This is a genomic window from Cupriavidus sp. 2SB (assembly GCF_005503625.1).
Taxonomy (GTDB): domain Bacteria; phylum Pseudomonadota; class Gammaproteobacteria; order Burkholderiales; family Burkholderiaceae; genus Cupriavidus.
In genome coordinates, this window is the sequence record NZ_SCMX01000029.1 from 1 (window position 1) to 57,671 (window position 57,671).

The 57,671-nt window shown below is 65.7% G+C and carries 25 protein-coding genes and 4 pseudogenes (1 of these 29 running past the window's edge); 10 read left to right on the forward strand and 19 right to left on the reverse strand.

The window, feature by feature from the left end:
* From FFS21_RS15395 to FFS21_RS15430, 8 genes are all read right to left on the reverse strand, one after another.
* On the reverse strand, positions 1–14,758 hold a 14,758-nt coding region (locus tag FFS21_RS15395; RefSeq protein ID WP_137925664.1), incomplete at its 3' end, for a non-ribosomal peptide synthase/polyketide synthase.
* 2 nt (positions 14,759–14,760) lie between these two features.
* Positions 14,761–18,060: a non-ribosomal peptide synthetase gene (locus tag FFS21_RS15400; RefSeq protein ID WP_137925665.1), complete on the reverse strand. Its 3,300-nt coding sequence runs from the start codon at positions 18,058–18,060 to the stop codon at positions 14,761–14,763.
* 18 nt (positions 18,061–18,078) lie between these two features.
* Positions 18,079–22,638, reverse strand: coding sequence for a type I polyketide synthase (locus FFS21_RS15405; protein WP_137925666.1), 4,560 nt, complete (start codon positions 22,636–22,638; stop codon positions 18,079–18,081).
* On the reverse strand, positions 22,638–27,908 hold the full coding sequence (locus FFS21_RS15410) for a non-ribosomal peptide synthetase (protein ID WP_249359429.1): 5,271 nt from the start codon (positions 27,906–27,908) through the stop codon (positions 22,638–22,640). The genes FFS21_RS15405 and FFS21_RS15410 overlap by 1 nt, the downstream gene beginning before the upstream one ends.
* A 58-nt stretch (positions 27,909–27,966) precedes the next feature.
* Positions 27,967–28,950, reverse strand: coding sequence for a TauD/TfdA family dioxygenase (locus FFS21_RS15415; protein WP_137925668.1), 984 nt, complete (start codon positions 28,948–28,950; stop codon positions 27,967–27,969).
* A gap of 83 nt (positions 28,951–29,033) precedes the next feature.
* Positions 29,034–29,792: a thioesterase II family protein gene (locus FFS21_RS15420; RefSeq protein ID WP_137925669.1), complete on the reverse strand. Its 759-nt coding sequence runs from the start codon at positions 29,790–29,792 to the stop codon at positions 29,034–29,036.
* A gap of 5 nt (positions 29,793–29,797) precedes the next feature.
* Positions 29,798–30,034, reverse strand: coding sequence for an MbtH family protein (locus FFS21_RS15425; RefSeq protein ID WP_137925670.1), 237 nt, complete (start codon positions 30,032–30,034; stop codon positions 29,798–29,800).
* A gap of 146 nt (positions 30,035–30,180) precedes the next feature.
* The gene (locus FFS21_RS15430) at positions 30,181–32,577 is read right to left on the reverse strand and encodes a penicillin acylase family protein (RefSeq protein ID WP_137925671.1); all 2,397 of its coding nucleotides are present in this window, start codon (positions 32,575–32,577) and stop codon (positions 30,181–30,183) included.
* A 221-nt stretch (positions 32,578–32,798) separates the two neighbouring features.
* On the opposite strand from FFS21_RS15430, the gene FFS21_RS15435 reads away from it, so the two are divergent.
* Both FFS21_RS15435 and FFS21_RS15440 read left to right on the forward strand, forming a co-directional pair.
* Positions 32,799–33,764, forward strand: coding sequence for an alpha/beta hydrolase (locus FFS21_RS15435; protein ID WP_137925672.1), 966 nt, complete (start codon positions 32,799–32,801; stop codon positions 33,762–33,764).
* Between the two features lie 173 nt (positions 33,765–33,937).
* Positions 33,938–36,100: a TonB-dependent siderophore receptor gene (locus FFS21_RS15440; RefSeq protein ID WP_137925673.1), complete on the forward strand. Its 2,163-nt coding sequence runs from the start codon at positions 33,938–33,940 to the stop codon at positions 36,098–36,100.
* 144 nt (positions 36,101–36,244) lie between these two features.
* Here FFS21_RS15440 and FFS21_RS15445 read toward each other — a convergent pair whose 3' ends face one another.
* The 8 genes from FFS21_RS15445 to FFS21_RS15480 form a co-directional block, all read right to left on the reverse strand.
* Entirely contained in the window at positions 36,245–36,976 is a 732-nt protein-coding gene (locus FFS21_RS15445; protein ID WP_137925674.1) for an amino acid ABC transporter ATP-binding protein, read from the reverse strand.
* Positions 36,957–37,613 carry an amino acid ABC transporter permease gene (locus FFS21_RS15450; protein ID WP_137925675.1) on the reverse strand — a complete coding sequence of 219 codons (657 nt, stop codon included), beginning with the start codon at positions 37,611–37,613 and terminating at the stop codon, positions 36,957–36,959. The genes FFS21_RS15445 and FFS21_RS15450 overlap by 20 nt, the downstream gene beginning before the upstream one ends.
* A complete protein-coding gene (locus tag FFS21_RS15455; protein ID WP_137925676.1) occupies positions 37,610–38,278 on the reverse strand; it encodes an amino acid ABC transporter permease in 669 nt (222 codons plus the stop codon). The genes FFS21_RS15450 and FFS21_RS15455 overlap by 4 nt, the downstream gene beginning before the upstream one ends.
* A gap of 24 nt (positions 38,279–38,302) precedes the next feature.
* Positions 38,303–39,070, reverse strand: coding sequence for a transporter substrate-binding domain-containing protein (locus FFS21_RS15460; RefSeq protein WP_171020421.1), 768 nt, complete (start codon positions 39,068–39,070; stop codon positions 38,303–38,305).
* Between the two features lie 56 nt (positions 39,071–39,126).
* The gene (locus tag FFS21_RS15465) at positions 39,127–39,891 is read right to left on the reverse strand and encodes a GntR family transcriptional regulator (RefSeq protein ID WP_137925678.1); all 765 of its coding nucleotides are present in this window, start codon (positions 39,889–39,891) and stop codon (positions 39,127–39,129) included.
* Positions 39,892–40,076: 185 nt separating this feature from the next.
* Entirely contained in the window at positions 40,077–42,776 is a 2,700-nt protein-coding gene (gene mdeB / locus FFS21_RS15470) for an alpha-ketoglutarate dehydrogenase (RefSeq protein WP_137925679.1), read from the reverse strand.
* A 100-nt stretch (positions 42,777–42,876) separates the two neighbouring features.
* Entirely contained in the window at positions 42,877–43,851 is a 975-nt protein-coding gene (locus FFS21_RS15475; protein ID WP_137925680.1) for a Bug family tripartite tricarboxylate transporter substrate binding protein, read from the reverse strand.
* Positions 43,852–43,990: 139 nt separating this feature from the next.
* Positions 43,991–45,007: a 1-aminocyclopropane-1-carboxylate deaminase gene (locus FFS21_RS15480; RefSeq protein WP_137925681.1), complete on the reverse strand. Its 1,017-nt coding sequence runs from the start codon at positions 45,005–45,007 to the stop codon at positions 43,991–43,993.
* A 204-nt stretch (positions 45,008–45,211) separates the two neighbouring features.
* Between FFS21_RS15480 and FFS21_RS15485 the strand changes: the two genes are divergently transcribed.
* The 4 genes from FFS21_RS15485 to FFS21_RS15500 all read left to right on the forward strand — a co-directional run bounded on the left by FFS21_RS15485 (position 45,212) and on the right by FFS21_RS15500 (position 50,871).
* Entirely contained in the window at positions 45,212–45,766 is a 555-nt protein-coding gene (locus tag FFS21_RS15485) for an Lrp/AsnC family transcriptional regulator (RefSeq protein WP_237380065.1), read from the forward strand.
* A 408-nt stretch (positions 45,767–46,174) separates the two neighbouring features.
* The gene (locus tag FFS21_RS15490) at positions 46,175–46,753 is read left to right on the forward strand and encodes a hypothetical protein (RefSeq protein ID WP_137925682.1); all 579 of its coding nucleotides are present in this window, start codon (positions 46,175–46,177) and stop codon (positions 46,751–46,753) included.
* On the forward strand, positions 46,750–49,947 hold the full coding sequence (locus FFS21_RS15495; RefSeq protein WP_137925683.1) for an autotransporter family protein: 3,198 nt from the start codon (positions 46,750–46,752) through the stop codon (positions 49,945–49,947). Before FFS21_RS15490 ends, FFS21_RS15495 begins: the two co-directional genes overlap by 4 nt.
* 177 nt (positions 49,948–50,124) lie before the next feature.
* Entirely contained in the window at positions 50,125–50,871 is a 747-nt protein-coding gene (locus FFS21_RS15500) for a YoaK family protein (RefSeq protein WP_137925684.1), read from the forward strand.
* A 55-nt stretch (positions 50,872–50,926) separates the two neighbouring features.
* Here FFS21_RS15500 and FFS21_RS15505 read toward each other — a convergent pair whose 3' ends face one another.
* The 3 genes and pseudogenes from FFS21_RS15505 to FFS21_RS15515 form a co-directional block, all read right to left on the reverse strand.
* Positions 50,927–52,699 (reverse strand): acyl-CoA dehydrogenase, encoded by a 1,773-nt coding sequence (locus FFS21_RS15505; RefSeq protein ID WP_137925685.1) that lies wholly within the window; start codon positions 52,697–52,699, stop codon positions 50,927–50,929.
* Positions 52,700–52,829: 130 nt separating this feature from the next.
* Positions 52,830–53,576 (reverse strand): annotated as a pseudogene (locus FFS21_RS15510) (phosphotransferase); the annotation flags it as partial.
* 1 nt (position 53,577) lies between these two features.
* Positions 53,578–53,949 (reverse strand): annotated as a pseudogene (locus FFS21_RS15515) (sodium:solute symporter family transporter); the annotation flags it as partial.
* Positions 53,950–54,012: 63 nt separating this feature from the next.
* Between FFS21_RS15515 and FFS21_RS15520 the strand changes: the two are divergent.
* The 4 genes and pseudogenes from FFS21_RS15520 to hchA all read left to right on the forward strand — a co-directional run.
* A pseudogene (locus FFS21_RS15520) lies at positions 54,013–54,927 on the forward strand (sodium:solute symporter family transporter); the annotation flags it as partial.
* Positions 54,928–55,002: 75 nt separating this feature from the next.
* Positions 55,003–55,773 (forward strand): annotated as a pseudogene (locus tag FFS21_RS15525) (zinc-binding dehydrogenase); the annotation flags it as partial.
* 658 nt (positions 55,774–56,431) lie between these two features.
* Complete coding sequence (locus FFS21_RS15530) at positions 56,432–57,397, forward strand: enoyl-CoA hydratase/isomerase family protein (RefSeq protein WP_137925686.1); 966 nt, start codon at positions 56,432–56,434, stop codon at positions 57,395–57,397.
* Positions 57,398–57,595: 198 nt separating this feature from the next.
* On the forward strand, positions 57,596–57,671 hold the 5' end (the start) of the coding sequence (gene hchA / locus FFS21_RS15535; RefSeq protein WP_137925687.1) for a glyoxalase III HchA. 800 nt of this gene lie beyond the right edge of the window; 76 of the gene's 876 nt are visible here — the first part of the coding sequence; its start codon is at positions 57,596–57,598; the stop codon falls past the right edge of the window.

Sequence of the window (57,671 nt, forward strand, 5' to 3'; positions counted from 1 at the left end):
CGATGCACAACTCACCCGGCACGCCAGCCGGTGTGGCCTGCATCTGGCCGTCGAGCACATAGACCCGGCGACCCGCCAGCGGCGTGCCAATCGGCATCTGCACCGGCAACGGCCTGCCTTCGACGTACGGCGCGCAGTCCAACACGGTGGCCGTGACCGTGGCTTCGGTCGGACCATACGTGTTCAGCAGCGTCACGTGCGACAGCCCCGCTTCGCGCCAGGCCTTGAGCCCTTCGGGCGGCATCGCTTCGCCGCCTGCGTGGACCTGGCGCAGCACGCCGTAGTCACGCGGACCCTGGCGCGCAAAGTCCTGCACCAGCAGGAACCAGTAGGCCGTGGTCAGATCGACCACGCTGATGCGCTGCGCGATCAGGCGTTGATGGAAGGTCTCGCTATCCCACAACTGCGGGCCACGCAGCACCACGGCGGCGCCCGCGCACAGCGGCGGGTAAAGCTGCTCGACAAAGCCGTCGAAGTTCAGCGTGGCGAACTGCAGCATGCGGTCCGCCGGGGTCAGGCCGAAGAAGCCGATCGACACCTGCGCGTGGCCGGCCAGCGCGGCGTGAGACATCCCCACGCCCTTGGGACGGCCCGTCGAGCCGGAGGTGTAGATCACATACGCCAGTTGGTCGCGATGGACCGGCACCGCCGGGTCGCTATCCGGGCCGTCGATGTCGAGCAAGGCCGCGAGATCAAGAACGGGCACCGTGCCCTGCGGCAGCCGGTCGCGCACGGCATGGTGCGTCAGCAGCAAGGCGATGCCGCTGTCTTCGACCATGTACGCCAGACGCTCGGCCGGATAGGCGGGGTCCAGCGGTACGTAGGCCGCCCCGGCCTTGAGGATGGCGAGCAGCGCCACGACCATGTCCGTCGAACGCGGCACCGCGAGGCCCACGCGGTCATCGGCGCGCACGCCCTGTGCGATCAGTCGATGGGCCAGCCGGTTCGCGCGACGTTCCAGTTCGCCGTAGGACAAGCCCGCGGCCTCATCCTCGAACAGCACGGCCAGTGCGTCGGGGTTGCGACGCGCCTGCGCCTGGAAGGCCAGGTGCACGAGCGGCGCATGGTCTTGTTGTGTGCCCGTGCCCCAGTGGGACAGCACCGCGTGTTCCGCGTCGTGCAGCGCCACCAATCCGCCAACTGCCGCCGATGCATCGGCGGCCAACGCTTGCAGCAGACGCACGGTGTGATCCGCCACGCGTGCCGCATCGCCCTCGCTCAGCGCCGCGCGATCGAAGTCGATCTGCAGATGCAATGTCGGCACGGCGTACGCAGTGACGGTCACCGGATAACTGGTTTCGTCGCGACGATGGATGACAGTTGCCTGCAAATTGTCCGGCAGCGTTTCGCGCAGCGCGGCATCGACCGGATAGTTCTCGAAGACCAATACCGAATCGAACAGCGCCTGTCCGGCCTGCCCTGCCCAGCGCTGGATGTCGTAGAGCGGCGTGTGCTCGAATTCGCGCGACGCCAGGTTGTGCGCCTGCAGATCGCGCAGCCAGTTGCCCACGGTCTGCCCCGCCTTCGGCGCCGCCACCACCGGCAGCGTGTTGATGAACAGGCCAAGCAGCGTCTGCGCACCCGGCACGTCGTCGGGACGTCCGGCCACCGTCGCGCCAAAGCTGACGGTCTGCTGTCCGGTATAGCGCTGGAGCACCAGCGCCCATGCGGCCTGCATCAGCGTGTTGAGTGTAATGCGTTCGCGACGCGCAAACGCGGTGAGCGCAGCGGTGGCGGCATCGTCGAACACGCGCGTCTCGCGGCCCTTGCCCATGGCGCTGGGCGGCGTCGGCAGCGTCTTTGCCAGATGCGTGTTCCCCTCCAGCCGCGCCAGTTGCGTGCCCCAGTATTGCCGCGCCGCGTCGGCGTCCTGCGCCTGCAGCCAGCCGATATGGTCGCGGTAGCGTCCGGACTTCGGCGTGGCGGGCTGACCCGCATAGGCGCGCAGCACCTCGCCCATCAACTGCGACGTGCTCCAGCCATCGAGCAACAGGTGATGGCTGGTCCAGACCAGATGATGCCGCTGCGCAGCCGTGCGCACGAGCACGAGCCGGATCAGCGGCGGCGCGGCAAGGTCGAAGCCACGCGCCAGTTCCGAGGCGGCCAGTGCTTCGAGCGCGGCGTCGTGCTGGTCCGTGGATCGATCACGCCAATCGTGTTCGGTCAACGGCAGCGCGCCGGGACGCGCCACCCATTGCAGCGGTGTCTCGCCTGTGAGGAAGCCGGTACGCAACACTTCATGCCGTGCAAAGACCTGCTGCCACGCGGCACGGAAGCGTGCGACATCGAGGCCGTCGAAGTCGATACGCAACTGGTTCAGATACGCCGTGGCCTCGGGGTCGAGCAGCGCGTGGAACAGCATGCCGGCCTGCATCGGCGAGAGTGGATAGAGGTCTTCCAGCTCTGCCGTCGCGCCCGCCGCCATCGGCAGCGTATCGAGTTGCGCCTGCGTGAGACCGGCAAGCGGTACGTCCGAAGGCGTCACGCCACGGTTGCCGGCGAGGCAATGCGCGATCAGCGATTCCAGATGCGTGCGATAGCGCTCCAGCAGCCCCTGCACTGTAGCGTCGTCGTGCAGCGCGCGGCTGAACGACCAGCTCAGGCTCAGGCGCCCGCCATGGACCATCGCGCCCACGTCGAACCATGTGCGGCGCGTGCTTTCCGGTGCGCGCTGGCGCCCTGCCGATTCGCGCGCCGGCTGCCACACGGCGCCATTGCCGAACGCCTGGTCGAATTGCCCCAGATAGTTGAACGTGACCTGCGGATACGGCAGATCGCCCAGTGCGCGGCCTGCCTCGGTCATATGGCGCAGCACGCCATAACCGAGCCCCTTGCAGGGCACGGCGCGCAACTGTTCCTTGATGGCCTTGAGCGATTCGCCTTCTCCACGGCTACCGGGCGTCAGCCGCACCGGGAACAGCGACGTCAGCCAACCCACCGTGCGCGTGAGATCGATTCCCTCTTCCAGTTCCTCGCGGCCATGGCCTTCGAGTTCCACGACCACGCTGTCCCGGCCATCCCATTCGCAGAGCGTGCGGGCCAGCGCGGCCAGCAGGATGTCGTTGATCTGCGTGCGGTATGCCTGCGGCACCTCGTTGAGCAACTGGCGCGTCGTTGCCTCGTCGAGCGTGACGCTCAGTGCGTGCGCATCGGCCACGGTGTTGCTGCCGCCCGCCTTTGTGGGGAAGCTGCGTGATTCGCCCTGTTCGACGTGCCACTGCGCCTGCCAGTAAGGCAGTTCGGCGGCCATCGCGGCACTACCGGCGTGGCGTTGCAGCGTTTCGACCCATGCCTGCAGCGTGCTGGTCGACGGCGGCAATGTCACTGCCTGCCCTTGCCCGAGTTGCTCGTACGCGGCGTGGAGATCTTCGACGATCACGCGCCACGACACGCCATCCACCACCAGGTGATGGGCGGCCAGCAGCAGCCGGCCCGGGCGCGACGGCCCGAGGTCGATCCACACGGCCTGGAAAGGGCGGGACAGGTCGAGGCTGCGCTGGACGGCATCCGCTGCCTCCGCGATGGCCTGCGATGCATCCTCGGCGTCCGCCTGCGACACCACCTTGAACGATGACGTCCCCAACGCGGCCAGCGATTGTTGCCATGCGCCGTCGCGCTGCGCGAACCGTAGCCGCAATGCGCCGTGTTGGTCCACCACATGCGCCACGGCGCGGCGTACCCGTTCGACATCGACCGGCGCGCTGCTCTCCAGCATCAGCGACTGGTTCCAGTGGCTGGTGGCAAACGGATGCGCGGCGGCGTGGGCGAAGAACCAGTGCTGGGCCGGCGTCAGGGCGAACCAGGTTTCGGTGGCCAACGTCGCGGCCGGCGCCGGTACGGCAGCGCTCTGCACGCGCGTTGCCACGGCCGCGACCGCTGAAACGGTCTGCCCTTCCATCAACTGGCGCGGTGTCAGCTTCACGCCGCGACGGCGGGCCCGCGCCACGATCTGCAGCGTCAGGATCGAATCTCCGCCCAGTTCGAAGAAATTGTCGTGACGGCCCACGCGCGCCACGCCGAGGATCTCTGCCCAGATGGCAGCCAGCGTGGTTTCGACTTCACCCTCTGGCGCCGCGAACCCGTCGCCGTCGTCGCCCTGCTGCGCTGCGGGTTCTGGCAACGCGCGGCGATCCACCTTGCCGTTTGGCGTCAGCGGCAGCGCGTCGAGCACCATGATGGCGGCCGGCACCATGTAGTCCGGCAGCGTCGCGGCCAGTTGCTCGCGCAGGCTTGCCACATCGGGGTGGCCCTCGCCGTTGCCCACCACATAGGCGTGCAATTGCGTGCGCCCATCATCGGCGTCGCGGGCAATCACCTCGGCGCGGCTCACGCGCGGCAAGGCCGCCAGCGCCTGCGCCACCTCGCCCAGTTCCACGCGATAGCCGCGCACCTTGACCTGATCGTCCACCCGACCGAGGAATTCGAGGCTGCCGTCCTCGCGCATCCGCACGCGGTCGCCCGTGCGATACAGCCGCGCGCCATCGCCCATCGGATTCGCCACAAAGCGCTCGGCGGTCTGTGCGGCACGCCTCTGATAGCCACGCGCCAGTCCGGCCCCACCCAGGTACAGCTCGCCCACGCCACCGCGCGGCACGGCATTCAGGCCCGCATCCAGCACGTAGGCGGCATTGCCCGCCAGCGGATGGCCGACGGGCAACGTCGCGGCGGCGCGGTCCGCCGTGGCGGCCTCCTGCGTCAGGATGCCCACCGTGGTTTCAGTCGGGCCATAGTGGTTCATGACGCGCGTTTCCGGGCGCAGTTCGGCGATGCGCGCCAGCAGCGGCCAGCGCGTAGCCTCGCCGCCCAGCACCAGCCGCGCACGCGGCAGCACCGCCGCAGCGTGCTGGGCGCTCAACAACGCCTGCAGATGGCCCGGCACGATCTTGAGCACGTCCACGGCATGGCGGTCCATGTAGTCCGCAAACCGGTCCGGATCGAAGGCACGCTCCGGCGCGAGCATATGAAGCAGACGCCCGGAGCACAGCGCGCCGAACAGCACCGTATGGCCCAGATCGGCGCCCACGGTCGAGGCCATTGCCATGCTGCGCGCTGTCTCGGGCAGGTCCATCCGCTGCAGCACGGCCCGCACGTAGTTGGCAAGCGCGCCATGGCTGATGACCACGCCCTTGGGCTGCCCGGTCGAGCCGGACGTGTAGATCAGATAGGCCGGCAACGCGGGATGCGGCGCGGCGTCCAGCAACGCCGGCAGCGCCTGCGCATCACCGGAGTCGGTCAGGGACATCACGGGAACGCCAAAGCCGCTGGCGTTACCGGTTGCATCGAGCACCAGCGATGCCTGGCTATCGTCGACCACGTAGGTCAGGCGCGATGCCGGCAATGCGGGATCGAGTGGCACATACGCGCCACCGGCCTTGAGCACCGCCAGCAGGCCCAGCACCATTTCGATGGAGCGCTGCGCATGCACGCCCACGCGCGATTCCGCGCCGATGCCCTGCGCGCGGAGCCGTTGCGCCAGCCGGTTGCTGCGCGCGTCGAGGTCCGCGAACGTGACACTGCGGGCGCACTGATCCACCTCGTCGGCCACGGCCTGCGCGGCAGGGGTGCGACGCACGGCATCGCGCCAGAGGGCCAGCACATTCGGGGCGGGCTCTGCGGCCGGCGCGTGCGCCACGACAGGAACGGGGGCGAGCGCGCCCAGTGCCACGTCCGGGTGCTGCTGTCCCACGCGGACCATGTCATGCAGCACGCTGTCGAAGGCGTCCGCGATGCGTGCGGCCATGGCCTCATCCACGTGCGCCAGATCGTGCAGGTAATCGAAACTCAACGTGGCGCCGGTCTTCACGCGCAGCGTCAATGGATAGTGATTGCCGTTGCCAGAACGGACATCGGTAAATGTCAGTCCGGCCGGGTTGCGCGACAGTGCTTCGTCCACGGGATAGTTTTCGAAGACGATGATGGTATCGAACAGCCCCTGCCCGCTGGCACCGGCCGCGCGCTGGATGTCATGCAGCGGCAGGAACTCATGCTCGCGCGAGGCGATACTCTGGGCCTGCAACGTATCAAGCCAGGCATTCAGCGCATCGCCGGGGCGCGGCTGCGCCACCACGGGCAGCGTGTTGATAAAGAGTCCGACCATGCGCTCGACACCCGGCACATCCATCGGACGTCCCGCCGTGGTCGCGCCAAAGCACACGGCGTCCTGACCGGTGAGACGTTGCAGCAGGATGGCCCATGCGCCTTGAATCAGCGTGTTCAGCGTGACGCGGCGCGTCCGCGCAAACGCCTGCAGGCTGTCGTTCCGCGCCGCGTCGAGCACGCGCGGATAAGCGCGGTAGCCGTGGCGACCCACCGGGGCGGTCAATGCATCGGCCACGCGAGTGGGTGCGGTGAGGATCGCCAGTCGACTGCCCCAGTAGCTGCGCGCTGCGGCGGTGTCCTGCTGTCCCAACCAGCCGATGTAGTCGCAGTAGCGCGCGGTCTGGGGCGGCAGCGACTGGCCGGCATAGTGACTCAGCACCTCGCCGAGCAGTTGCGACGTGCTCCAGCCATCGAGCAGCAGATGGTGATGGGTCCAGATCAGGTGATGGCGTGTGGCGCCGATGCGTACCAGCGCCAGCCGCATCAGCGGCGGTTGCGCCAGATCGCAGCCCTGGTCGCTCTCGGCCTGCGCCAGCGTGTCCAGCGCCGGAGCGAGATCGTGGGGCGCCTCGGCTTCGACCCCATCGACCACGGTCAGCGGCAACGGCACGGTCCGTGCCACCCATTGCAGTGGCGTTTCGCCGGCGAGGAAGCCGGTCCGGAGAATGTCGTGCCGGTCCAGCACGGCCTGCCACGCCGCGCGGAAGCGTTCGACATCGAGGTGGTCGATATCGGCGCGCAACTGGTTCAGATACGTATCGCCCTGCGCCGCGTGGGCACTCAGGAACAGCATGCCGGTCTGCATCGGCGCCAGCGGGTACAGGTCCGCGATGTCAGCCGCATCCACTGGCAAGGCCAGCGTGTCGAGCGCTGTTTGCGTCAGGCCCGCCAGCGGGAAGTCCGATGGCGAGACACCGCGCGCACCGCTGGTGCAATGCGCGATCAACGCCTGCAGCTCGCGCTGGAAGCTGGCGGCAAGGGCCTCCATCGCCGGGCGCGCGTGGCGGTTGCGGCTGTAGTGGACTGTCAGCGTCAGCGTCTGGTCGTAGACCTGACCATTGATCGCCAGCGCGTGCATCAGCGGCGCGTCGGCATCCATGGCAGGACCGGCGCTTTCGTTGGCGGGTTTCCAGCCGTTTTCCGCATCGAACGCACCGTCGAACTGGCCCAGGTAGTTGAAAACGACTTCCGGACGCGGTAAGGCCTTCATCGCCGCCTGCTGCGCGGGGGTGCCTATTTCGCGCAGCACGCCATGGCTCAGGCTACGTCCCGGTACGGCGCGCAGGTGTTCCTTGACGCGTCGCAGCGCATCACCCGGTTCGCCCAGCGGCGCCAGCGCCACCGGATACAGGCTCGTGAACCAGCCGACCGTACGCGAGATATCGAGGTCAGACACGGCGTCGCGGCCATGGCCTTCGAGATCGACAAGGATCTGGTCGCCACCGGTCCAGCCGCACAGCGCACGGCCCAGTGCCGTGAGCAGGATGTCGTTGACTTGCGTGCGATAGGCGGCCGGTGCCTCGCGCAGCAATGCCGACGTGGCGGCTGCGTCGAGCGTCAGCGTGACACTGTCGCGCTCGCCAACCGTGCCGAAGGCTGCCGCGCCATCGCGTGGCAGCGCCACCGGCACGTTGCGCAATGCCTCCCACGCAGGCAAATCGGCGGCGTGCGACTCGGCATGGTCGCGCAGTGCCAACGCCCACGTCTGCACACTGGCTGTGCGCGGTGGCAACGCCACGGACTGGCCCGCGCATCGTTGCTGATACGCGGTGCGGAGATCGTCGAGCAGGATGCGCCATGACACGCCATCGACCGCCAGATGGTGGATCACCAGCAGCAGCCGGTAGGCAGGCGCGGCGTCATCGATCTCGATAGAGACTGCGCGCACGAGCGTGCCGGTGTTCAGGTCCAGGCTGCGTTGGGCCTCGGCGCACAGCGCATCGAGACCGTCTGCCGGGGTCTGCCGTGTCCACAACACGTCGTGCCTCGGCGTGCTACCGGCGGCCGCACACGTCTGGTGCCAGTGGCCGTCCACATCGCAAGTGAACTGCATGCGCAGCGCGTCGTGATGGGCGATCAGCGCGGCCAGTGCCTCGCGCATGGGCTGCGCGGCGATGGGGGCGGCCGATTGCAGCAGCACCGCCTGATTCCAGTGGTGGCGCACTGGCATGTCCATGCCGAAGAAAGCGGCCTGGAATGGCAGCAGTGGCACATCGCCCGAAGCCGGCGCGTGTTCACGCACCGCCAGTTGGGCGGGGACGGCCACGGCAGCCAGTCGGGCAAGCGTCTGCGACTCGAACATCTGGCGCGGCGTCAGTTGCCACCCGGTACGCCCTGCGCGCGACACGATCTGCAAGCTGATGATGGAATCGCCACCCAGTTCAAAGAAGTTGTCGTGACGGCCCACGCGTTGGATGCCGAGCACCTCCGCCCAGATGGCAGCCAGCGCGATTTCCGCTTCGCCTTGCGGCGCTTCGTAGCTGGCCTGCGTTTGCGCTTCCGGTGCCGGCAGCGCCTTGCGATCCAGCTTGCCGTTGGCGTTCAGCGGCAGACGATCGAGCACCATCAACGCGGACGGCACCATGTACTCGGGCAATGCTTCACCGAGCCTGACACGCATCGCCTGCGCATCGAGCGACTGCCCTGCCCGGCATGCCACGTAGGCCACCAGTCGCGTGCCGCCTACGGCAACCACCACCGCCTCCGCCACTTCGGGCAGCGCCAGCAACTGCGCCTCGATCTCGCCCAGTTCGATCCGCAGGCCACGGATCTTCACCTGATGGTCTATCCGCCCCAGGTATTCCAGTTGCCCATCGGCACGCCAGCGCACCAGATCGCCCGTGCGATACAGGCGCCCGCCTGCCTCGAAGGGATCGGCCACGAAGCGCTCGGCGGTCAGGCCCGGACGACGCAGATAGCCGCGCGCCAATCCCACGCCGCCCAGATACAACTCGCCCGCCACGCCCTGCGGCACGCGGTTCAGGCTACCGTCGAGCACATGCGTGCGGATGCCCGACAGCGGTCGGCCAATCGGCACTTGCCGCCCTTCGGCGCGGCAGTTCCAGTACGTGACGTCGATCGCCGCCTCGGTCGGGCCATAGAGGTTGTCGAGCGAGACCCACGGCAAACGCGCCAGCACCTGCGCCTGCACTTCTGCGGGCAACGCCTCGCCGCTGCACACGATGCGCCGCACGCTGCGGCAGGCTTCCACGCCATCGTGGGCCATGAATGCGGCCAGCATCGACGGCACGAAGTGCAGCGTGCTCACGTCATGCGCCGCAATGCGCGCCACGAGCCGCGCCGGATCGCGATGCTCGCCCGGTGCTGCCAGCGCCAGACGCGCACCGGCCATCAGCGGCCAGAAGAACTCCCAGACCGAGACATCGAAGCTGAACGGGGTCTTCTGCAACACGGTGTCCGACGCGCTCAGTGCATACGCCTGCTGCATCCACGCGAGCCGGTTATGCAGCGCGCCGTGCCGATTGGCCGCGCCCTTGGGGCGTCCCGTGGAGCCCGAGGTGTAGATCACGTAGGCCAGGCTCTCGGCGTGCAGCGGCACCGCTGGCGCGTAGGTCGGCCACGCATTCCAATCGAGCGTATCGAGATCGAGCCACGTGGCGGCCAGCCGGGCCGGCACCCGTTCGCGCAGATGCGACTGCCCGAGCAGCAGCGACACCGCGCTGTCCTCGACCATGTACGCGATGCGCTCGGCCGGATACTCGGGATCGATGGGCACATAGGCGCCACCGGCCTTGAGGATGCCGAGCAGGCCCACCACCATCTCGATCGAGCGTTCGGCCACGATGCCCACGGGCATCTCGGGACGCACGCCCAGTGCGATCAGTTGATGCGCCAACCGATTGGCACGCGCATCCAGCTCCGCGTAGCGCAGCGATTGCTCGCCGAACACCAGGGCCACTGCATCGGGCGTGGCCGCTGCCTGTCGGGCAATGAGGTGATGCACCGGCTCCGGCGTGCCGTGCGTATCCGTGTTGATGCCCCAGCCATCGAGCCGCGCGCCTTCCTCGGCGCCCAGCAGCGGCACATCGGCCACAGCCGTATCGGGCTGCGTGGCGAGCGCTTGCAGCATGGCTTCGTAGTGCGCCGCCATGCGCGCCATGGTCTCCGGCTCGAACAGTTCGGCGGCATAACGCAGCGTCAGTTGCAGCGTGCCGTCGTCGTGTTCGATGGAGTCGAGGACCAGTTCGAACTGTGCGGCCTGTGCGCCAACGGCCCACGGCGTCACCGACAGATCGCTCGACCCGGCCAGCGCGGCCAGCGCGGCGCGGTTGTCACGCTGGTGATTGAACATGACCTGGAACAGCGGCGGATGGCTCAGGCTGCGCTCCGGCTGCAGCGCATCCACCAGTTGCTCGAATGGCAGGTCCTGATGGGCCTGCGCGCCCAGCGCAGCTTCGCGGGTCTGTGCCAGTGCCTGCGCCAGTGTCATGCGCGGGTCGGCTTGCAGCCGCATCACCTGCGTATTGACGAAAAGCCCGACCGTGTCCTGCACATCGGCACGATGCCGGTTGGCGATGGGCACGCCCACGCGAATATCGGCCAGCCCGGTGTAGCGCGACAGCAGCGTCTGGAACGCCGTCAGCAGCGCCATGAACACGGTGGCGCCGCTGGCCTGCGCACGCTGGGCCAGTGCATCGCGCACGGTTCTGGGCAGCGTCGCCACGTGGCGTGCCTCGCGGTAGCCGTCGGCGGCCAGCCGGGGGGCGTCGGCGGGCAGTTGCAGCACCGGATGATCGTGGCCAAGCTGCGTGCGCCAGTAGTCGAGTTGGCGGGTCTGCTCGGCGGCATCGAACCAGCCGCGCTGCCATGCCGCATAGTCCACGTACTGGACGGCCAGCGGTGCCACCGGCAACGCCTGCCCGTTCCGCAGCGCGCCGAATCGCGTCACGAACTCGTCGACGATCACGCGCATCGACCAGCCATCCGAGGCAATGTGATGCATCACCACGACCAGCCGATGGTCGTCATCGGCCATGCGGATCAGCGCCGCACGCACCGGAATCTGGCCTTCGAGATCGAATGGCGTCAGCGCCAGACGGGCGGCCTCGTCCGTGGCCGATGCCTCGGCGCCCGCAGTGTTCCGCAGGTCGATCACCGGCACGTCGAACGTCGCCTCCGGCAGCACCCGCTGCATGGCCTTGCCATCGGCATCGGCCACGATCACCGTGCGGAATGCTTCGTGCCGCGCCACCACGGCACGCAGTGCCTGCACCAGCAGATCGATGTCGAGCGCGCCCTGCAAGCGCAGGCCACCGGCGATATGGTTGGCCGTGCTGGCAGGGTCCAGCTTCCAGAGGAACCACTGGCGTGCCTGCGCCGGCGACAGCGGTTGCGGATCGAAACGAACATCGTCGGCCAACCGGGGCATGGCGGGCAACGGCGCCGCGTCGGACTGTGCGACGGCCACGGGCGCCACGGCAGCGGCGTGTGCCGCGGCGAGCGCCGCCAGCGTCTGGTGCTCCAGCAACTGGCGCGGCGCCAGCTTGATGCCCTGCTTGCGTGCGCGGGCCACCACCTTGAGGCTCAGGATGGAATCGGCGCCCAGTGCGAACACATTGTCGCTGCGCCCCACGCGCGCCACGCCCAGCACCTCGGCCCAGATCGCGGCCAGCTTCTCTTCGAACTCGCTCTGCGGCGCTTCGTAGCGCGAGCCGCCATCGCGTTCCGGACGCGGCAATGCCTTGCGGTCGATCTTGCCGTTGGCGTTCAGCGGCAGTGCATCGAGCAGCACGATCGCTGCCGGCACCATGTAGTCGGGCAGTGTCGCGGAGAGCCGCTCGCGCAACGTGTTGGCATCGGCGCTGCCCACCACATACGCGCACAGCATCGCGCGGCCATCGTCGGCCTGGTCCGCCAGCACCTCGGCCTCGGCAACGCCCGGCAGGGCCAGCATGGCGCGGCGCACCTCACCGGGCTCCACCCGATAGCCGCGAATCTTGACCTGGTCATCGACCCGGCCCAGGAACGCAAGGCTGCCATCGGGCAGCATGCGCACCTTGTCGCCGGTCCGGTACATGCGCTCGCCCGCGCGCAGCGGATGGGCGACAAAGCGTTCGGCGGTCTGTCCGGGACGGGCCGCGTAACCGCGCGCCACGCCGGGGCCGGACAGGTACAACTCGCCCGCCACGCCCTGCGCCACCGGGTTCATGTCGGCGTCGAGCACCATGGCCTTGCCGTTGGCAAGCGGCTTGCCCAGCGGCAGGCCCGCCGCCGTGCGATTGGCCGTCTGGCCGTCCTGCGTCAGCACGCCCACCGTGGTCTCCGAGGGACCATAGTGATTCATCACGGCACAGCCGGGGCGCAGCGCGTGGATACGGTCGAGCAGATCCCACGAGGTGGACTCGCCGCCAAGCACCAGCAAATGGCGCGGCAACACCGACGCGGCATCGCGGGCCTGCAGCAGGGCCTGCAGATGGCTCGGCACGATCTTGAGCGCATCCACGCCGTGCGCGGCCATGTACTCGCCGAAACGGTCGGGATCGAACGCACGCTCGCGGCTGATCAGGTGCAGCGTCCGTCCGCTGCACAGCGCGCCGAAGAAGCTCGTGTGCCCCAGGTCGGCGGCCACCGTGGAGATCATCGCCAGGCTCCCGGCTTCCGCCGGCAGCGCCATCCGGTCCAGCACGGCACGCACATAGTGTGTGAGCGCGCCACGCGCGACCGTGACACCCTTTGGCTGGCCCGTGGACCCCGATGTGTAGATCACGTAGGCGGCCTGCGCCGGATGAACCGGCGCAGGCTGCCAGTCCGGCACCATGGCCGGCGCCTCGCCCTCGCAAGTCAGCGGCCAGACTTCGATATCGGCCGTCCACGCCGGCGCCACGGCGGCAAGCAGCAATGCGGCGCCGCTGTTCTCCACCTGATAGGCCAGACGGTCGGCCGGCAGTTGGGGATCGAGCGGGACATAGGCGGCACCGGCCTTGAGCACGGCCAGCACACCCAGCACGAAGGCATTCGAGCGTTCGGCGAGGATGGCGACACGGCTCTCCGCGCCGATGCCATGCGCCTGCAGCTTGCGAGCCAGCGCGCTGGCGCGGGCATCGACGCTGGCGAAGTCATGACCGCCAGACTCGTCGTGAACGGCGAGCCGCGCAGGCACATCGCGCACGGCCTGATCCCACGACGCCATGAGGTCTGCCACGGCGAACGTTTGCGCGGGACCGCACAGCGCCGTCTGCGCGCCCGGTACGCGATAGGCGGCCAGCGGCAATGTCGGCGCGGTCACCGCCTGCTCGGCGATGGCAGCCAGTGCGGTGCCAAAGCGCGCGATGGTAGCTTCGTCGAAGCGTGCGGCAGCGTAGGCCAGTACGCATTCGATACCGTCCTGGCGATCCGTGAAATCGAAGCTCAGGTCGAAGTGGGCATGGCCGCCGCTCAGTTCCTCGATCCGGATCTCAAGGCCCGCTGCGTGGAAGTTCGCGGGCCGGTCCTGCTGCTCGGTGCACTTCACCTGGAACAGCGGATGCACGCCCGGCTGACGCTCCGGCGCCAGCGCATCGACAAGCATCTCGAAGGGCAGGTCCGGATGTGCCTGTGCGTCGAGCACGGCATCGCGCACACGGGCCAGCAGTGATGCGAACCCTTCGCGTGCATCCAGCTCGGCGCGGATCACCTGGACATTGAGCAGGCAGCCGATCAAGCCCAGCGTCTCGGCTTTTTGCCGGCTCGCCAATGGCGATCCCACGCGCAGATCGGACTGTCCACCGTGCCGATACAGCGCCACGTCCAGCAGCGCGAGCATCACCATGTACACCGAGGCGCCCTGGGCACGGGCCAGTGCGCGCAGGCGCTGGCTCAGTTCGGCGGAAAGCACCATGCGGTGGCGCCCTTCGCGTGCGGCGAGATGGGCCGGCGCGGCAACGTCGCGCTCGCGGTCGAACGGCAGCACGGCGATGGCGTGGACGTCGCCAAGACGCCCGGTCCAATGCGCAAGCTGCCGCTCGGCCACGCCAGCTTCGAGCCAGTTGCGTTGCCATACGGCGTAGTCGGCGTACTGGATCGGCAGCGGGGGCGGCGCGGCCACGCCGCCCTGTGTCAGCGCCTGGTAGTGGCCGAGCAGTTCGTCGATGGCAATGCGGATCGACCAGCCATCGGCGGCGATGTGGTGGACAGACAGCGCCAGCACATGCTCGGCATCGCCGGTCTGGAACAGCGCGGCACGGATCGGTGCCGCGATATCCAACTGGAACGGCTTTTCGCGGAAGGTGTCGAGCCGCACGCGGAGCGTCGCTTCGGTGTCTTCACCGCGCAGATCTTCGAACGGCAGCGGTAAATCGACGTGTTCCAGCACATGCTGGGACGCCTCGCCATCGTCGGCCACACGGTAAACGGTGCGCAGGATGTCGTGCCGCCGGGTCAATCCGTTCAAGGCTGCGTGCAGTGCCGTGCGATCCAGTGTGCCGCGCAGATGCAAGGCGCCCGGCAGGTTGTAGGCCGGGCTCGTGGGATCGAGCTGCCAGGTGAGCCACATGGCGCGCTGCGCGTACGAGAGCGGCAGCGGCGCATCGCGGCGGGCCGGAACGATCGGCAGCTCGGCCGCGCTCAGGCCCATGGCTTCGAGCTTGCTCAGGAATTCGCGGCGGGCTTGCGGTGCCAGTGCGGCGAAACGTTGCGCGATCTGTTGTGCGTCCAATGCCATGGTTATTCCAGTCCTTCCAGTGCGTTGAGCAGGTCGTCCATTGCAGACAGGCGCTGCTGCTGGCCACCCAGCGTGTTGGTGTCGCTGGCGGCGATATGTCTGGCGAGCGCGTGCGGCGTGGGGTGATCGAACAGGTGCCGCATCGGGAGATCCCATCCGTGGCGGGACACGAGCAGCGCACTGACGCGCACCGTGGACAGCGAATCGCCGCCCAGTTCAAAGAAGTTGTCGTGACGGCCCACGCGTTGGATGCCGAGCACCTCCGCCCAGATGGCTGCCAGCGAGATTTCCGCTTCGCCTTGCGGCGCTTCGTAGCTGGCCTGCGTTTGCGCTTCCGGTGCCGGCAGCGCCTTGCGATCCAGCTTGCCGTTGGCGTTCAGCGGCAGACGATCGAGCACCATCAACGCGGACGGCACCATGTACTCGGGCAATGCTTCACCGAGCCTGACACGCATCGCCTGCGCATCGAGCGACTGCCCTGCCCGGCATGCCACGTAGGCCACCAGTCGCGTGCCGCCTACGGCAACCACCACCGCCTCCGCCACTTCGGGCAGCGCCAGCAACTGCGCCTCGATCTCGCCCAGTTCGATCCGCAGGCCACGGATCTTCACCTGATGGTCTATCCGCCCCAGGTATTCCAGTTGCCCATCGGCACGCCAGCGCACCAGATCGCCCGTGCGATACAGGCGCCCGCCTGCCTCGAAGGGATCGGCCACGAAGCGCTCGGCGGTCAGGCCCGGACGACGCAGATAGCCGCGCGCCAATCCCACGCCGCCCAGATACAACTCGCCCGCCACGCCCTGCGGCACGCGGTTCAGGCTACCGTCGAGCACATGCGTGCGGATGCCCGACAGCGGTCGGCCAATCGGCACTTGCCGCCCTTCGGCGCGGCAGTTCCAGTACGTGACGTCGATCGCCGCCTCGGTCGGGCCATAGAGGTTGTCGAGCGAGACCCACGGCAAACGCGCCAGCACCTGCGCCTGCACTTCTGCGGGCAACGCCTCGCCGCTGCACACGATGCGCCGCACGCTGCGGCAGGCTTCCACGCCATCGTGGGCCATGAATGCGGCCAGCATCGACGGCACGAAGTGCAGCGTGCTCACGTCATGCGCCGCAATGCGCGCCACGAGCCGCGCCGGATCGCGATGCTCGCCCGGTGCTGCCAGCGCCAGACGCGCACCGGCCATCAGCGGCCAGAAGAACTCCCAGACCGAGACATCGAAGCTGAACGGGGTCTTCTGCAACACGGTGTCCGACGCGCTCAGTGCATACGCCTGCTGCATCCACGCGAGCCGGTTATGCAGCGCGCCGTGCCGATTGGCCGCGCCCTTGGGGCGTCCCGTGGAGCCCGAGGTGTAGATCACGTAGGCCAGGCTCTCGGCGTGCAGCGGCACCGCTGGCGCGTAGGTCGGCCACGCATTCCAATCGAGCGTATCGAGATCGAGCCACGTGGCGGCCAGCCGGGCCGGCACCCGTTCGCGCAGATGCGACTGCCCGAGCAGCAGCGACACCGCGCTGTCCTCGACCATGTACGCGATGCGCTCGGCCGGATACTCGGGATCGATGGGCACATAGGCGCCACCGGCCTTGAGGATGCCGAGCAGGCCCACCACCATCTCGATCGAGCGTTCGGCCACGATGCCCACGGGCATCTCGGGACGCACGCCCAGTGCGATCAGTTGATGCGCCAACCGATTGGCACGCGCATCCAGCTCCGCGTAGCGCAGCGATTGCTCGCCGAACACCAGGGCCACTGCATCGGGCGTGGCCGCTGCCTGTCGGGCAATGAGGTGATGCACCGGCTCCGGCGTGCCGTGCGTATCCGTGTTGATGCCCCAGCCATCGAGCCGCGCGCCTTCCTCGGCGCCCAGCAGCGGCACATCGGCCACAGCCGTATCGGGCTGCGTGGCGAGCGCTTGCAGCATGGCTTCGTAGTGCGCCGCCATGCGCGCCATGGTCTCCGGCTCGAACAGTTCGGCGGCATAACGCAGCGTCAGTTGCAGCGTGCCGTCGTCGTGTTCGATGGACTCCAGCATCAGTTCGAACTGGGCATTGCCATGCGGCAGGTCGATGCGCGAAACGGCCAGGCGGGGCCAGCCGGACAACGCGCTGTCATCGCGCCGCACGTGGTTGAACATCGCCTGAAACAGCGGATGGTGGCCGGGCGTGCGTTCCGGCTGCAACGCCTCCACCAGTTGCTCGAACGGCAGGTCCTGGTTTGCCTGGGCGTCGAGCGCTGCGGCGTGGATGTGGTGCAGCACCTGCCCCAGCGTCACGCGCGCGGCCATGCGCGATTGCAGCACCACCGTGTTGATGAAGAAGCCCACGACACCAGCGGTTTCCGCGCGATTGCGGTTGGCAAACGGCACGCCGGTCCGGATCACCGGCAGATCGGCGTAACGGTGCAGCAGCGCGTGAAAGGCAGCGAGCAGCACCGAGAACAACGTGCTGTCGGCCGCCTGCGCGCGCTGGCGCAACTGGGCCAGCAGCGCGGGCGGCACAGCAAAGACATGCGCCGCAACGTGATAGCCCGCCGATGCCAGACGGGGCCGGTCCGTCTGCAGCGACAGCACCGGATGCGCATCGCCAAGCTGCGTGCGCCAGTAACCGAGTTGACGCGCCTGTTCGCCGTCCTTGAGCCAGTCACGCTGCCACTCGGCGAAATCGGCATAGTCGATGTCAGGCGGCGGCAGTGCCTCGACACGCCCGGCCACGTGAGCGCGATAGGCGCGCGACAGATCCGCGAGGATCACCTGCGTCGAGACGGCGTCCGACACGATGTGATGCATCACCACCACCAGCTCGGCATCGTTGGCCGCGCGCTGGCACAGCGCCACACGCATGAGCGGGCCACGCTCCAGATCGAACGGCGTATCGCACAGGCGACGGATGGCGCCGTGCGATGCCGCGTGGTCCACCACTTCCAGCACGATGTCAGCGGTGGGCTGCACGCATTGTTCGGCCTCGCCAGCTTCATTGGTGCGAAACACCGTGCGCAGTGCCGCGTGCCGCCCCACGAGCACCGCCAGGGCATGCCGCAGGGCAGACACGTCGAGCGTGCCCTGCAGCCGCAAGCCGCCGCAGAGATGATAGGCGGTGCTGGCGGGATCGATCTTCGACAGCACCCACAGCCGTTGCTGCGCAAACGACAACCGTGCCGGGCCATCGGACGCGCGCCGCACGATACGGTCGGCGGCCGCCTGCGTAGCGGCGCCAGCGGCAGCCCCCCCACGCAGGCGCTGGCGCAGCAGGGCCAGTTGCGCCGGATTGAGGCTGGCGCGGCGAGCAGAAATATCTTGCATCGAACGATTTCGCTAGGGTCAGACGGGGAGCGTGGCGGCGGTGTCCGGGGTGTCGTCCTGCGCGATCTGTTCGATCAGCAGCAGTTCCACCAGCACCGCAAGCGCCTCCACCGTGGGGGTCTTGAAGAAGTCGACGGGTCGCACGGAGACGCCCCAGGCCGCACGCACGCGGGCCAGCAACTGGATGGCCAGCAGGGAATCGCCGCCCAGTTCGAACAGGTTGTCGTGGATACCTACGGGCGCCACACCCACCAGTTCGCCGAACAGCGCCGCCAGCCCCTGCGACAGATCGTCCTCCGCCGCCACGTATGGCACGCCGAGTGCCGGGCGCGGATGCTGCGGCCGGCTGGAGCGGCTGGCGTCGAGGGTGTCGAGCGTGTCGAACATCGCGAGATCGACGCCGCGCAGACGCTGCGTCAGATCGGTGGTGACGACAAGCACCTGCGCACGAGGCGGACCGGACAGCACGCGTTCCAGCGCGGCACCGCCCTGTGCTGCCGGGATGCCGACGCCTTCGGGAAGCGCCATGGCCGCCGCCATGCCCACATCGCGCCAGCCGTCCCAGTTGACGGCGATGACAGGAAACGACGCGTCGCGCAGTGCCGCCGTGGCGCGCGCATCGAGCCAGGCATTGGCCGCGGCATAGTCGGCGCGGCCAATGCCACCGGCGATGCTCGCCAGCGACGAACACAGCAATACGAAGTCGGGCTGCTGGCCTTGCAGCGCGGCCAGCAGGTGACGCGCGCCGTCAACCTTTGGCGCCAGCACCCGCGCGGACTGTTCCGCGTTCCACTGCGAAAGGTACGCGTCGGCGGACGCGCCAGCGGCGTGGATCACGCCATGCAGCGTGCCGAACATCTGCCGTGCTTCGGACACCGCGACTCGCATGGCCGTGGCGTCCGTCACATCGGCGGTCAGCGTCATGACCTCGGCGCCGAGCGATGCGAGGGACTGCAGTGCGGCCAGCCGCTCGCGCAGCGCCTGTGGCTGGGAGGCATCGGCGATGCGCGCGGCCCAGTCCGTACGCGGCGGCAATGCCGAGCGCTGCAGCAACACAAGGCGCGCCTGCCAGTGCTCGGCAAGATAACGCGCAAGCGTCAGGCCCACACCGCCAAGCCCACCCGTGATCAGGTACGTCCCGCCCTTCCGCAGACGCACCGGGGAATCCGGCGCATGGCGCAGCGCTTCGTGGCCGCGCACCCAACGATGCGGCCCGCGATAGGCGCTCATCGGCAACGGCTCGGCATCGTGCAGCGCGTCGCAAAGCTGCGTGACGAGGCGCGTTTCGGCGAAGCTGCCGGACGCGGGCACCTCGATATCGACGACGCCGCACACCACGTCCTGCAGTTCCTGCGGCATCACCAACGCGGGGCCGAGCAGCAGCGCACGGTCCGGATCGATGGGCTCGGTGCCCGTGACATCGGCCAGTCCCTGCGTGACGATCTGCAGGACGAGCCGGCCCGGTGCACGAGATGCCGGCGCTGCCTCGATGGCACCCGCAAGGGCGACGAGGCTCGTCATGCCATGGGCGCTATCGAGCGTCCACAAACAGCAAATCCGCGCAATTGCGCCCACCTCGCGGCCAATCGCGCGCAACGCATCGGCCAGTGCCTCGGCATCGGCGGGCGGCGCGACGTGGTGGTGAGCATCCAGTCGGGCGTAGGTGGCACCCGCCGCGATGCTCGCCACGGTGCCCATACCGGCCAACCGCTGCAGCACACGATCATCGACACTGCCCGACCCGCCCAGCACCACTGTGCAGCCTTCCTGTGCCGAGGATGCAGCGGGCAACGTCACGCGCTGCCAGGTGGGCACGTGGAACCAGTCATCGATTCCGCACGGACCGGACGCGATCCCGGGCGCCTTGTCCGCCACGGCGGGGGCGTCGACCCAGAACGATCGATGCTCGAACGGATAGCCGGGCAGCGGAATACGGCGGCGTGCCGGACCGATCCGCTCAGCAAGTGCCACATCGATATCGACGCCGGCAGTCCACAGTTGCCCAAGGCAGCGCAGGTGCTGCAGCGCCTGCAGGTCTTCGCGCCGGGCATGGGGCAGCGTGGAGAGCGCCATGCGCCCTTCTGCCAGCGGATGACGCTTGACCAGCGACGTCAGCGTATCGCCAGGACCCACTTCGAGCGCAATGCAATCGGCCCGTTCCAGCAGACGCCCCAGCCCCGCCGCGAAGCGCACCGTGCCGCGCAGATGCTCTGCCCAGTAGCGCGGATCGCATGCCTGCGCGGCGGTGATCCAGTCGCCGGTCACGTTGGACACATAGGGAATCGACGGCGCGCGCAACGTCAGGCGGCCCACGACGGCCTCGAATTCCGCGATCACCGGATCGAGCAGCGCAGAGTGAAACGCGTGCGAGACATGCAGGCGCCGGACTACCGCACCCTGCGCCAGCAACGCCTGTTCAGCCTTGCCGATAGCGTCCACGGTGCCGGCCAGCACACACAGTTCCGGCGCATTGACCGCTGCCAGATTGCAGCCGGCCTCGATCCACGGTGTCAATGCGCTTTCCGGGAGACCCACGGCCAGCATCGCGCCGGGTGGCGTCGACTGCATCAGGCGGCCACGTGCGGCCACCAGCACCAGTGCGTCGTCGAGCGTGAAGACGCCCGCCAGGCACGCGGCAACGTACTCGCCAATGCTATGCCCGATCATTGCGGCGGGCTGGACGCCCCACGACATCCACAGTTTCGCCAGGGCGTACTCGATGACGAACAGCGCGGGCTGCGTCAGCGCGGTACGCGACAGTTCCGCGCCTGCCTTTGCGCTGGCGTCGGGGCTGGCGTCCGTGTCTTCCGGCCAGATCCATAGCCGCAGATCGGTGCCGAGCGGCTCGCGCAGGCGCTCGCAGCATGCATCCACCGTCGAACGGAATAGCGGCGCTGTGTCGTACAGCGCGCGAGCCATGCCCACGTGCTGCGCCCCTTGCCCCGGGAACAGGAAGGCGACCGAAGGCGGTTCATCGGCAGCCGCGCCGCTGACGAGGTGTGTCGCGCTGCGCGCGTGCAGCGCCTGCGCCGCCTGCGCCAGATCGCTGGCGATCACCACGGCGCGATGGGCAAACGGCTTGCGGCCCATCGCGAGCGTGTGGGCCACATCGGCAAGCTGCAGGTCCGGCTGGTGGTCAAGGTGATGCGCCAGCGCGTGGGTGGCATTCGCCAGTGCGGATTCGCTGCGCGCCGACAGCAGCAGCAGTTGGGCGCCTTCACTCGGCGTGCCGGCAGAACGCAGTGCCGGTGCTTCCTCCAGCACGGCGTGCGCGTTCGTGCCGCCCATGCCGAACGAACTCACGCCCGCGCGGCGCGGCACCGGGCCGGCGCTCCAGTGCGTGGCGCGCGTGTTGACAAAGAACGGACCCGACGCGAAATCGATGCCCGGATTCGGTGTCTCGAAATGCAGGCTCGGCGGCAAGGTGCGATGGCGCAGCGCCATCACGGCCTTGATAAGGCCCGCCACGCCAGCCGCCGCATCGAGATGGCCGATATTGGTCTTGACCGAGCCAATGGCACAGAAGCCGCGCCGCTGCGTGCCTTCGCGGAACGCCTGGGTCAGTGCCGCGACTTCGATGGGATCGCCAAGCGTGGTGCCCGTGCCATGTGTTTCGACGTAGCCAATGGAGTCAGGCGAGACATCGGCCAGCATCTGGGCCAGCCCGATGGCATCGGCCTGCCCCGCCACGCTCGGCGCGGTATAGCCCACCTTGTTGGCGCCATCGTTGTTGAGCGCCGTGGCCTTGATGATGGCGTGGATCGTGTCGCCATCGTCCAGCGCCTGTTCCAGCCGCTTCAATGCCACGACACCGGCACCGCTGCCCAGTACCGTGCCATCGGCGCGTGCATCGAACGCCCGGCAATGCCCGTCCGAGGACAGGATCGCGCCTGCCTGATACGCATAGCCCTGCGCTTGCAGCAGGTTCAGCCAGACCCCTCCGGCCAGTGCCATATCGCATTCGCGCGCCAGCAGCGCCTGGCATGCCTGATGCACGGCCACGAGCGACGTCGAGCACGCCGTCTGCACCGTCAGCGCCGGGCCGCGCAGATTCAGCTTGTACGCCACGCGCGTGCTCAGGGCATCGCTGGCGTTGCCATTCATGAGTCCGATCAGTTCGGCGATGCCGGCATCCGTACCAAGCGCGCGCTGCGGCAGCAGATGCTTCATGAGATACAGGTTCGCGCCGGCGCCGGCATAGACGCCCACGGCCGCCTGCAACCGCGCTACGTCATAGCCCGCGTGCTCCATCGCATGCCATGCGCACTCCAGGAAAATGCGCTGCTGCGGATCGAGATACTGGGCCTCGCGCGGCGCGTAGCCGAAGAACGCCGCGTCGAAGCGGTCGAACCCTTCGAAGCGGACACCAGCCTTGACGTAGGCGGGGTCGACGATTCGCTCGGGTGGCACACCGGCTGCCGCAAGTTCCGCGTCGGAAAGCGTCGACACCGACTCGACACCGTTGCAGATATTGCGCCAGAACGCGTCCACGTCCGGCGCATCGGGGAACCGGCCCGCCATGCCCACGATGGCAATCTCGATCCCGGTCAGATGGGTGGGCGTTTCGTACACCGGCATCAGTTCACTCCCGCCTCGGTACGGCCCCGGCGTAGGCGCGCGGCCCGCTGGTCCTGCGCCCGTTGGCGCGTGTCCGCCACGGGCGCTGTCGTGCCGGCTTCCAGGTGGCGCCGCAAGGCGTCGATGGTTGGATACTGGAAGAGATCCACCAGCGGCACCCTGGTCGTCAGCCGTTCTTCCATCAGCCGGTGTACGCGGATCAGCAGCAGCGAGTGACCGCCGATATCGAAGAAGTTGTCTTGCTGGCCGACGCGCTCCAGGTGCAGCACCTCGGCCCAGATTTCGGCCAGCGCCTGCGCCAGTTCCCCAACCGGCGCTTCGAACGCGCGCGGACTTGCGGCTTCGGGCGCGGGCAGCGCCTTGCGGTCGATCTTGCCGTTGGCGTTGAGCGGCATACGCGCCAGCATCATCACGAGCGACGGCACCATGTAGTCCGGCAGCGTCTGCGCCAGGGCGGACTTGATGGCAGCCGCATCACCGGTATCCGATGCATCGGCCTGGACGTATGCCACCAGGCGGTGCCCGGCGCCGGTATCCTGCGCCACCACCACGGCCTCGCGCACGGTGGGCAGCGCCAACAGTGCCGCTTCCACCTCGCCCAGTTCGATGCGGAAGCCACGGATCTTGACCTGATGGTCGATGCGGCCCAGGTATTCGATCTGGCCATCGGCACGCCAGCGCACGAGGTCGCCCGTGCGATACAGGCGCCCACCGCTGTCATCCAGCGGATCGGCAACAAATCGCTCGGCCGTCAGGCCCGGCCGGTTCCAGTAGCCACGCGCCAGACTCAAGCCACCGAGGTGAAGCTCGCCGGCCACGCCCTGCGGCACGGGACGCAGCGCGGCATCGAGCACCCACGCCTGCGTGTTGCCAACGGGCTTGCCGATGGGCACGGTCAACGCGCCATCGTCGTGGCAGTCCCAGTACGTGACCTCGATGGCCGCTTCGGTCGGACCATACAGGTTCAGGAGCGTGGCCTGCGGAAATGCCTGCAGCACGCGCGCCTGGAGATCGGCCGGCAGCGCTTCGCCGCTGCACACGATGCGGCGGATGCGCTGGCACGCGGCGGTAGCACCGTGCGCCATGAACGCCTGCAGCATCGACGGCACGAAGTGGATCGTCGTCACGCGATGCAGGTCGATCAGCGCCACGAGCCGGGCCGGATCGCGATGCTCGCCCGGTCCCGCCAAGGCCAGCGTGGCGCCAGCCGTCAGCGGCCAGAAGAACTCCCAGAACGAGATATCGAAGCTGTACGGGGTCTTCTGCAGCACGGTGTCCGTGCCATCCAGCGGTTGATGCTGCTGCCCCCAGGCCAGCCGGTTGCATAGCGCGCGATGCCGGTTGCCGGCACCCTTCGGACGCCCCGTCGAGCCCGATGTGTAGATCAGGTAGACGAGGTTTTCGCCATGCACCGCGATGTCGGGATTGTGTGCAGGCTCGGCGGACAGCGCCGCTGACAAGCCATCCACGTCGATGACCTGCAGGCCATCGACCACCGGCAGACGCTCCCGCAGATGCGCCTGCGTCAGCACCAGTGCCACGGCACTGTCGTCCAGCATATAGGCCACGCGGTCGGCGGGATGGTCGGGATCGATGGGCACATAGGCGCCGCCCGCTTTCATCACGGCCAGCAGGCTGACCACGAGTTCGACGGAGCGCTCCATGGCGATGCCCACGCGGGTCTCGACACCCACACCGTGGCGGCGCAGGTGGTGCGCAAGCTGGTTGGCACGGGCGTTCAGTTCGGCGTAGTTCAACACGGCATCGCCGAAGCGCAGCGCCACGGCCTGCGGCAATCGCTGCACCTGCAGTTCGAACCAGCGATGCACGGTGTCGGGCGACAGACGCGCGACGGCGTCGCCGTGGCTCCATTGGGCCAGCGTTTCCTGCTCCACGGCACCGAGCAATGCGGTATCGCCAACGGTGGTGTCCGGCTGGCGGGCCAGCGTGTCGAGCACGCGCAGATAGTGTTCGGCAAAGCGCGCCATGGTGGCGGCTTCGAACACTTCGCGCGCATAGACCAGGCGCAGCGCCGCCGAGCCGTCGCGGTTCTCGCGAATCTCGACGGACAGTTCGAACTGCGCCGCAGTCCCCGGCAGCGCGGCACCGCTCGCCACCAGTCCCGTGATTGCCGAGAAGCGGCTGAAATCCTCGTGCTGGTGGTTGAACAGCACCTGGAACAGCGGCGCGTGGCTGAGGCTGCGTTCCGGCTGCAATGCCTCCACCAGTTGCTCGAAAGGCAAGTCCTGATTGGCCTGCGCGCCGAGTGCAGCCTGCCGTGCGGTGGCCAGCACTGTACCCAGCGGCGTACGGTCATCGAGCACGTTGCGCAGCACCACCGTATTCACGAACAGGCCGATCACCCCCTGCGCAGCGGCGTGATGGCGATTGGCGACGGGCACGCCGACGCGGATATCGGTCTGGCCGGTGTGCCGATGCAACAGTGCCTGCAATGCGGCAAGCATCGCCATGAATGGCGTGGCCTCGCGGGCGGCTGCCGTGGCACGCAGCGCGGTCAGCAGCGACGATGGCAGCGCCATGTCGTAGGTGGCAGCGCGGTATCGCGCCACGGCATCGCGCGGATGATCGACGGGCAGCGCCAGCACGGGATGCGTATCGCCAAGCTGTTCGCGCCAGTAGGCCAGTTGCCGATCCCGCTCGCCGCCCGCGAGCCACTGCGTCTGCCATGCCGCGAAATCGGCGTACTGGCGCGGCGCGGGCAGGTTGTTGTCATTGGTAAGTGCCGCGCGATAGTGCTGCGCGAGTTCGTCGATCCAGATACCCATCGACGTGCCATCGGACACGATGTGGTGCATCACCACCACCAGTTGATGGCGGTCCTCGGCCAGCCGGATCAGCGCGACACGCCACAGCGGACCGGTGGCGAGATCGAACGGCTGGTCGGCCAGATCGCGGGCTGCGGCAGATGCGCTTGTGGCCTGCTGTGCGGCAGACAGACCGGAGACATCGTTGATGGCCAACGGCACCGGCTGATGGGGGCGCACCGTGGCAATGGGTTCGCCCTGCGCATTGGCGACGAAGACGGTTCGCAACACCGCATGACGCCCGACCAGTGCGTCGACCGCGCGCCGCAGGGCGTCGGCATCGAGCGCGCCTTGCAGCGTCAGCACGCCGGCCACGTGGTACGCCGTGCTCGTCGGTTCAAGATGCCAGAGGAACCATTGCCGCTGCTGCGCATACGATAGCGATGCCACACCGCTATCGGGCAACGGTGCAATGGCCGCAACCGCAGCGTTGCCCGCCGCGATCACGCGTTTCAGCGCCGCGACGGCATCGCGCAGACGCGGATGCTCGAACAGCACGGACACCGGGAACGTCACGTTCCAGCGTGCCGTCACGGCAGCCGCAACCCGCGCCGCCGCCAGCGAATTGCCGCCCTGCAGGAAGAAATGCGCGTCAGCCGGCAGCGGTTCGCCGGACTTGCGATCCAGCACGTCGTCCCAGATGGCGGCGAGTTCCGCCACCAAGGGGTCCGACGTGTCGAGCGGCACCGCCTGCGGCACCACGGAAGCCGCCGCCTCGCCAATGAGTTCGATCCGGCCCTGCTCGACGATCGCATAGGCATCGAGCGTGCGCGTCTGCCAGCCCTGCCGGCACGCGCTGCGCTGCAGCTTGCCGCTCGACGTCTTGGGCAGCGCGCCCGGATTGAGCAATACCACCACGGACAGCGGTTCGCCGCAGGCTTCGCTGACGGCTGCGCTCAGCGCTTCCACCAGCGATTGCGGCGGCACGAGCTTGCGCGTGCTGCGCGAGACCTCCGCAGCCAGGCCAATGCCCTCCCGCCCGTCGACCTGCACCGCGAAGGCTGCCACGCGCCCCTTGCGCACCACATCGACCTCGGCTTCGACTGCCCGCTCCAGATCCTGCGGATAGAGGTTGTGGCCGCGCACGATGATGAGATCCTTGACGCGCCCGCTCACATACAGGTGCCCTTCGTGCACGAAGCCCAGATCGCCGGTGCGCAGCCAGCGTGCGCCATCGTGTTCTACAAACGCCTCGGCCGTGGCAGCCGGATTGCCCCAGTACCCTGCCCCGATGCTCGGGCCGCTGGCCCAGATCTCGCCGATCACGCCATCGGCGGCAGGCTGCAGCGTGGCAGGCGCGACGATGCGAACCCTGTGATCGGCCGTGACCGTGCCGCAGCCAACAAGCGCGGTGCCAGCCTCGCTCGATCGCGCGGTGCCGCTGGCAAGCGCCTGTGCGTCAAACGTCTGCACCGGCATGCCCGCGCCGCGCTGGACGCCCGTCACAAACAGCGTGGCTTCGGCAAGTCCGTAGCACGGGTAGATGCTGTCGGCGCGGAATCCCACCGGGCCGAAGCGCTCGGCAAATGCCTGCATGGTGTCCGCGCGCACCGGCTCCGCGCCCGTATAGGCCACGCGCCAGCACGACAGGTCGAGCCTGGCAAGCTGCGCATCCTTGACCCGGTCCAGGCACAGTCGATAGGCAAAGTCCGGACCGCCGCTCAGCGTGGCGCGGTGGCGCGAGATCATCTCCAGCCAGCGGATCGGCCGCTCCAGGAAGAACTGCGGCGATGTCAGCACGCATGGAATCCCGCTATAGAACGGCTGCAGCAGGCCGCCAATCAGGCCCATGTCGTGATACAGCGGCGCCCAGACCGCGAACTTGTCTGCCGGTCCGATGCCGAGTCCTGCGCGAATCGCACGCTCGTTGGCAATCAGGTTGCCATGCGTCACCATCACGCCCTTGGGCGCCGAGGTGGAACCCGAGGTGTACTGCAGGAAGGCCACATCGGTGAGCGCCGGGGTGCATGGTGCCCAGTGGGCGGCCTGCGCTGCATCGATGTCGTCGACCTCGATCACCGCAACCGCAGCGCCGATGGCAACCGCCACGTCGGCGCCTAGCCCGGCCGTGGTCAGCACGAAGCGGGCTTCGGCATCGGCCGCGATGCCGGTCAGGCGCTCCAGTTGCTGCTGGCGCGCCGCGTCCGGCGCGAACACGGGCACGGCCACGGTGCCGGCGTAGAAGCACGCAAACATCGCCACGGCATAGTGGTCGTCGTTGTCGAGCATGACCAGTGCACGTTCGCCGCGCGCGCCACGCTGCTGCAGGACGGCGGCCAGCGCCCGCACGCGTGCGGCAAAGGCGTGATACGTCCAGGACGATTCCGCCAGCCCCGTGCCATCGTCCCCGACGGTCACCAGTGCAATGTCATCGGGGCGATGCGTGGCGAGTGCCTCAAGATGGCTGACAAAGTCCACCGGTTCCTGCCAAGTCTGTGTGTTCATCTCTGCTTCCATCGTCCGCTGTGCGGGGGTCACGGGGTTGGCGCGCGGCCGGGGGTCATCACTTGCCGAGGTTGCCGTGCGGCTCGGCCATGGCCACCACCACCTTGCGCGGTCCCTTGAACGGCGCACGGGCGTGAGCCGCCAGCATGTTGTCGAGCATCAGCACATCGCCGGATTCCCAGCGGAACGACACGGTTTCCGCGTCGAGCACGGCGCGCACCTCGTCAAAGATCGCATCGGAGATCGGTGAGCCATCCGCGAAATACGTGTTGCGCGGCAGGTTGTCCTCGCCGAGCAGTTCTTCCAGCGATTCGCGCACTTCGGGTTGCAGGTTCGACACGTGAAACAGGTGCGCCTGGTTGAACCAGACCATTTCGCCGGTCACGGGATGCCGCTCCACGGCCTGGCAAAGCTGCGTGGTACGCAGGTCGCCATCGTCCTTCCATTCCCACCGGATATCGGCCCGCTTGCAGAATGCTTCCACTTCGGCGCGGTTTTCGGTGTTGAACACCTTCTGCCATGGCACATCGAACTCGCCGTAGTTGCGCACGTAGAGCACGCCGGGCGCGAAACGTTCGCGCAGCGCATCGGGCATGCGGCGGTAAATGGCGCGGCTGTCGGCAATCGGTGTCTCGCCGCCTTCGGGCGACGCCGTGACGCAGTGAAACCAGATCTTCATCGGCCATTCGCGCGTGTACGCCTGCTCGTTGTGCAGGGGGATGTGCTGGTGCGCGGGGTATTCCGTGGACGTGTAGATGCCGGCGCCGGCTGCGTCCACGGCGCTGCGCGGCGTCGACGCGAACTCGTACTTGAGCAGCGGATGGCCAAACGATGCGGCGAACTTCTGGAACACATCGACGGATGGCACATCGAATCCACGCAGCAGCACGCCGCCTGCGCGCTGCACGGCTTCATCGATGGCGGCACGGTGCTTGGCGAGTCCATCGAGCAGCGGCTGGCCCGGCGCATCGGGCACGATCAGCACGGGCAGTTCGGAGCCAACGGGCGCCCGGCGTTCCAGGCGGTTCAGGGTTTCGTTCATGCAGACTCCTTGATGGCAGTCCCGCGCGGCGGCATGATCGCCGGGCACGGGCGGCGCGAATGCATTGGAAGTGATGCCTGGGATCAGGCGGCAACGTGCGCGCTATCGTTGGTATCGGCGGCATCGGCGGCGCCTGCGCGCAGGCTCTGCGCGAGCCGCCGCTGCACCGTGTCCAGTACCTCGGCCTCCTGATGGCGCACGAAGAAATGATTGCCGTCGAACCAGTCGAGCGTGAAGGTGCCCTGGCCTTCCTCCTGCCAGGCGCCGATGCGTTCCGCCGTGATCGGGTCCTGGCGGCCAGCCAGCACATGCAACGGCATCGGCAGCGCGGCAGGCGTGGTGTGACGGAAGCTCTCGCAGATCCGGTAGTCCGCGCCCAGCACATCGAGCGTGATGCGCAGCAGTTCGGGGCTGTCGAAGACCTCATCGGGCGTGCCGCCCTGCCGCCGCAGATCCTCGATCAGACCGGCATCGTCGTCCTTGCAGGCAAAGCGCTCGGCGTCGCGCTGCGAGGGGGCGGGACTGCCCGACAGCAGCAATGCCAGCGGCAAGGGCTTGCCCTGCGCCTGCAACCGGCGCGTGATGCCATACGCGAGCAGCGCGCCCATGCTGTGGCCGAACAGCGCGTACTTTCCTTGCAGATGCGGCGCCTGCTCGTCACATAGCTGCGCCGCGAGCGAATCGAAGTCCTGGCAGAAGTCCTCGGCAAGCCGTCCGCCGCGCCCGGGCAATTCGACGGGCAGCACGTGTACCCACGCGGGCAGCGTGCGGCGCCAGCGCAGGTACATCGTTGCACTGGCCCCGGCGCAGGGCAGACACAGCAGTGTGACCGGATCGTGCATACCGCTCAACCGGCCTGATCGCTGGTCTGCTGCGCCATCCACTCCTTGAGCGAGCGGGGACGCATGTCGGTCCACGTCTTCTCGACGTATTCGAGCACCGTCTTCTTGTCGCCCTTCACACCGTCGACGGCAGTCCAGCCGCCGGGCACCGTCTTCCAGTGCGGCCAGATGGAGTATTGCTCTTCCTGGTTGACCAGAACGATGAAGGTTTCGTCCTCGCGGTCGAAGCAGCTCGTAGACATGTGGAATCCTGTAGCGATGAGGGAAGTTGAAACCACTGCGCGCCGGATCGTGGCGCCAGCAGTGGCTCTCCGCATCTATGACGAATCAGCCCGCGATCTGTTCAGCGGCCTGCTGCGTCACATGCGCGATGCCCTCGCACAGGATGTCAGCGCTGCAGCACCGTGCGGCGCAATTGCGGATCGCGCCGGATGTCGGCATCGCGAAACGGAAAGACCAGCCAGTCCTTGTGCGCGTAGCGATTGACCGGTGCATCGCCCGCACCGCTGTCGATGGCGGTATCGCGCTGCCCATGCGCGAGCAGCGTGTGTGCCGTCACGCCGTCACGTGCAAAGCGCACCACCTGCAGATAGCTGTTGCCCTGAGATTGCGGACCCATGCGCAAACTGTCATCGGCATTGCACTGCACGGCGAAATAGCCCATCTCCTGGCAGCCGCCGAAGATCGGCACGTCCTTGCCCGCGCTACGCACGAACTGCGCGGCGCCCAGCACGGCGTCGGGCGCCAGGCCCTGTGCGGCCAGATCGCGCACGGCCGCTTTCAACGCGTCGGCGGCCTGCTGGCCGGACGTGGCAGCCACCGGATCGCGCGGCGTATGCAGCGGATCGGCGGGCGAGAACGGCACTTGATAGAAGCCCTGCATCGGCGGCTTGGCAAGACGGCGCCAGAACGCGTTCCACAACAGCGCGCCCCGCTGCGCGCTATCGGCGGTATTGGGCCAGTGCCGCAGCACCTCGCACGGTTGCACGAGGCTGGCATCGACGCAGGCGCGCGCCAGCAGCGCTTGCTTGAACAGATCCGCCGACAGTGCGCGCGGTGCCAGGGCACGATCCATCAACGCACGCGCGACGTCGCGCGATGAGTGCGGCGGCTGCCCGCCGATGTCGGCGGCGATCCGATACCCTTCGCGGCTGCGCAGCGACAGCGCCTGACGCTCGCCACCCATCGACAGCGGAAAGCCTTCGAGCGGCTGCGCGGGATTGGTCAGCCAGTAGCTGTCGTTCATATTGGCGACATAGTCATCGCGAATCAGCGACGGCATGGCGGAGGCCGGCATGGCGCCCGCCTGCACAGCGCCCGCATCGGCCTTCCAGTCGCAGGCGGACTGGCTGCCGTCGAGCACTGGCGTCAGCGGGTCTACCGCCGCGAAGCCCTTCGACAAGGCGGTGCCGCAGCGCGCGCGCAGATCGTCCGGCGTATTCGGCATGGCGCCCATGTCGGCATACCAGACGCGGTTGTCGCGGCGACCGATGGCGATGGTATTGACCCACGGCGCCGCCACCATCCTGCGCTGGATCTGCATGAATGCATCGAGCGACCGTGCACGGTTCCACGCGAAGAACTGGGAGAAGATCCGATAGTTGTCCGCGTTGACGTCGCGGATTGCCAGCGCATGGGCGCGGCCCCAGCCAAACGCGGGATGATGCGCGCCAAGATCGAGCACCGGGCCGAAACGGGTGCGATACGACATCCGGTGCACGGGGCGCACCACGCCATCGTTGCCGCGTACGTCGATGGTGACATTGCGGGCTTCCATCGCAACCGGAACGTTGTCCACGAGATAGCGCGTCGGGTCCTGCGGGTCCAGCTTCAGATCGAACACGCCGAAGCGGCGCGCGGCGGAAACGGTGTGGCTCCACGCGATATCGGCATTGAAGCCGATCATCACGACGGGAATGCCGAGAAAGGCCACGCCGGCCACATCGAGCTTGCCCGGCAAGGTCAGGTGCATCTGATAGAAACGGTCCGGGCCACCCCAGTACCAGTGCGGATTGCCGAGCAGCACGCCGCCCTGCCCGCCCGTCACCGCGCCGCCGAACGCCACGGCGTTGCTGCCGAGTCCGGCCTGATCGCCAATCGGGATCGCCAGCCGATCCTGCAGCGCCTGCAGGGCCTGCGGTGGCGTGCCATCGCCCTCACGCCGGCCCACGGCCTCCTGCACAGGTGGCGCGGCCTTTGCCATATCGGGGATGAAGCGCGCATAGCCCGCCGCAATCTGCGCGGCGTACATGCGGCGATAGATGTCCTGCGCGCTGATATGGCGCACCCATGGCGCTGCCACGCAGGCAGGCGTGTTCGCGTCCGCCCGGGCCTTGCGCGCCTGATCGAGATAGCGGTTATAGCCCTCGGCAAAGCCGTCGATCATCGCGTTGAGTTCAGGCGGATGTTCGCGGCGGTAGCGCGCCACCACGGCGTCATCGGCATTGGCCAGAAAGAACGTGTCGAGGTCGAGATTGCGGGAGCGGCCAAACGTCGAGTTCGTCAAAGGCTTGGCCTCCGCCCCGAAGTACTGCGACCGCTGCCCCGAGAACGTCACGAAGCCGTCCGCCATCGTGCACAGCGCGTCTTCCGCCTGCGCGTACCCCACCCCGAGGCCAAGGTCACGCCAACGGGTGGCGCGGATATGGGGAATGCCATCGGCGGTACGGCGAATCTCCACGGCAGGCGCCACCGTCTGCGGTTTGGCCTGGGCGCCCGGCGCGATGAGCCATGCCACGGCCACTGCCGCCGAAATCCGTCCCCACACCGTGTATGCCCGCCGCATCGCGCCTCCGCCCGTCCGTTGATCGATCAACCCGGCATGCGTGACGCGGGCAATGACAAGACGATTGCGGGACCGGCATGTTCATCGATGGGGCGCAGGACCGGTCGGGTGTCCATGGATCTGAACAAATTTCACCACTGTTCGTCCTGCTAGCGGATGTCATCGCGTCACGGGCCACGCCCGGCGATGAAACGACCGTTCGAATACGTACCGCGACCATCATGCCCCTGCACCCCGACCTCGACGCCTTCCTGGAAATGGCGAACCTCGCCAGCCAGTCACGTCGCCCGATGAGCGAGATGACGCCCGACGAGGCGCGCGCCACTTATGACGCGTCAACGCTGGCGCTCGACGCGCCGGGCGCCGAGATTCCGGTCGAGGCGCTGCACATCCCCGCGCGCGATGGTCACGCGCTGCCGGCACGGCTGTATCGCGGGTCGGATACAGCCACCCCCGCGCCCGTGCTGCTGTACTTCCACGGCGGCGGCTACGTGGTGGGCGGACTGGACTCGCACGACTCGCTGTGCCGCGATCTCGCGGACGCCGCGCAGTGTGCCGTGCTCTCGATCGACTACCGGCTGGCCCCCGAGCACAAGTTCCCCACCGCCTTCCACGATGCCGAGGATGCCTGCGCCTGGCTCCGCGCCAATGCCGCCAGCCTGGGGCTCGACCCCGAGCGGATCGCCATCGGCGGCGACAGCGCAGGCGGCACGCTGGCGACGGCGCTGTGCATTGCCGCGCGCCACGCTGGCACGCCGCAGCCGCGGCTTCAGGTGCTGCTGTACCCATGCACCAGCGCGCATCAGGACACCGCTTCGCATGCCCGCCTGGCCGTTGGCTATCTGCTGGAGCAGCGCACGCTGCAATGGATGTTCGGCCACTACCTGCGGCATGCGGATGACCGGGCGGACTGGCGCTTCGCTCCGCTGGAGGCCACGGACCTCGGCGGCCTCGCGCCGGCGCTGATCGTACTGGCCGAGTTCGATCCCCTCGTCGATGAAGGCCACGCCTACGCCCGCAGGCTGCAGGCCGCAGGCGTGACCACCCAGACGGTGGTCTGGCCCGGCGTGGTGCACGACTTTGCGCGGCTCGGCAACGTTGTGGAAGAAGCCGCCCGCATGCGCGCACAAGTGGGACGCGCCATTGCCGAAGCCTTCCATCACCGGGAGCCATCCACCCCTTCGTAACCAACACTTCGGCCTGCGTTTTCAAGGGAGATGGCTGCGTCGTGCGGCCAGGGGAACGCAGATCGATGAATGCCAGCGCATGCGTCTTGCGCTGGATAGTGCAACCGGCAGCAGCGGCCTAGACGGGACACCGAAGCCAGCCGGCATCTCAACCCTGCTCGATAACTAGACTGATGGAAACCACCTCGCATTTCACCCCTGCCGTTGTGCCATTCCGGCGCAAGCGCCTGGATCAGGCGCTGCACGGCGCCCTGCTCACCCTTGCCCTGTCCGCCAGCGTCGCGCACGCCCAGGAAACGCCCGCTCCGGCCGGTGACAACGCCCCCACGCTGCCCACGGTCACCGTCAGCAGCAAGGCCGACACGCTGGACGAATACCGCGCCGACAAGGCCAGCATGGGCGCGTTCGGCAACACGCCGCTGCAGGACACGCCATTCAGCGTGGACGTGGTGACGCGCGACCTCATGGACAACCAGCAGGCCACGTCCATCGTGCAGGCGCTGAAGAACGACGCCTCGGTTTCGATGACCAGCAACAACATCGGCGGCCTGTCGTCGCAGATCGCCGTGCGCGGCATCACGCTGGACCTGCTGAACGGCCGCAAGGTTGACGGCCAGAACATCTTCGGCTGGAGCGGCGACCTGCCGCTGGATCACTTCGAACAGGTGCAACTGCTCAAGGGTGCGGGCGGTTTCCTCTATGGCTTTGCCGCGCCGGGCGGCATCATCAACTTCATCAGCAAGCGTCCGACCGATGTGCCGCTGCGCAGCGTGACCACCTCCTTCACGAGCCGTGGCACGTTCATGCTGGGCGGTGACCTGGGCGGCCGCTTCGGCCCCGACGACCGCTTCGGCTATCGCGCCAACGTGGTCGGCGAGGAAGGCGATACCTACGTGAAGGACGGCGGCCACATCAAGCGCGGTTCGGCATCGCTGGCCCTGGATTGGCGCATCATGCCGAACCTGGTCTGGAGCGCGGACGGTCTGGCGCTGGATCGCGTGGTCAAGGGTTCCACGAGCTGGGGCCTGTTCCCGAATGCCAGCGGCGAAGCCGGTGACACCGCCATCGCCCCGCCGCCCGGCGCCATCAGCGGCAGCAAGCGCATCTACTCGCCGTTCACGAGCTACGAGACGCGTGCCAAGATCTGGGGCACGTCGGTGGACTGGGGCTTTGCGGAGAACTGGAACGCGCGGATCGCGTATCGCGGCTCGACCATGGATCGTGTCTACCTGAACGGCACGATCTACGCCAACGCCGCCGGCGACTATACCGAGGAACAGTACGGCGGCATGGACCGCTTCAAGACCGATGACGTCATCGGCATGGTGACGGGCAAGGTCAAGACCGGCTTCATCACACACGACCTGACCTTCGGCCTGCAGTACAGCCGCAATCGCTCGTACTATTCGAACGTCTTCAACTACGCGGTACTGGGCAGCGGCAACCTGGCGAATCCCGGCAACTTCGACAATCCCCACCTGTCCGCCGAATCGCCCGATACGCTGGGCAGCTACACGGCGCAGCGCGCGGTGTTCGTGTCCGACACGATGCACCTTGGCGAGAAGTGGGACCTGGTGGTCGGTGTGCGCCGCAACAGCATCAAGGACTCCGTCAACGACTACGACAAGGCCGCGACGACGCCCACCGGCGCCATCATCTTCAAGCCGCTGCCGGGCGTGTCCACGTACGGTAGCTACGTGGAATCGCTCGAACAGGGCGCCACCGCACCGCTGACCGCCGCCAATTCGCGCCAGGTCTTCAGCCCGCTCAAGAGCAAGCAGGTGGAACTGGGCGTGAAGGCACAGCGCGAGAACTGGTCGGCCAACGCGGCCCTGTTCCGCATCAATCGCGGCCTGACCTACACGAACAACAGCAACGTGTTCACGCAGGACGGCGAGGAACGCTATGACGGCCTGGAATTGGGCGGCAGCGTCCGCGTGACGCCCCAGTGGCTGGTCAACGCCAGCGTGATGTTCCTGAACGCCAAGAGCGAAACCGCTGCGGAAGGCATCTCGGGCAAACGCGCCAACGGCACGCCGAAGCAACAGGCATCGCTCTACACCGAGTACCGCCTCTGGGATACAGGCTTCACCCTGACGGCAGGCATGCAGTACTACGGCGCCCGCCCGATCGACGCAGCCAACACGGTGTCGCTGCCGTCGTACACGCTGTTCGATGCGGGCGTGCGCTACACCACGCGCGTGGCCGGCAAGCGCACGACGGTGCGCTTCAACATCGACAACCTCACGAACAAGGCCTACTGGATTACCAGTGCGTCCTACCTGACGCAGGGCGCGCCACGGGTCTTCAAGCTGGGGGCACAAATCGACTTCTGACCGCACGAACCGCCCGGGCCCGAAACCCGCCCGGGCGGGGTCGGTCCCGCTCGGGCGGGAGCGAGCTGACGACCGTGGCCATCGGCCAAATGGCGCACGGCGGATCGGCGCTCCGCCTGGCAAGCCGTACGCATCGGGATGCGCTCAGGCCTCCACCATCCCCAGGAATTGCTGCAACTCCGGCGTCTGCGGCCGTGCGAATACCGCATCGGGCGCGCCCATCTCATGCACCTTGCCCTGGTGCATGAAGACCACACGGTCGCACACCTCACGTGCGAAGCGCATTTCGTGCGTCACCATCAGCAAGGTCATGCCATCGGCAGCCAGGCCGCGCACGACCTGCAGCACTTCGTTCACGAGTTCGGGATCGAGCGCCGAGGTAATCTCGTCGCACAGCAAGGCGGTCGGCTGCATGGCCAGCGCGCGCGCAATCGCCACGCGCTGCTGCTGCCCGCCGGACAACTGATCCGGATACGCGTCGAACCTGGCAGACAAACCCACCCGTGCCAGGTTTTCCTCGGCCAGTTCACGGGCGCGTGCCTCCGGCACGCCCTTCACCACCATCGGCGACAGCATCACGTTGCGCCCCGCACTCAAGTGCGGAAACAGGTTGAACTGCTGGAAGATCATGCCCACTTTCAGGCGAAGCGCACGCAGTTGCAGTTCGCTGTCAGCCAGGTGCGCGCCGGCCACGGTGATCGCACCCGAGTCGATGGTTTCCAGTCCGTTGATGCAACGTAGCAGCGTGCTCTTGCCCGAACCGCTCTTGCCGATGATGGCAATGACCTCGCCCGGTTCCACCGAAAGGGATACACCCTTCAGGACCTGATTGCTGCCGAACGACTTGCGGACCTGGTCAATGGCGATGAGCGGCATGGAATTTCCTCTCCAGCATCTTGCTGTATTGCGAAAGCGGCCAGCACAGCGCGAAGTACATCAGCGCCACGGCCGCATACACGGTGAACGGTTGGAACGTGGCGTTGACGATCATGGTCCCCGCCTTGGAAAGCTCGGTGAAGCCGATGATCGACGCCAGTGCCGTGCCCTTGACGACCTGCACGCCAAAGCCTACGGTCGGCGCCACCGCGATGCGCAGCGCCTGCGGCAGAATCACGTGGCGCATCTGCTGGACATAGTTCATGGCCAGGCTGCCCGACGCTTCCCACTGACCGCGTGGAATGGCCTCGACGCAGCCGCGCCAGATTTCTGCCAGGAACGCCGCGGTCCACAATGTCAGCGCCAATCCGGCGGCAAGCCACGCAGGTACTTCGATGCCCATTAATGCCAGCCCGAAGAACGCCAGGAACAACTGCATCAGCAGTGGCGTGCCCTGGAAAATCTCGATATAGGCCCACGTTGCGCGACGTAGCATCGGGCGCTTGCTGGTTCGCATCAGCAGGACCAGCAACCCCACGATGCCTCCGCCCACAAAGGCCACCAGCGACAGCAGCACGGTCCAGCGTGCCGCCAGCAACAGGTTGCGGACGATATCCCACGTTGAGAATTCGATCATCGGACGCCCCGCGCAAAAAGCTGCCGGCCAATGCCGCGCAGCAGTTGGCGCAACACCAGCGCCAGTAGCAGGTAGATCAGGGTACTGACCAGGTACACCTCGAAAGCCCGGAAATTGCGCCCCTGGATAAAGTTGGCCGCATAAGTCAGGTCTTGCGCCGCAATCTGCGAGCAGACCGCCGACCCCAGCATCACGATCACGATCTGGCTAGACAGCGCCGGCCAGATCTTCTGCAACGCGGGGCGCAGCACCACGTGACGGAATACCTGGAACGGCGACATGGCCAGACTCGCGCCAGCCTCGAACTGCCCGCGCGGGGTGGCGGCCAGCCCGGCGCGAACGATCTCGGTGCCATATGCCCCCAGGTTGATGACCATGGCCAGCGACGCCGCCAGCATCTCGGGCAGATGCACGCCCAGACTTGGCAACCCGAAGAAGATGAAGAACAACTGGATCAGGAACGGCGTGTTCCTGATCAGCTCCACATAGGCGCTGACCACGGTGCGCAGCCACGCCGGCCCCTGGGTCTTGGCCCAGGCACCGGCAACGGCCACCGCCACGCCCAGCACACCGCCCGTCAGCGTCAGTTGCGCGGTGACGGCAATGCCCTTGAGCAGCACATCGGTGTAGTCAAGCACCGACAGGAAATCGAACTGGTAAGCCATGCTTCAACCCGGTGGCGGCGCGAATCAGAGTTGTGCCGGCAGCGGACGCAGCAGCCACTTGATCGACAGCGAGTTCAGCGAACCGTCCTTCTTCGACTCTGCGAGGATCGCATTGACCTTGTCCTGCAGCGCCTTCTCGCCCTTGTTCATGCCGATAAAGCATGGCGAGTTCTTGATCAGGAACTTGGTTTCCGGTGCCTTGGGCGGATGCTTGGCGATCAGCGTCGATGCCACGACATTGCCGGTGGCAATCAGTTGCACCTGGCCAGACAGGAACGCCGAGATCGTCGCGTTGTTGTCTTCGTAGCGCTTGATCGTGGCGCCGGCCGGCGCAATCTTGCTCAGTTCCAGGTCTTCCACGGCACCGCGTGTCACACCCACGGTCTTGCCGGCGAGGTCGGCCGCGTTCTTGACCGGCAGGTCGGCCGGACCGAACACGCCGTTGAAGAACGGTGCGTAGGCTTCGGAGAAATCGAGCACCTTCTCGCGCTCGGGGTTCTTGCCCATGCTCGAAATCACCAGGTCGACCTTGCGCGTCTGCAGGTATGGCACGCGGTTGGTACTGGTCACCGGCACCAGTTGGAGCTTGACGCCCATCTTCTTCGCCACCAGCGCGGCCACGTCGATATCGAGGCCTTGCGGTGCCATGTCGGCGCCAATCGAACCAAACGGCGGGAAGTCCTGCGGCACGGCCACGCGCAATACGCCAGCCTTGGTGACGTCCGCAAGCGTGTCGGCATGGCCCAGCGTCGGCAAGGCCGTTGCGCACAGACCGGCCAGCATGGCAACCATCAGGCCACGACGGGAAAACTTCTTGAGGGCGTTGACGTGGAACATCGCGAGTTTCCTTAGCTTCGAGAGGGAGTGGATGGGTTCGGGGACAGATTCCCGGACGGTAAAACGGAAGTTGATACGCGTTGCGGGTCCACTGGCGCCAGTGCGTGGCGCAGGTGCGCGAGCGGATCGAGGGGCGGCACGGCGTCAAGGCTCGTGTGGACTTCGCCCAGATGTTCGGCCATCAGGCGTGCGGCCAGCGCGCCATCGCCATCGGCCAGTGCGTTGACGATGTCTTCATGCTGGCTGCATGAGCGCCCGGCATCCGCGGCCGACTGATTGCGGCTGGCCACCAGCGTGGTACGCGCGGTCAGGTCACGCAATGTATCGGTGAGCAGGCCATAGCCAAGCGAGGCACACAGGCATACGTGGAAATCGCCAAGCAGGAAGCTGCGTACGCTGGCGTCGTCGCCATCGAGCGCGGCTTTTTCGCGGGCGATATGCACCTTGAGCGAATGAATCGCCTGAACGCCTGGCGGCCGTTCCGCACTGACTTCGCGCAGCAACCCGGTTTCGATGATGCGGCGCGCGTCGAACGCAGCGCGAATGTCATCGGCGCTCGGTTCCACCAGGAACCAGCCGCGCCGCGAGCTGACAGTCACCATGCCACGCGCGGCTAGGCGCATCAGCGCTTCACGCACCAGCGTGCGGCTCACGCCAAATAGCGCAGCAAGTTCCTGCTCGCCCAGGCGCGATCCAGGAAGCAGCTTCTGGCCAAGCATCGCCTCGGTGATGCGGTTGGCGATGTCAGCGGGAGATTTGTCGGTGGTTTCGGTCACGGCAATCACTTGAGCAAGTGGTATGCCATGCTTGTATGCAAGATTTGTCGGCAAACAGCCCCATTCCACGCGCAAGAATCGGGCATGCGCCGTGCCATGACTCCCCAGCGCGGTGCGCGACGCGCGGCCTTGGTGCCGAACCGGGCCGCGCGTCAGGTAGGAAACAACGGTGGATCAGGCGCGGGTCATATCGATGCCAACGCAATCACGTCGGCCAGGTGCCGCCGCTCCGCGACCGTTTCCTCGGCCACGATTTCCTCCACGGCACGCAGGCTGGCCTGCACGATCGCCGCCGCATCCACCTCGAAATGGCGCCGCAACGCCGCGCGCGAATCGCTGCGGCCGAAGCCGTCGGTACCCAGCGTCACGTAGCGTCGGCCGGCCGGCAGGAAGGCACGCACCAGTTCCGGCAGTGCGCGTACATAGTCGGTGGCGGCAATGATCGGCCCAACACTGGGCTGCAACTGCCGGCCCAGCCAGCTTTGGTCAGCGGGCCCCTTGCCATGGCGCCACTGCTGTTCGCAGTCCGCGCCCTCGCGCGCAAGCTCGATATAGCTGGTGACACTCCATACATCAGCCGCCACCCCGTGCTCCTGCTCAAGCTGCCGCGCGGCCTTGAGGACTTCGCCCATGATGGCGCCGCTGCCAAACAGCTGCACCCGGTGCGCAAAGTCGCCGCCGGGGCGGTGCAGATAGATGCCGCGCACCACGCCTTCATGCGCTTCGGGCCGCAGGCTCGGGTTCTCTACAGCCTCATTGGTCACGGTCAGGTAATAGAACTCGTCGGCCTGCTGTTCGAGCATGCGGCGCATGCCGTGGTCGACAATGACCGCCAGTTCGCCCGCAAACGCGGGATCATAGGCGCGGCAGTTCGGGATGGTGGCCGCAGCAAGATGGCTGCTGCCGTCCTGATGCTGGAGCCCTTCTCCACCGAGCGTGGTGCGTCCCGACGTGGCGCCTACCAGGAAGCCGCGAGCGCGCTGGTCGGCGGCAGCCCAGATCAGGTCGCCCACGCGCTGGAAGCCGAACATGCTGTAGTAGATATAGAACGGCAGCATCGGCAGGCCATGCGTGGCATAGCTGGTGGCCGCCGCCGTCCACGACGACAGCGCACCCGCCTCGGTAATCCCCTCCTCCAGGATCTGGCCGTCGCGCGTTTCGCGGTACGACAGCATCGACGCCGAGTCTTCCGGCTGGTAAAGCTGGCCGAATGGCGCATAGATGCCAACCTGCCGGAACAAGCCAGCCATGCCGAACGTGCGCGCCTCGTCGGCCACGATCGGGACGATACGCGGACCCAGCACCGGATCCTTGAGCAGTGCGCCAAGCTGCCGCACCAGTGCCATGGTCGAGCTCATCGCCTTGCCGTCGGCATGGAGTGCGAAGGCGGCGGTCGCTTCCAGACCGGGCACCGCCAGGGTGGCGCCACTGGTACTGCGTACCGGCAGATAGCCGCCCAGTTCGGCGCGCCGCGCCTGCAGGTATTGCATTTCGGGACTGTCTTCGTGTGGCCGGTAGAACGCCGCATCCATGACCTGCTGGTCAGACAGCGGCAGACTGAAACGGTCGCGGAACGCCATCAGGTCGGCCTGGCTCAGCTTCTTCTGCTGATGGGTGGTCATGCGGCCCTGCGCGATGGAGCCCATGCCGTACCCCTTCATCGTCATGGCCAGCACGACGGCGGGCCGGCCCTTGCAGCCCGCGGCTTCGGCAAATGCCGCATGAATCTTGACGGGATCATGGCCGCCCCGGCGCAACTGGTCGATCTGCGCATCGGAAAGATGCGCCACCAACGCGCGCAACTCCGGAGTCTTGCTGAAGAAGTGGGCGCGGTTGAACGTTCCGTCATTGGCGGACAAGGTCTGGAACTCGCCATCGAGCGTCTGCGCGAACGCACGGCTGATCGCATGGTTGTGATCGCGCGCCAGCAGTGCATCCCATTCCGAGCCCCACAGGCACTTGACCACATGCCACCCCGCGCCGGCGAACAGCGCCTCCAGTTCGTCGACGATGCGCCCATTGCCGCGCACCGGACCATCGAGCCGCTGCAGATTGCAGTTGATCACGAAGGTGCAGTTGTCGAGCTGTTCGCGTGCGGCAAGCGTCAGTGCGGCGACCGATTCGGGCTCGTCCATCTCGCCATCGCCAAAGAAGCCCCATACGCGACGTCCACCGGTCTCGCAAAGACCCCGGTTCTGCAGGTAGCGCATGAAGCGCGCCTGATAAATCGCGTTGAGCGGGCCAATGCCCATCGAGCCGGTGGGAAATTGCCAGAAATCCGGCATCAGGTACGGATGTGGATACGAACTCAGTCCGCGCAGCCCCTGCGCTTCGGCCACCAGTTCCTGTCGGTAGTGGCACAGCGCCGATTCATCGAGCCGTCCTTCCAGAAACGCGCGCGCATAGACGCCGGGCGCCGAGTGCGGCTGGAAGAAAACCAGATCGGCACCGTGAGGTGCGGCATTGCCACGGAAGAAATGCTGGTAGCCCACCTCGAACAGATCCGCGGCCGATGCATAACTGGCGATATGACCGCCGAGTTCGCCGTGCGCGCGATTGGCACGTACCACCATGGCCAGCGCATTCCAGCGCAGGATGGCCGACAGGCGCTGTTCGATTGCCAGGTCGCCCGGATACGCCGGCTGGTCCTCCACCGGCACCGTGTTCAGGTACGGCGTGACCTGCGCCGGACGCCATGGCAAGCGCCGTTCGCGCGCATGGGCCAACAGTGCATCCAGGATTTCGCAGGCACGCTCGCGGCCCCGCTCCGCGCCCCACGCCGATAGCACGCCATCGAGCGCCTCGCACCACTCCTGAAGCTCCTGCGGATCTGCCTGGGCGTGTAGCGCGTTCGCGGCTGCACTGACGCGGTCATGCTGTTCCATCGAGTGTCTCCTGCGAGGTTCAGGCTGGGTCCACCCCAACCAGTTTTCGGGCTGGTCGTGGTGTCGCAGCAAATTCAGCGAACAAAGTCAGCGAACAAGGTCAGTTGGCCTGGATACCTGACTTCTGTGCAACCGTACGCATGCGCGGCAATTCGCGGTCGATCATGACACTGACCTGCTCCGCCGGCGCGTATTTGGGTTCCAGTCCATTGGCCAGCAGCTTCTGCCGCACCTCGGGGTCCTTCATCGCTTGTGCCAGCGCACTGTCCAGCCTGGCCCGTACATCGGCGGGCAAGCCACGTGGCGCCGCAATGGCCACCCATGAATCCGCATCAAAGCCAGGATAGCCGGCTTCCGCCACCGTGGGCACCTCGGGCAACAATGAAGCGCGTGTGGCGCCAGTCACCGCAATCGGCTTGATCTTTCCGCTACGGATATGCGGCAGCGACGCGGCCACGGTGTCGATCGAGAACGGAATCTGCCCACCAATCAGGTCGGCGATGGCCGGTGCGCTGCCCTTGTACGGAATGTGTTGCATCTTCATGCCCGTGGCACTCAGCAGCAGCTCGCCGGCAAAGTGCCCGGTGGTGCCGCTACCAAACGACCCATAGACATACTTGCCCGGCGCCGCACTGACCGCACTGACCATCTGCGGCAGGTTGTCGACGGGCACCGACCGATTGGCGACCACGATCAACGGTACACGGGCCACCAGCCCCACCGGTTCGAAGCTCTTCACCGGATCGTACGGCAGGCTGGCATTGATGGCCGGATTGACGGTGAATGTCGATCCCGAACTGATCAGCAGTGTGTAGCCGTCGGCCGTGGCCTTGGCCACGTATCCTGCCCCGACAATCGTGCCGGCTCCGGCGCGGTTCTCGATCACGACCGGCTGGCCCAGCGCATCGCCGAGCGATTTGCCGACCAGCCTTCCGATGATGTCTACCGCACCGCCGGCCGGAAACGGCACCACCAGCACCACGGGCCGCGTCGGATAGCTCGCGGCGTGGCTATTGGCCGCATGGGCAGCAAGCATGGCCATGGCCGGCAGCGCGCACACGCTGGCCGTCGCCATGATCCTCCGTAGAAACTCCTTCCGTAGCGAGGCAATCATTTGCGTTCCCCTGCGTGAAACGAACATGAAGCGAAGCGAGACCTCCGCACCGGTGGTCAGTGCCGGCGCGGATACGTGCACGACGACAGCGCTGGTGCGTTCAGCCGTTGCGGAACAGGAAGCTGTAGGCGCTCAATGCAGGTGCACCGCCCAGATGGGCGTACAGCACGCGCGAACCGGCCGGGAATTCACCGCGCTGCACCATGTCGATCATGCCGTGCATCGATTTACCTTCGTAGACGGGGTCGGTCATCATGCCTTCGAACTTCGCGCACATCCGGATCGCTTCCATCGTGCCGGCGGACGGCAGGCCATACTCGGGACCACCGTAGCGGGTATCGAGCACCACGTCGGCATCGACGATATCGCGGTCGAGTTCGACCAGGCCGGCCGTATGCCTGGCGATACGCAGGATCTGTGCGCGCGTTTGCTCTGGCTTGGCCGATGCGTCGATACCGATCACGCGATCGGCGCGGCCATCTTCCGCAAACCCCACCACCATGCCCGCCTGTGTACTGCCGGTTACCGAGCACACCACGATGTAGTCGAACTTGAAGCCGAGTTCGGCTTCCTGCGCGCGGACTTCCTCGGCAAACCCGACAAACCCCAGGCCGCCCAGCGGATGCTCGGAGCAACCGGCCGGGATCGGATACGGCTTGCCGCCCTCCTTGCGCACGCTTTCCATGGCGTCTTCCCAGCTCTTGCGGATACCGATATCGAAACCATCGGCCACCAGTCGCACGTCGGCACCCATCATGCGCGAGAGCTGGATATTGCCCACGCGGTCATATACGGCATCGGCATAGTTGACCCAGTTCTCCTGCACCAGTACGCACTTCAGGCCAAGGTGCGCCGCCACGGCCGCCACCTGGCGTGTCTGGTTCGACTGGATGCCGCCGATCGACACCAGCGTGTCGCATCCCTGCGCCAGCGCGTCGGGAATCAGGTATTCGAGCTTGCGGGTCTTGTTGCCGCCGAACGCCAGGCCGCTATTGCAGTCTTCGCGCTTGGCAAACAACTCCACCTTGCCGCCCAGGTGCGCGGACAAGCGTTTCAGAGGCTGGATCGGGGTGGGTCCGAACGTCAGGGGATGGCGAGCGAAACGCTTGAGATTCATGGTGGCAACTCCAGGGTTGAGGGGCGTATCCCGTCATCGACGTGCCGCGCAGTAACGCTTGCGCCTGCGAGCGGCAGATCAATGTTGCGATGGGTTCCATCCTAAGAAAAAACTCACGAAACGTGCTTGCAAAAAACTCGCTTTTTGAACACGATTAAAAGGAACAACAAGCCTTGTAACTTCAAAAATTCTTTCTCGAAGCCCATGAAAGAAACAAAATTTCGCACCAAATCCGGCCCGGATGCACCGCCCCATGCACCATCTTCGGCACCGTCGAATACGGCAGCTTCGCCGCACATCGAGGCCCTGGATCGTGCGGACAAAGCCATCCTGCGCACGCTGCAACAGGACGCTTCGATATCCAATGTGGCGCTGGCGGCCAAGGTCAACCTGAGTCCGCCCGCGTGCCTGCGGCGCGTGGAACGTCTGAAGGAAATGGGATTGATCCGCGGCATCGTGGCGCTCTTGAATCCCAGTGCGCTCGATGCGGGAATGCTGGTGATGATCGGCGTGGTGCTGGACCGCTCCACGCCGGAGTCTTTCGCGCAGTTCGAGACCGCTGCCCAGCAGGTATCGGGCTGCATGGAATGCCACGTGGTGACTGGCGAGTTCGACTACTTCATGCTGGTGCGCACCAAGGACAGCGACAGCTTCAACCGGCTCCATGCAGAGCAACTGCTCTATCTGCCGGGTGTGCGGCAGATCCGCTCGTTCATGGTGCTCAAGCAGGTGTTGTCGACCACGCAGTTCCCGATCTGAATTTAGGACGTTGTGCCCGAACGGTCGCCTACCTGCTGAACAAGGGACCCGGGAAGGTCAATGTCAGCGCGCTGCAGGCATTCAACACACAGGATGCATCGGGCAATGTCGCGCTATTCAACACGGGCGATGCAGGCGTGATGGTGAAGAACGGGCCGATCTATGCTCTCATCATGAACCCGAACAAGTACTATCCGTTCGTTCAGTTCGGCATGGCCAGGTAGCCATTCGCCGCGCATTCCCGCGTTGCGGGCGGCGCCACCTTGGCAACTCAACCAAAAAACTTAATGATCCTGTTAAAAACGCTCACTATGACAAAGTGATTCCGTTTGCTGTAATCGACTCATCAGGAATTTTGCACTCTGGTTTCCCCACGGCGGGTACGGCCGCACCGCGAGGACAGTCGATATGCAATGGCGCTCATCGATTCTCAGAGTTTCGGCGTACCTGACGTGGTGCGTGCCTCTTCTGGGGAATGCCGCCTCCACAGACGCCCCCTCCAATGATGTGCCGCGTGGTGCATATATGGCCAGCCAATGTACGCGCGCGTCCCAATGTCCACGGTTCGACGACGCGTATGCAACCACGCCTGCGTTCCGACATGCCCTCTCCCTGGCATTGCGTCATGCCAATCAGGACGTCCCTGTCTGGGTAAAGGGCAAGCTTCCTGGCGCCAGCACGCACCGTGACTCGCCGTCGGGTAGCGCGTCTCCCATGCTACCTCTACGGATCGATGACCAGCCGTACGTGCTTGGCACAATGGCCGATCCAGAGAATCCTGATCACAACATCGCCGCTCTTTACGACACGCAGCGAGGTTTTATCACGGTGCACTATGTCAATCCGAGTGGCGAAGAATTACTGATCGGGGATTCAACAGAGATTCTCCGCAAGGTAATGGTCGACTACCTGAATCCGGCCTCTGCATTTTCTCGGTCGCTGGTCCGGCCCGACGTTGCCCTGCCCATTCCCGTGAGCAGTAAATGACACGCTTTCTCGGCATCGCGGCGTTCCTGACCACCGGGGCTGTGTCCGCACAAACCATCGGACCCGGGCCCGTAACCGCGCCCGTGACGAACAATGGCGCGACAGGCGACCGTACCGTCGTCGGCAACACACAGATCTCGACCACCGTCGCGGGTTCGGGCACTAGCGTGACTGCCGGCACCCTGACGTTCGACCCCAATGCAGCAGGCTTCCCGGCGGGTCCGATCTCCATACAGACCACCACCGGCCACGGCCTGTTTGTCAATTCCGACATCACGCCAGCGGCGATCATCGCACGGCCCGGTGTCTCGGTTTCTACGACTTCCCTCGGCTCTGGTGCGGTGGCGCTGGGCCAGGCCGCTAGTATCACCGCCAGCGGACTCACCATCAACAACGCGACCGCTGGCACAGGCGGCGGATATGGCGCCGTCGCGCAGAACGGCGGACGTGTGTCGCTGACCGACACATCGATCACCACATCGCGTCAGGGCGCGATCGTGTTGGGAACTGGCGGCGTGGGTAGCAGCATGACACTGCAAGGCAACAACAGCTTGACGAGCAACGGCGCGCAGAGCGTAGGCGTCTATGTGCAGAATGGTGGCACGTTGTCGCTGCCAGCGAGCACCGTCCTGAATCTGAACGGCCAGGGGAGCACGGGCCTGGTGCTGGAGGCGGTGACGCAGGGAACCGCGACCGTTGGAAATGGCCTGACCATTCACCTGACAGGGTCGGGCGAAAGCTATATCAACGGCGGCACGGGGATTGCAGCTTTTGGCGGTACGACGGTCAGCTTCCAAGGTCTGGTCATAGACGGCGCAAATGCCAGTTCCGGTGTGATTGCAGTGGCGGGAGACCCGCGCGCGACGGCTGCGGTCAATGCGCCACGCAGTACGCAAATAGATCTGTCGGATGCCACGATTACGATAAATCGCGCTGGAACGTCGACCTACTCGGTGGCTGCAACACCCCTTACACAACTGGTTGCGAACGCCGGCGAATTGACTCCCGCACTGAACACCGTGAACAGCAGCGCGCCAGCGGGTCTTCGCGCGACACCCGGTGCACAAGCCACCGCAGCCGCAACTTCCACAATCAATGCCACCAACACGACCATCAACATGAACGCGGCCAATGGCTTTGGCGTCTATGCGGGTGCACGTGCGGTGTCGGGCTTGAATACCGTCAACCTGACCCAGAGCACCGTGAACGGGAATGGCACGGGCGTGTACGGCCTGGGCGCCGATCAGAACGGCCTGGTCACGGCCACGGGATCTGCCATTAACACGTCCGGCACCGGCGGCGCGCTTTACCTGATTACCGGTATCGATGTGGCAGGAGGTGTCGGACCGACCATCCAGCTCGGCAACACGAACGTCACCACCAGCGGCGACTCGACCGGCATTGTCTCTCGGAATTTTTCCAACACGCTCACCAATCGCGTCACGATGTCGGGTGGCACGATGAACGTCCCAGATTCGGTGGCCATCGTAGCCACCGGGGGGCCAAGCAGCATTACGACTGACAATGCCGCCATCAGTGGAGGCAACCTGTTGCTGCAGGCAATCGGCTCGGGTTCCGCGCCTCAGCCGACCACAGTGGAGTTGATCGCGCGCAATGGCAGCAGGCTCAACGGCAACGCCTTGGCAGATGCCACCGCAGTCGCCAACATCTCATTGCAGACATCCTCCACATGGCGCGGCGCGGCACTGGATGTCACCAACGTGACAGTAGATTCCACGAGCACATGGTCGATCACGGGCGACTCGCGGGTGACGCAGCAAGTGAACAACGCCGGAACGGTGTCATTTACCCCGCCTGTGGCTGGCGCGTTCAAAACCCTGACCACCCGCAACTACGTCGGCAACGGTGGCGTTCTTGGCGTCAACACCTTTCTCGGCGCGGATGGTTCCGCATCAGACCGACTTGTCATCGATGGCGGCACGGCCTCCGGCACGTCGGGAATTCGCGTAACCAATGCAGGTGGCCAGGGCACGCTGACCACGCAGAACGGGATTCTGATCGTCGATGTTGCCAATGGTGGGACGACCAGTGCGAGTTCCTTCACCCAGTCGGGCCGCGCAGTGGCCGGCGTCTATGAGTATCGCCTCTTCCGAGGCGCCGCCGACGGGTCCAATCCCAACGCCTGGTATCTGCGCTCCGAACGGGATGTGCCTCCAACCCCTCCGGTTCCACCGGTACCGCCTCCCCCCAACCCAGACATTGTGGTTCCGCTGCTGCGCCCGGAGGTTGGCGCCTATCTTGCCAATCAACGCTTGGCCGCCGGCTTCCTGGTACATAGCTTGCACGACCGTCTCGGTGAACCGCAGTGGACAGAACAGCAGACCTTCGAGAACGATGACAAGCGTCGGGGTGCGGGCTGGGTGCGCCTGGTGGGCAAGGACATCGGCTCACGCACGAGTAACGGTACCTTCGACGTGCAAAGCACAGCATGGATGCTCCAGATGGGCGGCGACGTAGCGCAGTGGTCCATCTTCCGCGGCGACGACAGAATGCACGTTGGCGGGATGCTTGGCTACAACTGGGGCTCGAGTACGGGGCGCGCCGACGGCAACCGCTTTACCGCCGATAGCGACGTCCAAGGCGTCAACGTTGGCATATATGGTACGTGGTTCCAGAACAATCAGTCTCGTTTGGGCTGGTACACGGACCTGTGGGCGCAATTCGGCTGGTTCACCAATCATGTCAACGGCGAATTTCTTCCTACAGTCAGCTACCACTCGAAAGTGCTCGCGCTGTCGGCGGAGACCGGATATGCGTGGTTGCCCAAGATGTCACGCGATTGGGTAATAGAACCGCAAGCGCAGGTGATTTATGTCCATAGCTACCAGGGCACCTTTAACGAGCCCACCGGCACCCAGGTCGGTGGCGCCGACGCCGACGGCGTGATCACGCGTCTTGGCGTCAGGTTCCACCGCACCTGGATAGACGGCAAGGGCTATCGATATCAGCCATACCTCACACTGAACTGGTGGCACGACTCCATGAATAACACCATAGCTCTGAATGGTGTAGGCATGAGTGACCTCTACCCCAGCAACCGTTATGAAGTGAAAATTGGCTTTGACGGGCAGGGACGTCGCGGTTGGACCGGTTGGAGCAACGTTGGATGGCAATGGGGGTCCCAGGCCTATCACGCATTTATCGGACGCCTTGGCGTCAAGTACACGTGGTAGCGGCCCGCCTGTGGGCTCCGCTGCTCCCCAGGACGATCACCGAAGTACCAATGTTCACGACACACAAGCGAACGCTACCGACTCAAGGTGATCCGGACCGCGGCAAGGGCCCGCACACCTTGCGCCTGCCCTGGTAACGCAATATTCTGATCAGGCCGACTGAAACACGCTGGAACCATGAGACGCCTTCGCTATCTGACGCACCGGCACCGCACCCCCTCCTCAAACCTTACTCTTGGCCTACTACTCGCGCTGAATGCCGGCGCGGTTAATGCGGGCGGCTATATCGTGCTGCAACGCTATACCTCGCATATGACCGGCTTTGCCTCGCAGGTCTCGGACGGCGTGATACTAAGGGATTTCACGATGGTGGTCGCGTCCGCAGCGGCAATCGTCTCATTCACCGTCGGGGCAGCCGCCACAGCAATCCTGGTGAATTTCTCCCGCCGAATCCGGGCGCGCAGCATCTACGCGCTGCCTTTGCTGCTGGAAGCAGCGCTGCTGTTCCCATTTGGCGTGCTCGGGACCGCAACGCTGAGCTGGCAAACGCCATTCGCCGCACCAGCCACCGTCTTGCTGCTCTGCTTCATGATGGGGTTGCAAAACGCGATCGGCTCCAAGACATCCGCCGGAAGTGTCCGCACCACGCATATGACCGGCAACATCACCGATTTTGGGATGGAGTTGGGCAAGATGCTCTACTGGAACCGACGCGCGTTGCCGGAACACGCCCGTATCTGCGCCGACCTCCCTCGCTTGAAGCGCGCGGGCGGCCTGCTGCTGTCTTTCGTGCTCGGCGGCATGGCCGGTGCTGCAGGCTTCCAAAGCATCGGCTTTATTTTCGTCACGCCGTTCGCCTGTTTGCTGTTCGCGCTGGCGTGGATGCCCGCCAGAGCCGACTTCTCCAGGCGCCGCGGCGCATAGACTTCGGATGCGCACCGCACTGTTCAAGAGCGCTGGTGGCCGTTACTACATGTTTCTATACCAAATAATTGCTAGGCACATCGCCCGCCAACGATGCATCACGTAGCCCGAACGATTGGGACAAAATATGCTGGGCGAAGAAGAGTGCCGTTGCAATCTTGGCCTCGGAGAAAGCCGGATCATCTGCCCGTCTCGCGTCCGCGACGAGCATGGCGCGGCCAAGCTGCCAGCCCGAGAAGACAATGCCGCATAGCTTCAGGTACGGCACGCTGCCGGCAAACACAGCGTTCGGGTCCGACTTTGCATTGGCAACAACGAATTCAACTACGGCCTCCAACGCGGCACGCCCCCTAGCCAGATGCTCCTTCACCGTCGCAAATGCGGCACCTCCATGCTTGCCCAGGGCCGCTTCGGTTTCGGCAATGCTGGCGCAGATGGCGCGCGCCACTGCACCGCCGTCGCGCACGGTCTTGCGCCCCACCAAGTCGTTCGCCTGGATTGCTGTTGTACCTTCATAGATCGGCAGGATGCGTGCATCACGGTAGTGCTGGGCAGCGCCGGTTTCCTCGATGAAGCCCATGCCGCCATGCACTTGCACGCCGAGGCTGGTCACATCGATCGATAGTTCAGTGCTCCAGCCTTTCACGATCGGCACCAGGAACTCGTAGACCGCCTGGTTCTGCTTGCGCACGGTCTCGTCCGGATGATTCTGCGCAGCGTCGCTGGTAGCGGCAGCCACGTAAGCCACCGAGCGGGCACCTTCGATCAGACTGCGCATTGTCATGAGCATGCGCTTGACGTCGGGGTGGTGGACGATTGCCACCGCCTCGCGCGCCGAACCGTCGACCGGACGGCCCTGCACACGCTCCCGCGCATAGGCAACTGCCTGCTGGTAGGCGCGCTCGGAGACGGCGATGCCCTGCATTCCAACCGCAAATCGCGCCGAGTTCATCATGACGAACATGTACTCCAGGCCGCGATTTTCTTCACCGACCAATGTGCCAATGGCACCGCCATGGTCGCCGAACTGCAAGATCGCGGTCGGGCTGGCCTTGATGCCCAACTTATGCTCGATCGATACACAATGCACATCATTGCGCGCGCCCGTGGAGCCATCCGCATTGACCAGGAGCTTGGGCACGATGAAGAGCGAGATGCCCTTCACACCTTCCGGCGCATTGGGTGTGCGGGCCAACACCAGGTGGACGATGTTGTCCGCCATATCGTGTTCCCCATACGTGATGAAAATCTTGGTGCCGAAGACCTTGTAGGTGCCGTCACCCAGCGGCTCGGCGCGCGCCCGTACTGCAGCCAGGTCGGAGCCTGCCTCGGGCTCCGTCAGATTCATCGTGCCAGTCCACTCGCCGGAGATCAGCTTGGGCAGGAATATCGCCTTCTGTTCCTCAGATCCCGCTGTCAGCAGCGCCTCAATAGCGCCATCGGTAAGCATCGGACACAGTGCAAATGACAAGTTTGCCGAATGCAACATCTCCTGGCATGCCGTCGCCAGCAACTTTGGCAGTCCTTGCCCACCAAATTGCGGCGGATGCAGTATCCCTTGCCAGCCCCCTTCCCCGAACTGGCGAAACGCGTCACTGAACCCCGGCGTCGAAACCACCGCGCCTTCACTCCAGTGGCTTGGTTCAAGATCACCAATGCGATTCAGCGGTGCAATGACCTCCTCACTGAACCTGGCCGCTTCCTCCAATACTGCGCATGCGACATCCCATGATGCGTCTTCGCATCCAGGCAGCGCGTTAACAGTCTCAAAACTCGCGATCGCGTCCAAAGTGAAATGCATCTCTTTTAATGGTGCGCGGTACGTCATCGGGAACTTCCTCTGTTGGGGGTAGATCGCCTCAGCGCCGGAATTGACTGCGAACTCACGCAACTCCGATTTTTGCCAGCCCTTCCGTCATCCGTGGCAGGCAGCGCCATTGTTTGGTCTGCAATATCGACTATTGAATCAGTCGCCGCCCGGCTTGATAGCGCATCGCGAAATGCCAACCCAGTTCTGCCATGGGCCCAGCCTTGCGGCCGGTTTCAACCGCATCAGCAGCCGCCGCATTGCCTTGCCGCGCCCTCTCTGCGATGCCGAACATGATGGCAGCCAGTCGGAAGAGGTTGTATGCGATGTAGAAATCCCAGTGCTCCATACCAGCGGTGCCATTGGCTTCGATATACCACTGCATATATGTCGTTTCGCTCGGTATCCCAAGGCTTGGGAGGTCGAGATCGGCAACTCCGCGCCATAGCGTTGACGGGATGTGCCAGCTCAGGCAGTGATAGGCAAAGTCGACGAGCGGATGTCCGAGTGCCGACAACTCCCAATCCAATACCCCGATGACTCTCGGCTCGCTCGGGTGGAAAACCAGGTTGTCCAGCCGGAAATCACCGTGAACGAGACGTGTCTCTTCGATTTCAGGGATGTTCCTCGGAAGCCAGTTCATCAGCGCTTGCATGGCAGAACTGTCACCGGCGCCCGTGGTGCGGCACTGACGCGTCCATCCAGCAATCTGGCGCGCAAGGAAATTGCCGTGCGGACTGTAATCACAGAGTCCAACCTGTTCGACGTCAATGCGGTGGAGGGAAGCCAGTACGCGATTCATCTCTGCGTAAATGGCGTTGCGCTGCTCGGGCTGCATACCCGGCAACGACTGGTCCACCAGCACCCTGCCGTCCAGGTACGCCATCAAATAGAACGGCCAAGGACAGCAGCATCAGCAGAGAGCCGCCAAACATCAGTAGCACAGCCTTGATGATCTGGACCCACGTTGTCGCGACCATGCCACCCACAGTCACATAGATCATCATCAGCGCGCCCACTCCGACCACGGCGTAAGCATAGTCGATGCCGAACAGCAACTGGACCAACTCGCCAGCGCCTACCATTTGTACGATCAGGTAGAGCAGCACGACCACCAGGCTGCTGCCGGCAGCGACGCAGCGCGTGCTGACCGGGTCGAGACGGTCCGAGATGATATCCACAAAGGTGAATTTTCCGAGGTTGCGTAACCGCTCGGCCATCAGGAACAGCATCACCGGCCAGCCAATGAAAAAGCCGACGATGTACAGTATCACTTCGATTTCAGCTTCGAAACCCTTGCCGCCAGGGCGGTTGCTGTACATCACAGCGGCGCTGCCCTGCTCGCCCCCGGCACGCTGTTCGCCGATCCAATCTCCACGCTTTCCCTGTGTATGGCGACGGTACTCGGCCTGTCCGGGCTTCCGCACATTCTGATGCGCTTCTTTACGGTGCCGAATGCGCGCGAGGCGCGCAAGAGCGTGCTGGTGGCGAGCACTTGTATCGGCTACATGTTCCTCGCCATGTTCGCAATCGGGCTCGCGGCCATCGTCATTGTCGGCACTGACCCTCAGTACTTTGAAGGCGGTCAAGTCGGAGGGAAGTTGCTCGGCGGTAGCAACATGGTCGCGATGCATCTCGCCAGCGCAACCGGAGGCAACGTGTTTCTCGGGTTCCTGGCGGCAGTCGCATTTGCCACGATTCTCGCCGTGGTTTCGGGTCTGACGTTGGCGGGCGCCGCCGCGATCTCACATGACATCTACGCCAGTGTATTGTGCCGCGGCACCGCCACCGAGGCTGCGGAGATCGCCGTCACCAAGAAAGCCACGTTGATCATCGGCGTCATCGCGGTGCTGTTGGGGATCGGCTTTCGTGGGCAGAACCTCGCGTTCCTGGTCGCGCTTGCATTCAACGTTGCAGCCTCCGCCAATTTCCCGGTGCTGGTACTGTCGATGTACTGGCGCGGCCTGAGCAGCCGTGGCGCGGTCTGGGGCATCGTGGCCGGCCTGGTGTCATCTGTCACGCTCGTCGTCCTCTCCCCTGCAGTCTGGAAGAACGTGTTGGGACACCCCACTGCCATCTTTCCCTATGATCATCCTGCGCTGTTCACAGTCCCATTTGCGTTCCTGATCACCTATCTGTGCTCGCGCTTCGACACCAGTGCGCGAGCGAAAGCCGAGCGACAGGCGTTTGACGCGCAACTGGTGCGCGCACATACCGGCCATGGCGCTGCGGCCGCTGCCAAGCACTGACGCCCAGCACCCAACAGCGACGGCCATCCGTGATGGATGGCCTCAGCGCGCTTCACGAATGAACCAGGACAATCCATGCATTCTCCTTCGAACAATATCCCCGAGATGATGACGGCCGTCGAGATCACGCATCCTGGTGGCCCGGAAGTACTGGTGCCCACACGGCGACCTGTGCCTGTGCCCGGCCCGGGCGAACTACTGATCCGTCATCAGGCGGCTGGGATCAATGGCCCGGATGTATTTCAGCGCAAGGGGCTGTACGACCCGCCTCCTGGCGCCTCCGACATTCCCGGTCTCGAAGTCGCAGGAGAAGTTGTGGCCATCGGCGCTGGCGTGACAAGATTCCAGGCAGGTGACCTCGTTTGTGCATTGATCCCTGGGGGTGGCTACGCTGAATATGGCGTCGCCAACGAGCACAATACGCTGTATCTACCCAAAGGCTTGCGACCGGTGGAAGCCGCTGCCATGCCGGAAACGTTCATGACGGTATGGCTGAATCTGTTCCAGAGGGGGCAGTTCAAACGGGGCGACTCGGTGTTGATCCATGGCGGCGCATCCGGCATCGGTACTGCGGCCACCATGCTCAGCAAGGCTTTCGGCGCGGCGAAGATCATTACCACCGTCGCCACGGCAGCGCAACGCGACGCCAGCCTCGCCCTCGGCGCTGACTATGCCGTCAATTATCTTGAAGAGGATTTTGTCGACGCTGCCATGCGCGTCACCGACGGCAAGGGTGTTGATATCGTAGTTGATATCATCGCCGGCGATTATGTCCCCAGGAACTACGCCGCTGCGGCCATTAACGGGCGTATTGTGCAGATCGGCGCGTGCGCGGCGGGACCAGCTTGGTCTGGATCATGGCTGGTGGCCATTGTGGCTGGTTCGCTGCGATAGCTGGTGAGGATCGGGACATCAGACGCGCTGGTAGTTGGTGGGGTTCGCTAGACGATCACATCCCATTCGTTAAGTCTGCTCAAGTCGCACCATCTCGACGGCAGACTCAGGTCTTACGGTGCGGTAGCGATGTGAGTCGGCGACGATGACTTCAATCATCTGCTTGGCAACGCTCTGCGCCACCTCAAATGCCGCAAGCACTGCTATCGAAGACCCGTCGCACTACGTGCGATGGGAACGTGTGCCACCGGCCCGGTCTCTGCCGAGGTGACTGCGGGTACCACTACGGTAGATGATCGCCCAAACGAAAGGCGGGCCACAAGCGCATGGGAGTCCAACAGAGGGGGGGAAGGCGGGGGGCTCTCCAAGCCATGCCATTTTCTCGCTATTGCCGAGCGTCCATTGTGCGGTGCCAAAGACTCCTGCGCTTTTGCAGAACCCTGCTTCGACATCGCCTACATTGCTAAGACCTGACTCTGGCTGCCCCCCCCCAAACAGGGAGGCTTCTTGCTATCGCCGCAACGATGCGCGGATCATTGCGTTAGCGAGACTTGTTTCTCCATCTGCCGAACCAGCAGGTGCGAGATACATTCAACCAAGGAATCCCGCCATGTCGACTCTCTCACGACGTTCGTTTGTCCAGTCTATCGGTGCCGCCACGCTTGCGCCAGGAGTCTTGGTTGCCTCTGCGGAGGCAAAGGCTGCGGTCGGAATCTCCACCCCGCCCCTGGGGGCCGCCGCGAACTATGCCGACTACAAGCATATCCTGGTCGCCCAGGATCGCGGTGTAGCCACCGTTACATTGAACTATCCTCCTTTCAACCTCCTCGACGAAGTTCTGTCGGAGGAATTCGACCGGCTTACCCGTCAGCTAGAGCAGGACGCAAGCGTACGAGTGGTGATCCTGCAGAGCGCCATTCCAAAGTTCTTTATCGCGCACTCCGGCCTGCACCGTGTCGGTTCGGCGCCAAAAACCACTTCGAATACACGCACCTTCCGCCTTACCCAGATGCTCGGGGAGCGCCTGCGCAACATGCCGAAGGCGGTGATCGCCAAGGTCGAAGGCATCGCCCGAGGTGGTGGATGCGAGATCGCGCTGGCTGCGGACATGTGCTTCGGCGCGATCGGCAAGGCTGTGTTCGGCCAGCCGGAAGTCATCTGCGGACTCGTCCCAGGAGGCGGTAACACGCAACGCCTGCCGCGGCGCATGGGACGTGCCCGCGCTCTCGAAGTACTGCTGGTTGGCGGAGATTTCTCCGCGGAACTGGCTGACCACTACGGTTACATCAATCGGGCGCTGCCGGCCGGGGAATTGGGACCACTCGTAGACAAGCTCGCACGCCGCATTGCGACCTTCCCACCCTCCACCATCGCCCACCTGAAAGCGGCGGTTGACATGGGGTCCGACACATCCTTCTCCGAAGGGCTGTTGATAGAGGCACACGAGGCCGATCTTTGTGTCGCCAACGACGCCATACAGGCGCGCGTGAAAGCGATACTCGCAGCCGGCGCGGAAACCTACGAAGGCGAACTTCATTTTCCCGACCTGTCCGCGAAGCTGCCGCCCGCCGACTAGGCGATCTAAACATGCCTCCAGACATTGATTTGCCCGCCAGTGCGCGGAGGCCTCGGTACAAGCGGGCAAGTGCAGGAAACGCAGCAAGGCATCCGACATACCTGGCACATGCCGTGATTGATGCTTTTCTCTCGTATGGCGTAAAAGCCAGTGGAAATTAATCTCTAAAGCGCGTTCTTACTTAGAAGGAAGGTCATCATGACAACCCAGACAGACAGCAAGGAACCCACGCCTGATCCAGCCGAACACAAGGCGTTTTTCCCTTCCCCCTACT

Excerpts from the sequence above, each read along its gene's own strand:
- FFS21_RS15400 (WP_137925665.1), bottom strand. The coding sequence starts at position 18,060 with ATGCAAGATATTTCTGCTCGCCGCGCCAGCCTCAATCCGGCGCAACTG.
- FFS21_RS15405 (WP_137925666.1), bottom strand. The coding sequence starts at position 22,638 with ATGCCGGTGTACGAAACGCCCACCCATCTGACCGGGATCGAGATTGCC.
- FFS21_RS15410 (WP_249359429.1), bottom strand. The coding sequence starts at position 27,908 with ATGAACACACAGACTTGGCAGGAACCGGTGGACTTTGTCAGCCATCTT.
- FFS21_RS15415 (WP_137925668.1), bottom strand. The coding sequence starts at position 28,950 with ATGAACGAAACCCTGAACCGCCTGGAACGCCGGGCGCCCGTTGGCTCC.
- FFS21_RS15420 (WP_137925669.1), bottom strand. The coding sequence starts at position 29,792 with ATGCACGATCCGGTCACACTGCTGTGTCTGCCCTGCGCCGGGGCCAGT.
- FFS21_RS15425 (WP_137925670.1), bottom strand. The coding sequence starts at position 30,034 with ATGTCTACGAGCTGCTTCGACCGCGAGGACGAAACCTTCATCGTTCTG.
- FFS21_RS15430 (WP_137925671.1), bottom strand. The coding sequence starts at position 32,577 with ATGCGGCGGGCATACACGGTGTGGGGACGGATTTCGGCGGCAGTGGCC.
- FFS21_RS15435 (WP_137925672.1), top strand. The coding sequence starts at position 32,799 with ATGCCCCTGCACCCCGACCTCGACGCCTTCCTGGAAATGGCGAACCTC.
- FFS21_RS15440 (WP_137925673.1), top strand. The coding sequence starts at position 33,938 with ATGGAAACCACCTCGCATTTCACCCCTGCCGTTGTGCCATTCCGGCGC.
- FFS21_RS15445 (WP_137925674.1), bottom strand. The coding sequence starts at position 36,976 with ATGCCGCTCATCGCCATTGACCAGGTCCGCAAGTCGTTCGGCAGCAAT.
- FFS21_RS15450 (WP_137925675.1), bottom strand. The coding sequence starts at position 37,613 with ATGATCGAATTCTCAACGTGGGATATCGTCCGCAACCTGTTGCTGGCG.
- FFS21_RS15455 (WP_137925676.1), bottom strand. The coding sequence starts at position 38,278 with ATGGCTTACCAGTTCGATTTCCTGTCGGTGCTTGACTACACCGATGTG.
- FFS21_RS15460 (WP_171020421.1), bottom strand. The coding sequence starts at position 39,070 with ATGGTTGCCATGCTGGCCGGTCTGTGCGCAACGGCCTTGCCGACGCTG.
- mdeB (WP_137925679.1), bottom strand. The coding sequence starts at position 42,776 with ATGGAACAGCATGACCGCGTCAGTGCAGCCGCGAACGCGCTACACGCC.
- FFS21_RS15475 (WP_137925680.1), bottom strand. The coding sequence starts at position 43,851 with ATGGCGACGGCCAGCGTGTGCGCGCTGCCGGCCATGGCCATGCTTGCT.
- FFS21_RS15480 (WP_137925681.1), bottom strand. The coding sequence starts at position 45,007 with ATGAATCTCAAGCGTTTCGCTCGCCATCCCCTGACGTTCGGACCCACC.
- FFS21_RS15485 (WP_237380065.1), top strand. The coding sequence starts at position 45,212 with ATGAAAGAAACAAAATTTCGCACCAAATCCGGCCCGGATGCACCGCCC.
- FFS21_RS15490 (WP_137925682.1), top strand. The coding sequence starts at position 46,175 with ATGCAATGGCGCTCATCGATTCTCAGAGTTTCGGCGTACCTGACGTGG.
- FFS21_RS15495 (WP_137925683.1), top strand. The coding sequence starts at position 46,750 with ATGACACGCTTTCTCGGCATCGCGGCGTTCCTGACCACCGGGGCTGTG.
- FFS21_RS15500 (WP_137925684.1), top strand. The coding sequence starts at position 50,125 with ATGAGACGCCTTCGCTATCTGACGCACCGGCACCGCACCCCCTCCTCA.
- FFS21_RS15505 (WP_137925685.1), bottom strand. The coding sequence starts at position 52,699 with ATGACGTACCGCGCACCATTAAAAGAGATGCATTTCACTTTGGACGCG.
- FFS21_RS15530 (WP_137925686.1), top strand. The coding sequence starts at position 56,432 with ATGTCGACTCTCTCACGACGTTCGTTTGTCCAGTCTATCGGTGCCGCC.